This is a genomic window from Pseudoalteromonas sp. GW168-MNA-CIBAN-0100 (assembly GCF_040309225.1).
Classification (GTDB): Bacteria; Pseudomonadota; Gammaproteobacteria; order Enterobacterales; family Alteromonadaceae; genus Pseudoalteromonas; species Pseudoalteromonas arctica.
In genome coordinates this window covers 1-57,671 of the sequence record NZ_JBEOOL010000024.1, presented here as the reverse complement: position 1 = coordinate 57,671, position 57,671 = coordinate 1, and the positions used below count along the sequence as shown (strand labels likewise).

The 57,671-nt window shown below is 39.1% G+C and carries 51 protein-coding genes, 1 tRNA gene and 1 pseudogene (1 of these 53 running past the window's edge); 30 read left to right on the top strand and 23 right to left on the bottom strand.

Features of this window, described 5'->3' with window-relative positions; translation table 11 throughout:
• On the bottom strand, positions 1-122 hold the 5' portion of the coding sequence (locus AAEY62_RS14860) for a DUF2960 domain-containing protein (protein ID WP_007587305.1). Its footprint begins 118 nt before the window's first position; only the first 122 of its 240 coding nucleotides appear in the window; its start codon is at positions 120-122; the stop codon falls past the left edge of the window.
• Between the two features lie 107 nt (positions 123-229).
• On the opposite strand from AAEY62_RS14860, the gene AAEY62_RS14855 reads away from it, so the two are divergent.
• From AAEY62_RS14855 to AAEY62_RS14845, 3 genes are all read left to right on the top strand, one after another.
• Positions 230-481 carry a hypothetical protein gene (locus tag AAEY62_RS14855; protein ID WP_007587304.1) on the top strand — a complete coding sequence of 84 codons (252 nt, stop codon included), beginning with the start codon at positions 230-232 and terminating at the stop codon, positions 479-481.
• A gap of 201 nt (positions 482-682) precedes the next feature.
• Positions 683-1,300 (top strand): nicotinamide riboside transporter PnuC, encoded by a 618-nt coding sequence (gene pnuC / locus AAEY62_RS14850; RefSeq protein ID WP_007587303.1) that lies wholly within the window; start codon positions 683-685, stop codon positions 1,298-1,300.
• Between the two features lie 3 nt (positions 1,301-1,303).
• Positions 1,304-2,110: a phosphotransferase gene (locus tag AAEY62_RS14845; RefSeq protein ID WP_350635240.1), complete on the top strand. Its 807-nt coding sequence runs from the start codon at positions 1,304-1,306 to the stop codon at positions 2,108-2,110.
• Between the two features lie 3 nt (positions 2,111-2,113).
• Here AAEY62_RS14845 and AAEY62_RS14840 read toward each other — a convergent pair whose 3' ends face one another.
• The gene (locus AAEY62_RS14840; RefSeq protein ID WP_007587299.1) at positions 2,114-2,296 is read right to left on the bottom strand and encodes a hypothetical protein; all 183 of its coding nucleotides are present in this window, start codon (positions 2,294-2,296) and stop codon (positions 2,114-2,116) included.
• Positions 2,297-2,542: 246 nt separating this feature from the next.
• Here AAEY62_RS14840 and AAEY62_RS14835 point away from each other — a divergent pair.
• The 3 genes from AAEY62_RS14835 (at position 2,543) to AAEY62_RS14825 (ending at position 4,071) form a co-directional block, all read left to right on the top strand.
• Positions 2,543-2,617: transfer RNA gene (locus tag AAEY62_RS14835), tRNA-Arg, on the top strand.
• A 214-nt stretch (positions 2,618-2,831) separates the two neighbouring features.
• The gene (locus tag AAEY62_RS14830; protein ID WP_024589710.1) at positions 2,832-3,365 is read left to right on the top strand and encodes a hypothetical protein; all 534 of its coding nucleotides are present in this window, start codon (positions 2,832-2,834) and stop codon (positions 3,363-3,365) included.
• A gap of 1 nt (position 3,366) precedes the next feature.
• Positions 3,367-4,071 (top strand): NRDE family protein, encoded by a 705-nt coding sequence (locus tag AAEY62_RS14825; RefSeq protein ID WP_024589711.1) that lies wholly within the window; start codon positions 3,367-3,369, stop codon positions 4,069-4,071.
• A 108-nt stretch (positions 4,072-4,179) separates the two neighbouring features.
• Here the strand turns inward: AAEY62_RS14825 and AAEY62_RS14820 are convergent, their stop codons facing one another.
• Positions 4,180-5,943 (bottom strand): bifunctional lysophospholipid acyltransferase family protein/GNAT family N-acetyltransferase, encoded by a 1,764-nt coding sequence (locus AAEY62_RS14820; protein WP_024589712.1) that lies wholly within the window; start codon positions 5,941-5,943, stop codon positions 4,180-4,182.
• Positions 5,944-6,295: 352 nt separating this feature from the next.
• On the opposite strand from AAEY62_RS14820, the gene AAEY62_RS14815 reads away from it, so the two are divergent.
• Entirely contained in the window at positions 6,296-7,510 is a 1,215-nt protein-coding gene (locus AAEY62_RS14815) for a cyclic di-GMP phosphodiesterase (RefSeq protein WP_007587289.1), read from the top strand.
• On the opposite strand, the gene AAEY62_RS14810 is transcribed toward AAEY62_RS14815, so the two are convergent.
• Positions 7,470-7,793, bottom strand: a complete 324-nt coding sequence (locus AAEY62_RS14810) for a hypothetical protein (protein WP_024592106.1) — start codon at positions 7,791-7,793, stop codon at positions 7,470-7,472. The genes AAEY62_RS14815 and AAEY62_RS14810 overlap by 41 nt on opposite strands.
• Before the next feature lie 283 nt (positions 7,794-8,076).
• Here AAEY62_RS14810 and AAEY62_RS14805 point away from each other — a divergent pair, with 283 nt between their 5' ends.
• On the top strand, positions 8,077-9,318 hold the full coding sequence (locus AAEY62_RS14805; protein ID WP_024589713.1) for an outer membrane protein transport protein: 1,242 nt from the start codon (positions 8,077-8,079) through the stop codon (positions 9,316-9,318).
• A gap of 113 nt (positions 9,319-9,431) precedes the next feature.
• Here AAEY62_RS14805 and AAEY62_RS14800 read toward each other — a convergent pair whose 3' ends face one another.
• The 3 genes from AAEY62_RS14800 to pepA form a co-directional block, all read right to left on the bottom strand.
• Positions 9,432-12,287 carry a valine--tRNA ligase gene (locus AAEY62_RS14800; RefSeq protein WP_024589714.1) on the bottom strand — a complete coding sequence of 952 codons (2,856 nt, stop codon included), beginning with the start codon at positions 12,285-12,287 and terminating at the stop codon, positions 9,432-9,434.
• Positions 12,288-12,340: 53 nt separating this feature from the next.
• On the bottom strand, positions 12,341-12,787 hold the full coding sequence (locus AAEY62_RS14795; protein WP_007587285.1) for a DNA polymerase III subunit chi: 447 nt from the start codon (positions 12,785-12,787) through the stop codon (positions 12,341-12,343).
• A gap of 150 nt (positions 12,788-12,937) precedes the next feature.
• A complete protein-coding gene (pepA, locus tag AAEY62_RS14790) occupies positions 12,938-14,449 on the bottom strand; it encodes a leucyl aminopeptidase (protein ID WP_007587283.1) in 1,512 nt (503 codons plus the stop codon).
• Positions 14,450-14,758: 309 nt separating this feature from the next.
• Between pepA and lptF the strand changes: the two genes are divergently transcribed.
• Entirely contained in the window at positions 14,759-15,871 is a 1,113-nt protein-coding gene (lptF, locus tag AAEY62_RS14785; RefSeq protein WP_007587281.1) for an LPS export ABC transporter permease LptF, read from the top strand.
• Positions 15,868-16,935 (top strand): LPS export ABC transporter permease LptG, encoded by a 1,068-nt coding sequence (lptG, locus tag AAEY62_RS14780; RefSeq protein WP_007587278.1) that lies wholly within the window; start codon positions 15,868-15,870, stop codon positions 16,933-16,935. The genes lptF and lptG overlap by 4 nt, the downstream gene beginning before the upstream one ends.
• A gap of 146 nt (positions 16,936-17,081) precedes the next feature.
• Here lptG and AAEY62_RS14775 read toward each other — a convergent pair whose 3' ends face one another.
• The 4 genes from AAEY62_RS14775 to AAEY62_RS14760 all read right to left on the bottom strand — a co-directional run bounded on the left by AAEY62_RS14775 (position 17,082) and on the right by AAEY62_RS14760 (position 20,678).
• A complete protein-coding gene (locus tag AAEY62_RS14775; protein WP_024589715.1) occupies positions 17,082-17,582 on the bottom strand; it encodes an RDD family protein in 501 nt (166 codons plus the stop codon).
• A 171-nt stretch (positions 17,583-17,753) separates the two neighbouring features.
• Positions 17,754-18,518, bottom strand: a complete 765-nt coding sequence (locus AAEY62_RS14770) for a DUF6515 family protein (RefSeq protein ID WP_024589716.1) — start codon at positions 18,516-18,518, stop codon at positions 17,754-17,756.
• 378 nt (positions 18,519-18,896) lie between these two features.
• Positions 18,897-19,154 carry a hypothetical protein gene (locus AAEY62_RS14765; RefSeq protein WP_024589717.1) on the bottom strand — a complete coding sequence of 86 codons (258 nt, stop codon included), beginning with the start codon at positions 19,152-19,154 and terminating at the stop codon, positions 18,897-18,899.
• 384 nt (positions 19,155-19,538) lie between these two features.
• Positions 19,539-20,678 carry an alkene reductase gene (locus AAEY62_RS14760; protein ID WP_024589718.1) on the bottom strand — a complete coding sequence of 380 codons (1,140 nt, stop codon included), beginning with the start codon at positions 20,676-20,678 and terminating at the stop codon, positions 19,539-19,541.
• Between the two features lie 80 nt (positions 20,679-20,758).
• Here AAEY62_RS14760 and AAEY62_RS14755 point away from each other — a divergent pair, with 80 nt between their 5' ends.
• The 4 genes from AAEY62_RS14755 (at position 20,759) to AAEY62_RS14740 (ending at position 23,831) form a co-directional block, all read left to right on the top strand.
• Positions 20,759-21,676, top strand: a complete 918-nt coding sequence (locus AAEY62_RS14755; RefSeq protein WP_197236867.1) for a LysR family transcriptional regulator — start codon at positions 20,759-20,761, stop codon at positions 21,674-21,676.
• Positions 21,677-22,441: 765 nt separating this feature from the next.
• Entirely contained in the window at positions 22,442-22,816 is a 375-nt protein-coding gene (locus AAEY62_RS14750; RefSeq protein WP_133120267.1) for a hypothetical protein, read from the top strand.
• 112 nt (positions 22,817-22,928) lie between these two features.
• Positions 22,929-23,351: a hypothetical protein gene (locus AAEY62_RS14745; protein ID WP_024589722.1), complete on the top strand. Its 423-nt coding sequence runs from the start codon at positions 22,929-22,931 to the stop codon at positions 23,349-23,351.
• A 135-nt stretch (positions 23,352-23,486) separates the two neighbouring features.
• Positions 23,487-23,831 (top strand): PDZ domain-containing protein, encoded by a 345-nt coding sequence (locus tag AAEY62_RS14740; protein ID WP_024589723.1) that lies wholly within the window; start codon positions 23,487-23,489, stop codon positions 23,829-23,831.
• 270 nt (positions 23,832-24,101) lie between these two features.
• Here the strand turns inward: AAEY62_RS14740 and AAEY62_RS14735 are convergent, their stop codons facing one another.
• On the bottom strand, positions 24,102-24,959 hold the full coding sequence (locus AAEY62_RS14735) for an MBL fold metallo-hydrolase (RefSeq protein ID WP_350635238.1): 858 nt from the start codon (positions 24,957-24,959) through the stop codon (positions 24,102-24,104).
• Positions 24,960-25,153: 194 nt separating this feature from the next.
• On the bottom strand, positions 25,154-27,037 hold the full coding sequence (locus tag AAEY62_RS14730) for a propionyl-CoA synthetase (protein ID WP_101216764.1): 1,884 nt from the start codon (positions 27,035-27,037) through the stop codon (positions 25,154-25,156).
• Between the two features lie 186 nt (positions 27,038-27,223).
• Here AAEY62_RS14730 and AAEY62_RS14725 point away from each other — a divergent pair, with 186 nt between their 5' ends.
• A complete protein-coding gene (locus AAEY62_RS14725) occupies positions 27,224-27,625 on the top strand; it encodes a nucleotide triphosphate diphosphatase NUDT15 (protein WP_165783606.1) in 402 nt (133 codons plus the stop codon).
• Here AAEY62_RS14725 and AAEY62_RS14720 read toward each other — a convergent pair whose 3' ends face one another.
• From AAEY62_RS14720 to AAEY62_RS14710, 3 genes are all read right to left on the bottom strand, one after another.
• A complete protein-coding gene (locus AAEY62_RS14720) occupies positions 27,626-28,723 on the bottom strand; it encodes a polysaccharide lyase family 7 protein (RefSeq protein ID WP_024589727.1) in 1,098 nt (365 codons plus the stop codon).
• 358 nt (positions 28,724-29,081) lie between these two features.
• Positions 29,082-29,855 carry a substrate-binding periplasmic protein gene (locus tag AAEY62_RS14715; protein WP_350635236.1) on the bottom strand — a complete coding sequence of 258 codons (774 nt, stop codon included), beginning with the start codon at positions 29,853-29,855 and terminating at the stop codon, positions 29,082-29,084.
• 92 nt (positions 29,856-29,947) lie between these two features.
• Positions 29,948-30,961: an AraC family transcriptional regulator gene (locus tag AAEY62_RS14710; protein ID WP_350635234.1), complete on the bottom strand. Its 1,014-nt coding sequence runs from the start codon at positions 30,959-30,961 to the stop codon at positions 29,948-29,950.
• 97 nt (positions 30,962-31,058) lie between these two features.
• Here AAEY62_RS14710 and AAEY62_RS14705 point away from each other — a divergent pair, with 97 nt between their 5' ends.
• Positions 31,059-31,505: an SRPBCC family protein gene (locus AAEY62_RS14705; protein ID WP_121955073.1), complete on the top strand. Its 447-nt coding sequence runs from the start codon at positions 31,059-31,061 to the stop codon at positions 31,503-31,505.
• A complete protein-coding gene (locus AAEY62_RS14700) occupies positions 31,502-32,323 on the top strand; it encodes a sterol desaturase family protein (RefSeq protein ID WP_350635232.1) in 822 nt (273 codons plus the stop codon). The genes AAEY62_RS14705 and AAEY62_RS14700 overlap by 4 nt, the downstream gene beginning before the upstream one ends.
• An 11-nt stretch (positions 32,324-32,334) precedes the next feature.
• Here the strand turns inward: AAEY62_RS14700 and AAEY62_RS14695 are convergent, their stop codons facing one another.
• From AAEY62_RS14695 to AAEY62_RS14680, 4 genes are all read right to left on the bottom strand, one after another.
• A complete protein-coding gene (locus AAEY62_RS14695) occupies positions 32,335-34,173 on the bottom strand; it encodes an Lnb N-terminal periplasmic domain-containing protein (protein WP_350635230.1) in 1,839 nt (612 codons plus the stop codon).
• Between the two features lie 79 nt (positions 34,174-34,252).
• The gene (locus AAEY62_RS14690; RefSeq protein WP_024589733.1) at positions 34,253-34,735 is read right to left on the bottom strand and encodes a DUF3015 domain-containing protein; all 483 of its coding nucleotides are present in this window, start codon (positions 34,733-34,735) and stop codon (positions 34,253-34,255) included.
• Between the two features lie 169 nt (positions 34,736-34,904).
• Entirely contained in the window at positions 34,905-35,294 is a 390-nt protein-coding gene (locus AAEY62_RS14685; RefSeq protein ID WP_007587227.1) for a hypothetical protein, read from the bottom strand.
• The gene (locus AAEY62_RS14680) at positions 35,291-35,596 is read right to left on the bottom strand and encodes a hypothetical protein (RefSeq protein ID WP_007587218.1); all 306 of its coding nucleotides are present in this window, start codon (positions 35,594-35,596) and stop codon (positions 35,291-35,293) included. The genes AAEY62_RS14685 and AAEY62_RS14680 overlap by 4 nt, the downstream gene beginning before the upstream one ends.
• A 273-nt stretch (positions 35,597-35,869) precedes the next feature.
• On the opposite strand from AAEY62_RS14680, the gene AAEY62_RS14675 reads away from it, so the two are divergent.
• The gene (locus tag AAEY62_RS14675; protein ID WP_010554617.1) at positions 35,870-36,289 is read left to right on the top strand and encodes a VOC family protein; all 420 of its coding nucleotides are present in this window, start codon (positions 35,870-35,872) and stop codon (positions 36,287-36,289) included.
• A gap of 193 nt (positions 36,290-36,482) precedes the next feature.
• Complete coding sequence (locus AAEY62_RS14670; RefSeq protein ID WP_350635229.1) at positions 36,483-37,301, top strand: hypothetical protein; 819 nt, start codon at positions 36,483-36,485, stop codon at positions 37,299-37,301.
• Positions 37,302-37,323: 22 nt separating this feature from the next.
• On the opposite strand, the gene AAEY62_RS14665 is transcribed toward AAEY62_RS14670, so the two are convergent.
• Positions 37,324-38,208 (bottom strand): AraC family transcriptional regulator, encoded by an 885-nt coding sequence (locus AAEY62_RS14665; protein ID WP_350635227.1) that lies wholly within the window; start codon positions 38,206-38,208, stop codon positions 37,324-37,326.
• A gap of 184 nt (positions 38,209-38,392) precedes the next feature.
• On the opposite strand from AAEY62_RS14665, the gene AAEY62_RS14660 reads away from it, so the two are divergent.
• On the top strand, positions 38,393-39,538 hold the full coding sequence (locus AAEY62_RS14660; protein ID WP_007587207.1) for an iron-containing alcohol dehydrogenase: 1,146 nt from the start codon (positions 38,393-38,395) through the stop codon (positions 39,536-39,538).
• Positions 39,539-39,755: 217 nt separating this feature from the next.
• The gene (locus AAEY62_RS14655) at positions 39,756-40,202 is read left to right on the top strand and encodes a DoxX family protein (RefSeq protein ID WP_350635225.1); all 447 of its coding nucleotides are present in this window, start codon (positions 39,756-39,758) and stop codon (positions 40,200-40,202) included.
• Positions 40,203-40,263: 61 nt separating this feature from the next.
• On the opposite strand, the gene AAEY62_RS14650 is transcribed toward AAEY62_RS14655, so the two are convergent.
• Entirely contained in the window at positions 40,264-43,350 is a 3,087-nt protein-coding gene (locus tag AAEY62_RS14650; protein WP_350635223.1) for a beta-galactosidase, read from the bottom strand.
• A 112-nt stretch (positions 43,351-43,462) separates the two neighbouring features.
• Between AAEY62_RS14650 and AAEY62_RS14645 the strand changes: the two genes are divergently transcribed.
• The 5 genes from AAEY62_RS14645 (at position 43,463) to AAEY62_RS14625 (ending at position 50,484) form a co-directional block, all read left to right on the top strand.
• Positions 43,463-44,281: an AraC family transcriptional regulator gene (locus AAEY62_RS14645; protein WP_197118020.1), complete on the top strand. Its 819-nt coding sequence runs from the start codon at positions 43,463-43,465 to the stop codon at positions 44,279-44,281.
• An 80-nt stretch (positions 44,282-44,361) separates the two neighbouring features.
• Positions 44,362-44,682 carry a hypothetical protein gene (locus AAEY62_RS14640; protein WP_350635221.1) on the top strand — a complete coding sequence of 107 codons (321 nt, stop codon included), beginning with the start codon at positions 44,362-44,364 and terminating at the stop codon, positions 44,680-44,682.
• 149 nt (positions 44,683-44,831) lie between these two features.
• On the top strand, positions 44,832-46,085 hold the full coding sequence (locus tag AAEY62_RS14635; RefSeq protein WP_350635219.1) for a TolC family protein: 1,254 nt from the start codon (positions 44,832-44,834) through the stop codon (positions 46,083-46,085).
• On the top strand, positions 46,082-47,329 hold the full coding sequence (locus AAEY62_RS14630) for an efflux RND transporter periplasmic adaptor subunit (protein WP_350635218.1): 1,248 nt from the start codon (positions 46,082-46,084) through the stop codon (positions 47,327-47,329). The genes AAEY62_RS14635 and AAEY62_RS14630 overlap by 4 nt, the downstream gene beginning before the upstream one ends.
• Positions 47,330-47,337: 8 nt before the next feature.
• Positions 47,338-50,484, top strand: a complete 3,147-nt coding sequence (locus tag AAEY62_RS14625; RefSeq protein WP_350635216.1) for an efflux RND transporter permease subunit — start codon at positions 47,338-47,340, stop codon at positions 50,482-50,484.
• A gap of 86 nt (positions 50,485-50,570) precedes the next feature.
• On the opposite strand, the gene AAEY62_RS14620 is transcribed toward AAEY62_RS14625, so the two are convergent.
• On the bottom strand, positions 50,571-51,806 hold the full coding sequence (locus AAEY62_RS14620) for a TMEM143 family protein (protein ID WP_010554605.1): 1,236 nt from the start codon (positions 51,804-51,806) through the stop codon (positions 50,571-50,573).
• A gap of 509 nt (positions 51,807-52,315) precedes the next feature.
• Here AAEY62_RS14620 and AAEY62_RS14615 point away from each other — a divergent pair.
• The 4 genes and pseudogenes from AAEY62_RS14615 to AAEY62_RS14600 form a co-directional block, all read left to right on the top strand.
• A complete protein-coding gene (locus tag AAEY62_RS14615; RefSeq protein WP_010554604.1) occupies positions 52,316-52,900 on the top strand; it encodes a YqaA family protein in 585 nt (194 codons plus the stop codon).
• A 97-nt stretch (positions 52,901-52,997) separates the two neighbouring features.
• Complete coding sequence (locus AAEY62_RS14610) at positions 52,998-53,903, top strand: GGDEF domain-containing protein (protein WP_350635215.1); 906 nt, start codon at positions 52,998-53,000, stop codon at positions 53,901-53,903.
• 164 nt (positions 53,904-54,067) lie between these two features.
• On the top strand, positions 54,068-55,429 hold the full coding sequence (locus AAEY62_RS14605; protein WP_350635214.1) for a hypothetical protein: 1,362 nt from the start codon (positions 54,068-54,070) through the stop codon (positions 55,427-55,429).
• Between the two features lie 127 nt (positions 55,430-55,556).
• Positions 55,557-57,518, top strand: a pseudogene (locus tag AAEY62_RS14600) (DUF2339 domain-containing protein); the annotation flags it as partial.
• Positions 57,519-57,671 lie beyond the last annotated feature (153 nt).

The window sequence follows — 57,671 nt, the reverse complement described above, 5'->3', positions numbered from 1 at the left end:
TAATTAGTCAGATCAATACCTTCGGCGGCAGCAATTGCTTGATACATGTCGTGGTATTTATCTTTAGCGAAATTAATCTCGCGCGGTTCGTTTTTATATTTGTAGGTTATTCTACGTGCCATATTAAGCTCATTTCAATTGAGTGTTGCAGCGATTTTACACTGTATTTAATAACGGCTCTAGCATTGAATGACTTGTTGTAATCGGTAATTAAAATAAAGAGTCAAAAATGAAATTATCAGTAGAGATCAGTAAATACCCACTTCACCAAGATTATATCCCGTTTATTCAGGGCTTTATTGACAGATTAAACGAATACGATGATTTAAAAGTGATTACTAACACGTTATCAACGCAAATTTTTGGTGATTACGATTTAGTAATGCAGGTGTTAAATACCGAAATTAAACGTTCATATGAAGAATTTGGTAAAGCTATTTTTGTATGTAAGTTTCTCTCTGGCGACTTATCGCCTGAATAACCTATAATACCAACCTGCATAAATCTTTGATCAATTTAACGAATTAAATTGCACTATAACGTCGTTAAAATTTTTTTATTTAGAACAACTAGATACAAAAATTTTTGCCTAGTTCTAGCGTAATTTTCTTAACGTTAAATAGACCCCGTATATAAGCAGACTGGTATGACAATCGGCACAACTAAACGGTAACTGCATAATATGGACTTTTTAACACAAACCTTAAGTGGTTTTACAGCAATGTCGCATTGGGAATATATTGCGGTAGGGTTGTCGATGGCTTATTTATTATTAGCAATAAAAGAAAGCTTATGGTGTTGGCCAGCGGCATTTTTTAGCACGCTCATTTATACAATAATGTACTGGAATGGCGCATTGCTTATGGAGTCATTACTTAATTTTTATTATATGTATATGGCTGTATTTGGCTGGGTTGTATGGCGTAAAGGCAAGGCTGCAAATTTAAATATTACATCGTGGTCGATAAACCGTCATGCTGTTTTAATTAGTTTAACAACCGTAGCTGCAATAGTTATTGGTTACGTTATGCAAAATTATACTCATGCCGATTTTGCTTATCTTGATAGTTTTACAACATGTTTTGCCGTAGTAACTACTTACTTAGTGGCTAAAAAAGTCCTCGAAAACTGGCTGTACTGGATTGTAATAGATGCCGCTTCTATGTATTTATATTACGAAAAAGGCTATTACCCAACGCTAGCACTCTTTATATTTTATACCATTATGGCAGCGTGGGGCTTTAAAACCTGGTACGAAGAGTACGAACAAAGCCAAGCTAAGCCTCTAGCACAGCTTTAATCAATGATTGAGCATACTCAGTTAGTAAAAATGTGTAGTGCGTTTATAGAGCCTACAAGCATTGTTTCAAGCGAGCGATTACTTAATGGCTTTAGTAACGATAATTTTTTAATACGTACCGAGCAACAAGGGTATTTGTTAAAGTGTTATAAAAGCCATTGGCCAAGTGACGGCCTTGAAGCGCAGCGCTTTTTAAGTGACTTTAATATATGCCCTGCGTCTATTTGGCTTGATAAAGAAAACGGTCGTGCGGTATTTAATTATATTGAAGGCAAGAGCGCGCAATCGGATATAACGCTTAGCTTTATTAATAAACTTGCTCAAGTGCACAATTACAAAGTGTCTACCGCGCCAATGGATATAGCTAAAGAGCTTCATTTTTATCAAAGCACCCACGTATATACGCAATACAAACCTCAAATAGAGAAGGCACTCAAAGCCGTTGCAGCTATGTCATTTAATGCAGGCTTTTGTCATAACGACTTAGTAAAAGATAACATTATTGTAAATGCTTCAGGCATGTATTTAATTGACTTTGAATATGCACAAACTAATGATGTGTATTTTGATTTGGCAGCCCTTGCAGTGAGCTTTAATCTTAATGAGAGCAGTGAAAGTGCATTGTTAAATAACTATAAAAATAGTATCGATAAAACAAAAACGTTTAATCCTTCAATGGATAAGCTGAATTACTATAAGCTGTTTTTTTTAGTGTTATGTATTGGCTGGTATGAAGAGCGCAGCATAACTAGTAAATCTGTAATGTTACGCGCGCAGCTAACTAAACTCGTTAATAGTACTTTTTTATAGATGTTAAAGACCACCAAAGCGCTCGGCGAGCTCTTTGTATTTTGTTACTTCGGCTGTATCAAATTGTGGTTCACCATTTTCATCTTCTGATTTAGCAATTAATAAACTTTCTCTAGAGAGACGTTTTACACGCTCTACTTTTACACCTAAAAACTCAGCAACTTGCTCAGTAGACATTAAACTCATCATTATTTCCTCGTATTAAATCCATCCGCACAGCGACAATCATAGTTTCAATGTTACTAAACCGTTACTGTTTCCTATTCAATAAGAATAAATAGCGTGTTTTTAAGCCATTGTGAAGTGTTTTATTTAAAAGAGTTTAATTAATAAGCATATAAGCTGATGTTACTGGTATTTATTTAAAGATCTCTTTATCATTGCTGATGCTAAAGCACTGATATCGCGAGTTGGTGTGGCGGCAACAAATGTGCTCTCGTGGTGAAATGGATATCACGTGGCCCTCCGGAGGCTGAGTTGTAGGTTCGATCCCTACCGAGAGCGCCATTTGCTTTTACATCTACTAATATTCCCCTCTATATTATCTAGCTTCTCATTAATTACTTTTATATTTAAAAATGTATTACTGCATAAATTTTGAAATTTTATTGTAAGAACAGCTTTCTAGTTATTTATACAATGCAAAATTGCATTATTCAAAATGTTATCTAACGTTATGTATGCATATACGACGAAATTATAAATGAGGAAAACCGATTCAATGTTAAATAGTCAGTTAGAAATACTCGCTCAAGGACATGCTTATCTTGAAAGTGTAACTAAAGAGGATTATTCGCAAATCGTTGCTCCTAATTTCATTAGTTCAGCTGGGTCACATATGCGCCACATTATCGATCATTACCAATCTTTAATGACGGGCTTTGGTATAAATAATATTGATTACGATAGTCGCCTACGCGGCAGCAATATTGAAAGTAACCCCTGTGAAGCTATAAAAAAAATTGCAGAGATAGCATCGTGGATTGAACAGCTAAGTACAGATGATTTTAATAAACCGCTGTTACTTTCAAGCGAAGTATCAATTAAAAGTAAAAATGTACAAACTGTAACAACCTCATTAGCACGAGAGCTTATATTTGTAGGAAGCCATGCAGTACATCACTATGCGATGATTTCACAAATTACCTTTGCACAAAAAGCATCATTCGACCAGAACTTTGGGTTAGCACCAAGTACAGCCACTTTTTTGAGAGAAAAAAGCCAACAAAGCCAATTAAAATCACTGCAAAGTTAATATGTGCACTTTAAGTTACTTCCTAACTGATGATGGCTACGAGTTGTTTTTTAATCGTGATGAACAAAAAACGCGAGAAATGGCAATCGCCCCGAGTAAGCACACAGGTAACGCAATTTACCCTATCGATCCGCAAGGGGGTGGTACTTGGCTTGGTGTATCGCATTGGGGGCAAACATTAGCTTTATTAAACGATTATCAAAGTGCATTTGATATAAATGCCGTAAAGCACAGCAGAGGCCTCTTAATCCCGCATTTACTAAGCAATAATACCCCTGCATTGTCTCAATTAAAAAATATGGATTTATCGGGTTACGCGCCTTTTAAATTGTGTATTTTTCCGGATAAATTATCGCTAAATAATGGTCACATCGCTTTTGTTCGATGGGACTCAAAACAATTAATCGATTGCCAAGTTGAATCGCTTGCAACGTCATCTGGCGTTGAGCTAGAAACAGTTACACAAAAGCGTAAACAACAATTTAAGCAATTTATTGACTTAAGATATCCTGCAAGTGAGCAGTTTTTAGCATTTCATTACAGCAAAGCTGATCAAGGCCAATATGGTGTAAATATGCAAAGAGAAGATGCAATGACAGTCAGTATTAGCCATATTAAAGTTGGTAACACTATACGCTTTAATTATTTTGATAAGCAGTCTCAGCTCATTAGCAGCATTAGTTGTTTAAAAGTGGCTGCAGCTTAACTAAATATTTTTATAGCTGTTACATAACTAAAAAAGTCGACGCAATTAGTTGCGTCGACTTTTTTGTTGCTCTATTTTCATCTGCAGTATTAATACAGCAGGTGAAAATTATGAGTGATTTATATAATCATCTTTTTTATCACCAAGGTAGAGTTTAAGTAGCTTTTCAGGCGCACTTGGTAGGTGCACACTTAAAAGTAATCCTGGGGTGTGATTAAAGTTACTGTCAATTCCCATACAATGAAATTGAGCGCCTAGCTTATGATATTGCTTTAATAAAATCGGTATGTCTTTTTTATCTTCTTCTATTCCCATAACCAATGTTGATACATGATCTATGTTTAACGTGTGATCAATAATGAAGTCTTCAAACTCTGGATGAATTTTATTATTAAAAGGCGTATTGGCGCTAACACCTTGTTTATTATTAACCATTGCATGGTCAATAATTGCGACAGAACGAGGGTCGTAAAGCTTACTTAATGAAACCGTGCCATATAAAGTCCTATAACGTGGGTTTTGCGCCATAAACGCACCGATCCCTTTAAATAGCAGTAATAAGCCATGGTAACTGCCTTGATGTTTTTGAACTATAAACGAGCGACCCATTTCCAAGCACGGCTGTTGTTGATTAATAAAAGAGGGTTCAAAATTAAACATTTGCGATAAATAAAGGGCGCTCACGTCGCTATTTTTTTGTAATAAATCAGTTTGTCCAATTCGATAAGCTCCAATGATCTCTTCATTTTTATGATCAAAAATAAATAAATGCATGTAGCTTGCGTCAAACTTATCGGTATCACATGGCTCACCGCTTCCTTCGTTCAATGTACGAAAGGTTATTTCTCTAAGGCGTGTTATTTCAGCAACACAATTAGGTATTTGATCTTGATAACCGTAATAAACGGAGTAACTTTTAAAGTCTAATAAGTGCTGCTCGCTTGGTAAGCTAGCAAGTTCACTCGTCATTTTTGTTTTATCAACATCCTGCATAATCGCTTTTAGTTGCATTGATTGGGCATCGTCTTGCCAAGGTGTTACAAAGCGTTCATCGTTTAAATAGCAAAGCAGGCGCGCAATATCGTTAATGTCGTCAGTTTTCTCAAATTTATTTAATAACTTAGGTGTAAGTAAATTACCAGCACCTAAATTAATGGACCTTTTTTGAATTTTAAGTAATTCACGTATTAGCATTAATAATCTAAATCGGTAGTAAATACGTCCCAAATTGTAAAACATAGGGCTATTTTGACCACTAATAAACACAGGTAATAAAGGGGCTTGTGTTTTTAAGGCTAGTTGAGCCGCTAAGCGATTCCATTGACCGTCGGTTACACGTTGTTTTTTTGATTGAAAAAACGAAACCCTGCCAGCAGGAAAAACCACAAGTAAACCATCGTTATTTACATGTTTAAAACACTGTTTAATTGCACTGGTGTTAATGGCTGCTTTTGGTTTTAGCGGATTGGCAAAAATAAAATAGTCTTTAATTTCTGTAAATATTTTTAAACCAACGTTAGCCATTACTTTAGTATCGCTACGATAATGGGTGAGTAATTTAGCAATTATTACGCCCTCAATCATGCCATAAGGGTGGTTACATACTACTATGCAAGGGCCTTGCTTAGGTATTTTGTTAATAACACCTTGTGCGCCAAGTACATTAATACCCAATACATTTAAAAGCTTTTCACTAAACTTCTGCTTATCTAAACCCGATAAATTATTAGAGAGGTATATATCACGCAGTTTATTTATACCTAGTAAGCTATCGAGCAGTGGAGCGGCTACTTTTAATATATGACCCAAAGGCGAGGCTGTGTTTATTGCAGCCACACTTAGGTTTGATACGGGGTGGTTTAGTTTTGTCATATATTAGTACTCTTAAGAATTTAAAGCAGTTGTTATTAAGTGCTGTGTATATTGAGACCGAGGCAAAACAATATTATGTTCAAGAAAGGTTAATAAAGTTCGCTTTTTTATAATGATTAGATAAATTTTATAGCTAAATCACCTGCTTTTTAGTGATAAGCAATTTAGTGTAGTTGAGATGAAAGCGTTTAATTATTAAAAAGTAAAATAATCAGAATTACAGTGCAGCTCTAATAGGGCTGTAAATAATGGTTTTAGTTATATATAACTACTTACAACTCAAAAACTAGACTTTTAGGCTTAATTAATGCTATTTAAGGTACATATTCCTTAATAGAAAAATCCCGCCTTTATGCTAATTACTTTGCCCGTGTCTGAGCTTACTCCTGGTATGTATGTTGATAGCGTTACTAAGCAACATGAAGGGATCAATAGCATAAAAATTAAGACCAGTGGCTTAGTGCGCGATAGATCTATTATTAAGCGTTTAGTTTCCGAAGGGGTGCTTGAGCTGCTTATAGATTTTGCTAAAGGTGATGCCCCAGTTCCTGCCAAATATAAGCCTCAAAGCAAACCTAAAACATCTAATAGCCAGCAAAAAGCCGAAAAAACACCTATAGCAATCTCAATTGAACAAGAATTTGCTAAAGCGAGTGTCAATTACGATCAGCATGGCCGAAAGCTACAGTCGTTATACGGTGACTTAACATCTGGCCTGAGTGTTAATATAAAAGTGCTTGATGAAATAGCCAGCGAAATAGTCAGCTCAGTTTTTCGTAACGCCAACGCCATGACTATTCTTACTCGTATAAAAGATAAACACAGCTATAACTGGCGGCATATGATCAACTGCGCCATTTTTACCGCTGTATTTGCTAAATACTTAGGGTACAAAATGGCTGTTGTGCAAGAGCTTGCCATGGGCGCGTTACTTCATGATTTAGGCCAAGCTAAATTACCGCAGGGTATATTTTCAAAGCCAACTAAGGTTACTAATAATGAGCTCTTAGCGATTAAAAAGCATGTAGCGCAAGGTTTGGGTTTAGTTAAAGGCGAGAAGGGTATAACACCCCTTATGCTTGATATGATAGTGAATCATCATGAGCGCTTAGATGGCTCTGGTTATCCGCGAGGCCTACAGGCAGAGAAGTTAAGTCGTCCAGCGCGTATAATGGCAATTGTAGATGTGTACGATGCAATGACTGCCGATAGAATGCATCAAGATGGTGATGAACCAATCAACGCATTGCGGTACTTATTAGCCAATAAGCAATTGTTTGATGGTGAGTTAGTACAGCGTTTTATAAAGTGTTTAGGGGTTCATCCGGTAGGAACTATTGTAAAATTAACGAATGAACGTTTAGCCTTAGTGCTTGAAGGGAACGTATTAAATCCTATTAAACCTAAAATTAAGCTATTTTATAATGCTAAGCACAATCATCATGTTACACCGAAAGACATAGATTTAAGTGAGCACACCCAAGAGCTTAAAATACTATCAAGTGTTAAGCCCTTAGATTATCAGATTAATTTGTCTCGCCTGCTAAAAGAGCATTTGTTGAACTAGTTTTACTGCATTGCCTTTTTTTAGTTTGTTTTGCAGAAATAAACGCACCCAAAAAGCAATTTCCCATCAGTGTTAACCATAACAAAGTGCCTAGCTCTACGTGCAATGCAAAACAACACAGCGCTAAAGATATTAACGCATTTAACATTGCCCCTAGCCAATAATGGTTTACGGGGTTATCGCATTGTCCTGCTTGAGTACATGCGCAGTAGTTTGCTTTGTAAAAGCAAAACACACTCGCCCCACAAAATATTAGCCCTGTAATAATAAATAAAATGATCACAGTTTTACTTCCATTGCGATTTTATAATGAGTGTAAGTTGCTACTAATTTCAAGTCAATCTAAATGATAATTAATTACATTTAGAGTGTTTACTCTAATACCACACTTCTCATCCGATGAGTTTTAAATAGTTGTTAAAATGTCGTTAAAAAACATGTTTTTTACTGTCTTTTGACGTATTCATAGAGTTTTTTACAAAAAATTAAGGTAGTGTAATCACGTTTTAAATCCTAATAACAACACACATAGTACCCAGACAGTCAGTTTGGTTAAGGACTCAACAATGAAATTTTCTAAAACTCTTATTGCAGCTTCGCTTGCATTTGTTTCAGCTGATAGCTTTGCAGCTGCGTTTCAATTATCAGAGCAAAATGCATCGGGTTTAGGCCGTGCATACGCTGGTGAAGCTTCTATCGCAGACGACGCGTCTGTAGTTGCACGTAACCCTGCACTAATGACTTTATTTAAAGAAAAGCAACTAAGTGTTGCTGCTATTGGCGTAATCCCAGATGTAAGCTTAGAAGGTGAAGGCGCGCCAACTGGTATTGATCAATCTTCATTAGATGACGATAGCATTGCACCAAGTGCAGTGGTACCAGCAGCTTACTTTACTATGCCTTACAACGATAAAGTATCGCTTGGTTTTGGTGCATTTTCTAACTTTGGTTTGTCAACTAAATTTAATGATGACTACGCCGCAGGCCAGATTGCGGGTGAGACTGAGATTTTTACAGTTAATATGAATGCAAGTGTTGCCTATAAAGTAACTGAGCAGTTTAGTTTTGGTGTTGGCCTAAATGTAATTTATGCTGATGCAACTATAGTTCGAAAAATAGGTGTAAACCCTTTTGGCGTTCCAAGTTCAACGAACGTTGTTGATCTTGAGGGTGATGATACTGGCTACGGCTTAAATGTTGGCCTAATGTATCAACTTGATGAAAATAGCCGTTTTGGTTTTAATTATCGTACAGAAACAGATATAACATTTGAAGGAACTTATTCAAGCGCTGCACGTGGTATCGCTGAGCGCTCAGGTTCTGTTGATATTACTCTACCCGCTATCGCTGAATTTTCTGGTTCACATCAGTTAGATGAAAAGTTAGGTTTACACTACAGCGTACTATGGACTGGATGGAGTAGCTTTGACAAATTAGAAGCTGAAGTTGGTTTACCACCAGAGCAAGGTTTTGAAAAAACAGAAGACTTCTCTGACTCTTTCCGCTACTCAGTAGGTACTGATTACCAGTTAAATGAAGACATACTACTTCGTGCTGGTGTTGCATTTGATGAGTCGCCGGTATCACAAACGCACTTATCAATCTCTATTCCTGATACAGACCGTTTCTGGTTCTCGTTTGGTGGTAACTACACAATTGATCAAAACTCTAATGTTGATCTTGGTGTGAGTATTATCCGTGGTAAAACACAAACGTTTACAGAAACTGATGACTCAGGTAGTCAGTGGGCTTTTGAATCTAAAGGTCACGCAGTACTAGTTGGTGCTCAGTACAACTACAAGTTTTAATGTAGAAGTGTCTTGTGGTTAATCACAGGGCACAAAAAAGCCGCTCACTTTAATTAAAGTGAGCGGCTTTTTTAATGCCTATTAAATAGTGTTAATAGGCATTTTATGAAAGCTTATAAACTTTCTATTTTAGTTTTTTGCTCAAGTAGCTTAGTTTTAGCATCGCTAAACTCAGCTAGTTTTGCATTTTCTTTAGCAAGTACAGCTTCTGGTGCGTTGTTTACAAACTTTTCGTTAGCGAGTTTGTTTTGCACTTGTGCTAGGCCTTTTTCTGCTTTTTCGAGTTGCTTATTAATACGCGAAAGCTCGGCTTCCACATCAATTAAGCCCGCCATTGGGATCATGATCTCAAGGTTGCCAACATAAGACGTGGCACATGCTGGTGCATCGTCTTTGTTTTCAAGCATTGTAAACTCTTCAATTTTTGCAAGTGATGCTAAAAATGATTTGTTTTCTTCAATGCGTCGCACGTCGTCGCTCGATGCATTAGCAAGTAATACGCTAAGTGGTTTACTTGGACTAATATCCATTTCACCACGAATATTACGAATAGCTAAAATGAATTGTTTAACCCACTCTAAGTCGTCCATTGCTTTAGCATCAACGCTTGCTTCATTATATACAGGGAACGGCTGAACCATAATGCTGGTGTTTGCTGTTTCAAGGCCTGCAAGTGGTGCAACACGCTGCCAAATAGTTTCAGTGATGTATGGCATCATTGGGTGCATTAAACGCAGTAAGCTTTCAAGTACGGTAATAAGTGTATTACGTGTACCACGTTGCTGCGCTTCATTACCTTTAAATAATACCGGCTTAGTTAGCTCTAAGTACCAATCACAAAACTGGTTCCAAGTGAATTCGTAAAGTGTGTTAGCAGCTAAGTCAAAACGGTAGTTATCTAAATGCTCTGTGTAGGTTTTAACGGTTGCTTCATATTGACCTAAAATCCAGCGGTCAGCTAATGAAAGCTCCGTTTGAGCACCGTTTGCAAAACCACAGTCTTGCTCTTCTGTATTCATTAATACGTAACGGCTCGCGTTCCATAATTTGTTACAGAAGTTACGGTAACCTTCAAGGCGGTTCATATCCCAGTTAATATCACGACCGGTAGATGCCATTGCAGCAAGGGTAAAGCGAAGGGCGTCGGTGCCGTGTGCTTCAATACCGCCTGCAAATACTTTACGCGTATCTTTTTCGATTTTAGCGGCAAGTTTTGGCTGCATCATGTTACCAGTACGTTTTTGTACTAGGTCTTCAAGTTCAATGCCGTCAATCATGTCTAGTGGGTCAAGTACGTTACCTTTTGACTTAGACATTTTATCGCCATTGTCGTCACGTATTAAGCCAGTTACATACACAGTTTTAAACGGGACTTGTGGTTTGCCATTTTCGTCTTTTACAAAGTGCAGCGTCATCATAATCATGCGCGCAACCCAGAAGAAAATAATATCAAAACCAGTTACCAACACGTCAGACGGGTGGAAGGTTTTTAAATCATCGGTATTTTCTGGCCAACCTTGTGTAGAGAACGTCCAAAGCGCTGATGAGAACCACGTATCAAGTACGTCTTCGTCTTGGCTTAGTGTTACACTATCTGCAATGTTGTTTTCACGGCGTACTTCAGCTTCGTCGCGACCAACAAATACGTTACCTTCATTGTCGTACCAAGCTGGGATACGGTGACCCCACCAAAGCTGGCGTGAAATACACCAATCTTGTACGTCGTTCATCCACGAGAAGTACATGTTTTCGTATTGCTTAGGTACAAATTGAATATCGCCATTTTTAACAGCGTCTTTTGCAGGTTCAGCAAGTGGTGCAACACGTACATACCATTGGTCGGTAAGTAGTGGCTCAATTACCACGCCAGAGCGATCGCCGTAAGGAACCGTTAAACCATGGTCTTCAATTTTTTCAAGTAGGCCTAGTTCTTCAAATTCTGCCACAATTGCTTTACGCGCTGCAAAACGATCAAGCCCGCGCAAGCGCTCAGGAATTGGCGCATCAAACTCAAGCTCTTTACCGTCAAAGGTGTATGTTTCACCTTGGGTTAAAATAGCGGCGTCTTTATCGAAAATGTTGATCATCGGCATTTGATGACGCTTGCCCACTTCGTTATCGTTAAAGTCGTGCGCTGGGGTTATTTTTACACAGCCCGTGCCTTTATCTTTATCGGCATGTTCGTCAGCAACAATTTTAATACGACGATTAACGATAGGTAATAAAATCTCTTTACCGATTAAATCTATGTAGCGTTCGTCATCAGGGTTTACTGCAACACCCGAGTCGCCAAGCATGGTTTCTGGACGCGTAGTTGCTACTACAATGTAGTCTTTTCCATCTTGCGTTGTAACGCCATCAGCTAGTGGGTAACGTAAGTTCCACATGTGGCCTTGCTTGTCTTTGTTTTCAACTTCAAGATCAGAAATAGCCGTGTGTAATTTTGGATCCCAGTTTACTAGGCGCTTGCCTCGGTAAATTAGGTTTTCTTTGTGAAGGCGTACAAACACTTCTTTAACAGCTTCAGATAAACCATCATCCATTGTAAAACGTTCACGATCCCAATCAACAGATGCGCCAAGGCGGCGAAGTTGCTTAGTGATAGTGCCGCCCGATTCTTTTTTCCATTCCCAGATTTTATTAATAAAATCTTCGCGGCCTAAATCGTGGCGTGTTTTGCCTTCTTCGGCATGCAGTTTACGCTCAACTAACATTTGCGTTGCAATACCTGCGTGGTCAGTACCTACTTGCCATAATGTGTTGTTACCTTGCATACGTTTAAAACGCGTTAGGGTATCCATTATTGTATCTTGGAAGGCGTGGCCCATGTGTAAGCTACCAGTGACATTTGGCGGCGGGATCATAATTGAATATGGTACGCCTTTGCCAGATGGCTTAAAGTAGCCTTTTTGTTCCCAGTCTTGATATAGAGACTGTTCAATATCTTGCGGATTGTAGGTTTTATCCATTACACAGAACCTTAAATAAGTACTTAAATTAGTTGGTTAGTTTGCCTGATTGGCTAGCTATTAATATCTTGCGTGGTGAGATTGGCACCGAGTTGGCGTAGCTTTTTAAAACGCTCGCGGGCTGCTTGTTTAGCCGCTGCTTCTACGGGTACAAAATCAAAAACTTGGTTAAACCGACGAATGTAATCCGGTAACTGAGTAGCCAAGTTAATTAAAACTTTACGATTGCCAACAGGTGGCGTAATACCAATTTCTACAGGTGCGCCGCCTTTAGGGCCTTCACCTTGTAAATTATGTGGCACAAAACTATCTGGATCGAATGCCCAAATTATTTCATCAATGGCACAGGCAGCTTCGTTATCGTTAACACAAATAAACACACGCTGCCCATTTCGATACTGATCGGCCGCAATTTGAGCAGCCAAAGCAAAATGATCGTCAGCCTTCGCTTTAGACTCATCTTGTTGCTTTAGAACGAAAAATTTAGCATTCATGTTCATTGTATCGGGGTTTCCCATGACATTGAATGTATACCAAATTGATATACATAAATTAAGAGGCAGATTTTGCCATATAACGGGGTTTGCTTCAATTAATACACAAATAAATAAGGCGCCAAATGGCGCCTTATAAATAGCTAAACAGTGTGTTTAATCTTGAGCGGCTTCACTTACGCCAGCTCTATTTAATAAATACTGAGTAAGCATTGGTACAGGTCGACCCGTTGCGCCTTTTTTAGCGCCACTGCGCCACGCTGTACCGGCAACATCTAAATGCGCCCAATGATACTTTTTAGTAAATTTAGACAAGAAACATGCCGCAGTAATAGTACCCGCAGAGCGTCCACCTAAGTTTGTAAAGTCAGCAAATGGGCTTTCTAGCTGATCTTGATAGTCATCCCATAACGGTAACTGCCATGCGCGGTCGCCACTTTGCTCAGACGCTTTTAATAAATCGTGTGCAAGTGGGTTATGGTTTGATAGTAAACCAGTCGCATGCGCGCCAAGGGCTACAATACAAGCGCCAGTAAGTGTTGCTACGTCAATAACCGTATCTGGATTAAAGCGTTCAACGTACGTTAGTGCGTCGCACAATACTAAACGACCTTCAGCGTCGGTGTTTAACACTTCAACTGTTTGCCCCGACATTGTTGTTAAAATATCACCTGGGCGATACGCGTTTGAGCCAGGCATATTTTCACAACCAGCTAAAACACCAATAACGTTAATTGGCAATTGCATTTGTGCAAGTGCACGCATTGCGCCAATAACACCTGCAGCGCCGCCCATGTCGTATTTCATTTCGTCCATGCCTTCGCCTGGTTTTAATGAAATACCGCCTGAGTCAAACGTTAAGCCTTTACCAACAAGTACAATAGGGGCTTGGTCGTCAGCGGCGCCTTTGTAGTTAATAATCGACATAATTGATTCGTTATCACTACCTCGGCCAACAGCTAGGTAAGAATTCATGCCTAGTTCTGCCATTTGCTTTTCGCCAATAATATCAACAGTGATGTTGTCAAAATTAGTTGCCAACTCTTGTGCTTGCTCGCCTAAGTACACTGGGTTACAAATATTTGGTGGCATATTAGCCACGTCTTTACACAGCTTACTACCTGCAGCAATGGCTAAACCATGCTCAATGGCACTTTCGCCAATCGTTAGTTCGCGTCGTGTTGGTACGTTAAACACCATTTTACGAAGTGGACGACGAGGGTCTACTTTTTTACTTTTTAATTGGTTAAACGTATATAAGCAATCTTGCGTTGTTTCTACTGCTTGACGAACTTTCCAGTAAGTGTCGCGACCTTTAACGTGTTGCTCTGTTAAAAAGCAGACTGCTTCCATAGAGCCTGTTTCGTTTAAAGTATTAATAGTTTTAGAAATAATTTGTTTATATTGCTTATCATCAAGCTCGCGCTCTTTACCACAACCTACAAGCAATATGCGCTCGCTTAATACATTGGGTACATGATGCAATAATAAAACTTGGCCTGGCTTACCTTCTAAGTCGCCACGGCGAAGTAAATTAGAGATATAGCCATCACTAATTTTATCGAGTTGTTCACCAATGGGGGATAACCTACGTGGCTCGTAAACGCCAACCACAATACATGCGCTGCGCTGTTTTTCTGGGCTACCACTTTTTACGTTAAATTCCATTGTCACTCCTGATTTTGAGTCATTTAAGTTAGTAAGTTGGGGCTAAAAAAGTATTTTCTAGTCTTATCTACGTAACTTATGTAAGGATAATTCTTATTTTAGCTGATTTTGCTAGACTCTTACTGTGTAATTGAACTTTATATGCTTAAGGGCTACTAATGCAACATTATATCGTGCACTTAGGTAGGATAATTAAATTTGATGGCTTATAATAATAGCCTATTTGCCGGTATTAATTGGGTAAAATAGCTATTTAACTATTCAATTCTCACTATCGTAGTGAAATTCCATGTTTAACAGGGGCGAGCATTGCTAATTTTCCGTTATTTGACCGCTGAGGTTTTAAAATCGCAGGTCGCCGTATTTTTAACTTTAATGACAATATTTTTGTCACAAAAGTTAGTTGGTATTTTAGGTGATGCCTCTGAGGGCAGCATTCCTGCTAAATTAGTGCTATCGATGATTGCACTAAAGCTTCCACAACTAGCCTCGCTAATACTTCCGCTGAGTATATTTTTAGGCATTATTTTGGCTTACAGCCGTATTTACGCCGATAGCGAAATGACCGTCCTTAAAGCCTGTGGCGTAAGTGAATGGTATGTTGTGCGCGTAACGCTTATATCAAGCGTTGGGCTTGCCATATTAGCCGCTGCATTGACTATGTATATAGCGCCGTGGGCAAGCGAGCAAGAGTATCAATTGAAAGAACAAGCCAAAGCCGATGCAGGGTTATCTGCACTCAGAGCTGGGCGGTTCCAAGAAACCGGTAACGAAAAAGCCGTGGTGTTTATTCATAATATTGAAAAAGGCGGCAAAGAGCTCAATAAGGTATTTGTTGCACAGTTACCTGATAGCGAAAAAGGCAATCTAGCGCGCTTAGTATATGCACAGCAAGGTGTTGTGGTTGAGGCCGTAAATGGTGAGCAACAGCTAGTACTAACAGACGGTAAACGTTACGAAACAGACGGCACAACGCCTGCACTTAATTTAACAGAATTTGACGGTTACAGCGTACAAATACGAGAACAAGAAATAGAGCATCAACGCCGTAAATTAGAGGCTGTGCCAACTAACCAATTATTGGCTATAAACACTCCTGAATCTATTGCTCAATGGCAATGGCGACTCGCTATTCCGTTATCAATCCCACTACTTACCTTACTGGCAGTGCCGCTAAGTGTGGTTAATCCTCGCCAAGGTAAATTTGCAAAACTAGTGCCTGCTATTAGCTTGTACTTAGGCTACTTTATTTTACTAAATGCCGCTAAATTTGCAGTTGAAGATGGCAAAATCCCGCCTTCAATCGGCTTGTGGTGGATTCACCTAAGTGCCCTGTTTATAGGTGGGTTATTAATTATAAAAGGGCGACCACTGGGCGCTTGGCTTAAAGCCGTTGTAACTAAGCGGGAGTTAGGCTCATGATGAAAACGCTTGATTGGTATTTAGGCCGCAGTATTTTACAAACTACCGGCTTTGCATTGTTGGTACTTGTTGGTATTAGCACCTTAATTAAATTTATCGACCAGTTAAAGTCGGTAGGGCGCGGCAGTTACGACTTAATGACCGCAATGCTTTACACGCTTTACACAATACCTGGCGATTTAGTGGTGTTTTTTCCGATGGCCGCGCTAATTGGTGGCTTAACGGGTTTGGGGGCACTTGCCTCAAACAGTGAGCTGGTAGTGATGCAAGCCGCTGGTATGTCGCGCTTACAAATAATTGGTTCAGTGATGAAAACGGCCATATTTATGGCTGTATGCATGATGGCACTTGGCGAATGGGGTGCACCTGAAGCGCAATTACACGCTAAAGAAATGCGAAACCAAGCAATACATGGCGGCGATGTGTTTAATACACAAAAAGGTGTATGGGCTAAAGACGGCAATAATTTTATTAATATTGAAGATGTTGATGAAAACGGCAGGCTCAACGGGGTACACATGTACCACTTTGATAAATCGCTAGAGCTTACCCAAATTACTAAAGCAAGAGATGCACTGAGCCGAAAAGAAGGCTGGCTACTTCGTGACGTAAATAAGGTTATTATTACTAGCGAAAAAACCACAACAGAGCAATTACCAGAAGAGTTTTACCCTTCGCAGCTCACAGCTGAAAAGTTAGGGGTTGTTTCGGTAAAACCGGAGTCACTTTCATTTACTGGGCTTTGGTCGTATTTAAGTTACTTAGAGCAAAACGAACAAGACACAAGTACCTATGAGCTTGCTCTATGGCGTAAGTTGATGCAGCCAGTATCTGTTGCGGTAATGCTGCTGGTGGCGCTCTCGTTTATATTTGGCCCACTACGTACCGTTACTATGGGCGCACGTATTATTATGGGTGTTGTAACGGGGATTGTGTTTCACTTAACTAATGAAATATTTGGCCCTGTCGTTATGGTTTACCAAATACCTGCCATTATAGGGGCGGTATTGCCCAGTATTATATTCATAGGCTTTGCGACATATTTGATGAATAAACGGGTATAGATTTACCTATTCAAAGCATGAAAAAGGGTGACCACTGGTCACCCTTTTTGCTTTTTAATTACCGCTTAACTACCGCTTAACTACCGCTTAACTGCCGCTTAACTACCGCTTAACTACCGCTTAACTCACGATTTGAAAAGTTGGTATTAATCAAGCTCACTATAAATACGTCTGTTTTCTTCTTTAGTAAGTGCAATAACTTCTGTTTTAGAGATGTAATCTTGCAGTGCTTTTTTGTTTTTAAAATCTACTAACACCACCAAATTACCTAAACCGAGTAAAGCGCTAACGCTGCGGATAATTGATTGTGGCCAGCTAATTAAATTACCCTCAATAGTTTGTACTTTTAAACGCCATGCACGCATGCCAATGGTTTGCCCGCTTTTAGTCCAAAAGTAGCCAAAAAATACTAAGGTAACAATAATTAAAAGAGCGGTACGAATACCCGAAAGAAGATTTGAATTTTGAATAAAGGCAGATACATCCTCTGCGCCATTTAAACTAATTACATCGAGAGAAATAAGCCCTTGTACTGCAAATAAATACAGCACTACAGTTAACATCGCAAACGCAATAATGGCTAACGTATCGTAAACTAACGACGCAAAACGGCGCCAAAAACCAGCACGTGGAAACTCACCCGACATAAATACACTCTCACTATTAATATGCGAGCTAGTTTAGCAAAAAAGCTTACAAATACTAAGACATGTTAATGCTTAGAGAGGGAATTGATTTTATTGCTTTAAGTTACTACCTACAGGGGAAATGAAAAAGACCCTGCTATTGGTAGCAAGGCCTTTTAATTTATAGCGGATTTAACCTAGCTTGATAGCAAGGTATTTTATGTCGTCACCACTTATTTGCGGTAAAAAATAAATATCGCCGTATTTAAAATACTGCTGCGAGTTAATTATTACGGCCTGTGCTGCCTGAGGCAATGAATCGTAAGTTTGGCCCAAGCTATAATCATTCACATTACCCACTTTTATTGCCTGATTAAGACGGGTTGGTGGCTCATCAACCACTGTATAACCGTCATTATTTGCGACGTAATACACGTTTTGATATGTGTAGTAGGTGGTATTGTGATGCTTAAAATGCCTGTAATTTCTTGGTAGCGTATTTATACGCAGGCCTCTAGGTGGCGTAACTACGTGGTAGCCTCTTTTAGCTTTACGGTAGTAAAGGCCGTCGTTAAACGTAAACGAAATACCATTAAATCTAATCGATGCGCTATTGCGTGGTAAATGGTTTATAAATCGATTTTGTCTGTAAGCGACTGAATTATTATGGTTTGTTAAGTAGTTATATTTGCGCTGGTTGTAGCGGTATTGTTCACGCTTTTCCTGCTTGTACTTAGCAAGTTTACGTTTTTCTTGCTTACGGTCTTCTCGTTTTTCTTTTTTATGCTCAATACGCTGCTTTTTTTCATGGCGGCGTTCATCGCGTTTATATTCAACACGTTTGTCGTGGTCACGTTTAAAGCTTTTATCATTCTCTCGCTCGTTTTGTGCTCCAAGCGCAGAGCCTGATACTGCGCCAATGGCGAGCAGTGCAGGTAGTAAAAAAGTAAGTTTCATAGTATTGCCTCGTTTATGTTTTTACATAACTGGGTTCAATACTAGCGGTTCAAACTGAATGTTAACTGACATACAACAGCAAACGGAGCTATGCTTACAGCTTTTTACATTTTACTGACGGTTCTTGACATAATATCTAGTTTTTGACGATTTTTAAGGGTAATTCTGTTCTTTTTAAGGGGGGTATTACGAGAGATATTTTAATAATATTGCTATTAAATTATGTATTTGGACTTTTTTGTTGTGCTTAGAAAACGTTATTTCCGTGCATTTTTAGATGGGAAAATACCAATAATAGAGTTTAAGTGGTGTAAAAAGCTAAGTTTGCGGCGCGTTGTTTATTGCCGCAAACATGACTTTATATTTTAAAGTGCGCATTTATCTTTTAATAAATTTAAGGCTAGGGTGATACGTTATGGTATTAACTTTAACAAATGCTGTGTTATTAACGTTTCTTTTAACAACTTTAACTGGAACATACTTGATTACCTTAGTTTGGTTAATTTTTTTCAGTTCTCGTTTTAGCTGAACCTTTTTATATTCTTGCTTTGCATATCTATCATGTGGTGCTGCAAATGCAAAACTAGATAAAGTGCCCATAACTAATAGTGCAGGTAGTATAAATGTAAGTTTCATAATATTGCCTCGTTTGTGGTTAACATGGCTAGTATTGACGTTTGAAACTGAATGCCAACTGCATATAGGGGCAACTGTAGGGAGGCTTTACACCCTTTTACTTATCTTTACTATTCTTGACGCTAATACCAATCCGCAGTAATACTTAATCAATTTGAGAGATTCAATCTAACGCTAACTCTATTAAAAAATGACTGATATATGGCTGCATAAATGCAGAAGGTAGAGAAATGAAAGAGCAATTGTCGAGAACAACTAATAACAAATTCAGCAGTGTTATCAACACCTTTTCTTACCTCAAAACAGGTAGCTTAATTAAGCTACCTGTTATAAAACCGTATTGGTTCTATACCAATTCCATATATCGTTTAGAGTTTAGGTGGGCTACTTTTGATAAAAAGGATAGTCGCTATAACCTACTTCAGTACCGCCATACATAGTGGCTGCATCGGCCTCGTTAAACGTCCAATTATTCGCTATACGCTCTGGTAAATCAGGGTTAGCTATAAATGGGCGACCAAATGCAAATAAGTCACCGTAACCTTCACCTAAAATACGTACCGCTTTTTCTACTGTGTATTTACCAGCATAAATAATGCGACCTGAAAATTCAGCTCGTACTGCTTTATAAAATTCTTGTGGTAAATCAGGAGCATTTTCCCAATCAGCTTCCGCTATTGATAAGTAAGCAATGCCAGCTTGCTCAAGCACTTTAACGGCTTGTACATAAGTATGATGAGGGTTTGATTCAACAAGTCCTAGATACACTCGTGTTTCATCTGTGCTTTCAAATAAAGGAGCAAAGCGAACACCTAAACGATCAGAGCCTACAACGTCACTTACCGCTTCAACTATCTCTTTTAAAAAGCGCAGGCGATTACTAAGCGTTCCACCGTATTGATCGTCACGGTTATTAGTATGTTCAGAAATAAACTGATTAACTAAATACCCGTTAGCACAATGAAGCTCTACGCCATCAAAGCCTGCTTCTAGAGCATTACGTGCAGCTTGCGCATACATGTTTACCAGCTTGCCAACCTCAGTAGTACTTAGTGCACGGGGCTCACTTGGTTCAGCCAATGCGCCTTCACCAGGTGCGGTTTCAATAAATACTTTTACATTGTCAGCAATAATCTCTGAAGGGCCAACCGGTTTACCTGAATTTGGTTGTAGCGTGGTGTGCGATACGCGCCCTACATGCCAAAGCTGAGCAAAAATAACACCGCCTTTAGCATGTACTGCATGTGTTACTTTTTTCCAGCCTTCAATTTGTGCTTGCGAGTGAATACCTGGGGTCCAAGCGTAACCTTGTCCACGAGGTTCTATTTGTGTGCCTTCGGTAACCATAAAACCAGCCGATGCCCGCTGCGCATAATACTCAGCCATTAATTCATTAGGAATATTGCCAGGCTGAGTGCTGCGAGAGCGAGTAAGAGGTGGCATCACAATACGGTTTTTGAGTGTAAAAGGGCCAAGCTCAATTGATGAGAATAAAGGGGCGGTATTAACTAATTCTGATTTCATTTTAAATTCTCTTATAAAGCAAACAAAGGCTTAAATAGTGGTTAAGCAACATTGGCAGCATAGAGATTTAAAGATACAATTTGAAACAACACTTTTTTGTGCAGCATACAATTATGAATGGTATTAGTCGGCTCGATATAAAACAGTTAAGAGTACTCAGTAGCTTATTAGAACTGCAAAATCTTTCGCAAGTAGCCAAAAAAATGGGGTTAACGCAACAAGCTATTAGTGAGCAACTACGAAAGCTACGAGACTTATTTGACGATCGCTTGTTTATTCGCCAAGGCAATAACATGGTTGCTACTCCTAAAGCGCAAGGACTCAAGGCGCCTATTAATCATATTTTAAAGCAATTAGAATCGTTATTAGAGCCCGAGCTGTTTAGTCCGCAAACTTATAAAGGTGTGTTTACCATAAGCGCAACCGACTACGCCACGCAGGCCTTATTGCCGCAATTATTTAATATTACCCGCCGCGAAGCGCCAGGTTTAAAGCTGATAGTGCGCGACTTTGCGTCTGACAACGTTAATCAACTTATAACGGCAGGCGAGCTTGATTTGCTGATAAGCTTTCCAGAATTTATACCCGACAACCTTTCTTATATCACTTTGTTTGAAGAACAGCATTTGTGTATTACCGGTATAGGTAACACTACTTACACTGAACCTTTGAGTTTGGCGCAATTTGCAAAGCATTCACAGCTAGTGGTGTCGCCATCGCGCGCTAATTTGCGCGGATCGCACGATCAGTGGTTTGAAAGCCAAGGGCTAAAACGTAATATTGTAATGTCGGTACCGAGTTTTTCAGCAGTGCCCGACATTTTACATACAACCGATATGCTAGCGTTTTACCCATCAAGATTATTACCAAACAGCAAAGTTAAACAGCTAAAAATAGAAGCTCTGCCTCCTACCTTTAAAGTAATAGCCGCATGGCATCCGCGTACCAATAACAGCCCAATCCATAAATGGTTGATAGAGCAGCTGCAAAATTTATAACGATGTAAAAAATCTAAAGTGATTACTTTTTACTGTTAAATTAATAACCCAACATTTAGATTAAATCATTTAACCCCTCCTTAACCCTCGACCTAATAAGCTATGTGTAATAGTACGAATTAGGCATAGTTAAATGGTTTATTTTAAAAAGCACTCAACCGGTTTTTTATTTGCACTTAGTTGCACGCTTGCTGCGTGTAGTAGTCAGCCAAGCTATCAAGGTAATGGCATATTGCACAACGAGATCTCTATAAGTAAATAGCAGCGTACAAACGGATACGCCACACACTGCTAATAACACAAATAAGCCCGCCAATATTGGCTACGGTTTAGGGGTGGAGTTAAGCGAAAAAATAATAAAACGACACGGTTGGGTATACGAAGTAAACGACATGCCTGGGCGTTATGAAGTGGTGGTCGATTTTAGTTAATACGCTTTTTTTAATACTTAGATTTAAAATATAAAAACCGCGCTAAGGCATCTTTAAAATTGCTTGAGCGCGTTTTTTTTATATTCAAAAATATTTAATTTAACGCTGAGAACATAAAAAACTTAGTGATAGTAATGTGTTAAGTAATTTGCTAAAACTGTAGGTAAGAAAAGTGAGGGTAGCGCGAGTAGGGATGTACGTTAATTTTGTACAGCTAACTTGTTGAGTTTCTTATAATGTTCGATTTATGTAACAAATAATGAGTAAAATAATATACGCAGTACGGAGTGTTAATTTAGACAAAATCAAAATAGGTGAGTCTAATGTACATTCAATGTTCAATAGAATACGAACGCATCAAACAGGCTCTGGAGATGAGCTTGAGTTGATCGGTGTGCACTATGGGAAGTACCAAACGGATAAGCAAATCCACCCTCTTTTAAATTCAAGCCATTCTCATTTAGAGTGGTTTAATAATACTGAAGAAGTAGCAAATTTCATCCAATCTAATTTTTTAATTTTTCCTAAAGCACTGTCACTTTTAACTGACATTAGTTGGTCAACAACAGAGACAATATCAACTGAAACAATCGCAATTAATGAGTATGTGAAAGGAAATATTAACAATAATGAGTTTACTACATGGTTGGCTAGCTTTAATGTTCTTGAATATATACAAAGTCAACTTAGAAAACACGAAGACGTTTAGCTTCAGTTAAAGTTAATTAAAGCAATTTGTTAGGTTTTTTCTATACATTATAACCTGCAGTTTTAGCACTGCTTAGTGCTACGTCTTTAGCATGCAAGAAAGGATAAGCTTTATGTTTGGATTTGGTAAGGGAAAGAAAATTGAGAAATTAATTGATGCAATTGGTTCTACTTTTTCTGGTCAAATGATGATATTACCAATTAGTCCTGAAGAGTTAATTTCGTTATCTAAGCATGACAAATTAATATCCGGTTATATTATGGGATTTCAATTGCATATTATTTCTCAATCACCTTTCAATGAAAAAGATCATAAAGGGATACTTTTAGATAGCTACTTTAATCTTTTTGGGTCGTATGATGCCCAAGAGGTGATTGATTTTGCTTTCAGTTCAGCAGGCGATAAATTGTTTAATTCAGGAGTTGCACTTGGAATTCAAGATATTATTAACTTCAGCAAAGATCCAATGGATGCCCCCTTAAGCCTAATAAGAATACTTAATGAAGAAAATCAAGGTGATGGTATACCATTTTGACTTGCTTCATAGCTAACGATACCATCAAGCCAGATTCGCAATAGTTGACTTAATCCAACTCAGCTAAACATTTTAGCGAACTATTACTCATCGCTTCTTATAGCTTAAATAGACTTACATGGAGTGTTAATTCATATGTTCAAATTCATAATTATTTTAATCTCAATTACTTCTTTCAATGCCTTGGCTGCAGAGAAGGTTAAACTTGGAGTTTTGGGGAACGTCGGGGCTGATGGTTTTTTTAGCCCGACGGTAACATCATTTGTTATTGAAAAAGTAGAGCCTAATTCACCCGCTGAAAAAGCAGGGATTGTTGCAGGACAGAAAATCATTTCTATAGAAGGCTGTAAAATTCCAGGCTGCCCTGCCAGTGAAGCAAAAGAATTAATGCGCAAGGAATCTGGAGAGATTTTACAATTACTTTTAGAGAATGAAGATGGTAGCCAAGTAACTTTAAAAATACCTATGAATGCTTGGTAAATCTAAGAAGTTTTTAAAATACCTAAATATACCCAGCCTATAAAGCATGGTTATTGTCAAAGCGTGGTTTTGTGTAAATGAGCTAGACGCAGTAAATATTGACAACGTTAGCGAGCTTTTGGAGTACTACTTACTCGGTTTATATGTAGGTTACTGCTTAAAGTAATTGGGATAGATTAAAAAGGTTTGATCAGTAATAACCTTATTTAATTAATGAATACATTGGTATTGCGTTAAATACGGCAATACCAATGATTATTAGACTAAAACCTATAAATCGCTGCGCCAACCCATACCAGACTCTTCCATTAAACGCTCGTACACGCCTTCTATGTTAAGCGGTAACCATGCACCAAACTGTTTAAAGTCACTAAATTGGTCTAACTTTACATTTTGTTTAATTTCGTCAAGCGTATTGCCTGCTAAAATGCCTGCTGTTACTTGGCTATATAAAAGCTCTATATAACTTAAGTAACGCGCTACATCAGCCTTGCTGCCAATATCGGCATGTCCACCTACAAAAGTATTAAAGTCGTATTTGAGTACCGCTTGGGTTGAGTTAATCATGCCTTGAATATCGTAACTCCACAGTTTTTGCCACGGCATTCTACCAATAACAATCCAATCAACCACAAATAACGTTTTTTGCTTTTCGAACAATACACTAACCGAACCACGACCATCGTTTGGACCATGGTAGTTAAGCTTTACTGTTGAATCATCAAGAGTAAGTAGTAGCTCGTCATCAAAAGTAAGGCTGGGCGCTACCGTTTTCATTTTTGTGTTTTTAATATCTTGCGCAGCGAGTTTATGCGCTACAAACGTGGTGTGCGGGCTTTTAAATACCTCGGCGCCGTAAATATGATCGCTGTGATTATGGCTATAAATTACATACTTTACCGGTACGTTAAAGCGGGTTTTAATTTGCTCGTTTAACCAGATGGCGGCTTTTTTATTAAGCGGGTCGGTAACAATTGCGCCCTCAGAAGTGATTAAAAATACTGAGCGGTGTCTGTCGTCTATAAAGCGGTGTAAGCCGTCCCCTAAGTCTTCTATTTCATAGGCTTGTGTGGCAAAGCCTATAAATAATAGGGCTGTAGTTAATAGTTTTTGTAGCAAGCGGGGCATACACCATTCCTTTTAAAATTGATTAAATTAATAACGCTATTAAAAGAAGAAAGTACAAAGCCGTAAAAAATTTCAGTTATTGGTTAAATTAAAACTTAAAACTTAAAACTAAACCTAAACTTAAGTCAAAGGATCAAATATAAGGCATAAATAAAAAGCCATTATAAAAATGGCTTTAGATAGGTTGGTTGGGTTTATCTTTGTGTTAGTTGTTGGTTTATTTCTTCAAAGATACTGGCATCATCTATGGTTGAAGGTATTTGTAGCTCTTCGCCATCAACTAGTTGACGTAAATTTTTACGCAGTATTTTACCCGAGCGTGTTTTGGGCAACCTATCTACGCTAACTATATTTTTAAGGCACGCAATAGCGCCAATTTGATTACGAACACTTAAAACAAGCGCTTGTTCTACGTCGGTACTTGAGCCTATAAAATCATTTTTGAGCACGATCATTCCCATAGGGAGTTGCCCTTTGAGGGGATCGTTCACACCAAAAACAGCGCATTCAGCAACAGCAGGGTGCGCGGCTACTATCTCTTCCATTTCGCCAGTAGAAAGCCTATGCCCTGCTACATTTATAACGTCGTCGGTTCTGCCCATAATAAATAGGTAGCCGTCTTCATCAATATAACCGCCATCGCCAGATAAATAATAACCTTCGTATTCATTTAGGTAGCTTGCTTTAAAACGCGAGGTATCTTGCCAAATAGTTGGTAGGCAACCTGGTGGAAGTGGCAGTTTAATTACCACGGCGCCTTGCTCGTTAGCTGCGCATTCATTGCCATCCATATCTAATATTCGCACGTCAAAACCTGGAGTAGGCACGGTAGAGCTGCCAGGTTTTGTTGCTAAGTACTCAAGCCCTACAGGGTTACAAGCAATAGCCCAGCCGGTTTCTGTTTGCCACCAATGATCGAGCACTGGCAGTTTGGTTTTTTCTTTAAGCCACTCGTAAGTGGGAGGGTCTAATCGCTCGCCAGCTAAAAATAAACGTTTTAAGCTTGAGGTATCGTATTGATTAAAACCATCGGCATTTGGATCTTCTTTTTTAATTGCTCTAAAGGCGGTGGGGGCACTAAATAATGCATTTACTTTATATTCTTCAACCACGCGCCAAAATGCACTGGCGTCGGGGGTTTTAACAGGTTTACCTTCATATAATACGGTCGCGCAGCGATACATTAGCGGCGCGTAAACTATATAAGAGTGCCCAACTACCCAGCCAATGTCAGACGCTGCCCAAAATACGTCGCCGGGCTTCATACCATAAACGGTTTCCATGCTGTATTGCATTGCCACTGCGTGACCGCCATTTTCGCGCACTACGCCTTTGGGTGTGCCTGTCGTGCCTGAGGTATATAAAATATAAAGCGGGTCATCTCCATTTACAGGCACCGGATCTGCGCTTGCAGCCGTTTGCATTGCCTGGGTCCAATCTATGTCTCGTTTAGGCTTAAGAGTGGCGGTAACTTGTGGACGCTGATAAATAATGCAGTGCTCTACTTTGTGCGTAGCTAAGTCTATTGCGTTATCAATGAGTGGTTTGTATTCAATAACGCTGTTTACTTCAACACCGCATGAGGCGCTAAGTATAAGCTTGGGCTTGGCATCATCAATGCGTACAGCTAATTCGTGTGCAGCAAACCCACCAAATACCACCGAATGAATAGCACCAAGACGAGCACACGCCAACATACCAATAACAGCTTGTGGGATCATTGGCATATAAATAACAACGCGATCGCCTTTTGTAACACCTAACGATTGTATTACGCCTGCAAATTTAGTAACTTCTTGTTGCAGTTGTGAGTAGCTATAAGTCTGCTTTGTATTAGTGACTGGGGAGTCGTAAATAAGTGCAGTTTGCTCGCCAAATCCGGCAATAACGTGTTGGTCTAGCGCTAAAAAACTGGTGTTTAATTGCCCGTCACTAAACCAATGATAAAGCCCGTCGTCGTCTTGTGTGTATGCTTTTGTGGGGGTTTTATACCATGGAATATTTTTACTTTGTTCGAGCCAAAATTGGGCTGGGTTTTGTTTAAAGGCAGTATATTGCTGTTTATATTCGCCTGACATGTAAGGCTCCTAAAGCTAAATTTGTGTGTGAGAGACCTTACAAAATGTAGGCTTTTTTTAGCAAGCAAGCTATTCGACCTTGGTCGGCTAAAAGTTAATCAATACACTGGTTTTAAAAATACCAAATTGACAATACAAAGCGTGTGGTTCAGCATGGCGGGCAGTAAAAATAAGAGAAAATACGATATGAGTAACGTAGTAAGAGTAGGGGTTGCGGTTATTATAATGCGCCAAAACACAATTTTACTAGGTGAGCGCATTGGTGCGCACGGTGCTAATACATGGGCAACACCTGGTGGGCATTTAGAGTTTGGTGAAAGTGTTGAGCAATGTGCAATACGAGAAGTGTTTGAAGAAACAGGTTTAAAGGTAAGTAAAATTACTAAGCTTGATTTTACCAATGATATTTTTACAGCAGAGAACAAACACTATATTACGTTGTATGTAAAAGCTGATTTTGAAGGCGGGGAGCCTGAGCTTAAAGAGCCTAATAAATGTTTAAAGTGGCGCTGGTGCGATATTAATAATCTACCAACGCCACTGTTTACATCACTAAAAAATTACTTATCTGAGGCTGTACTAGCCTAGTTATTTTGTTGGCGGTGTCGCTGGGCTTAACGCAAGTTTACTAAAGCTTACTTGAGCGTAATCGCCATTTTGTTTATCTGTAGACCAATCGCCAGTACCTAAACAACCTGGGTACCAAATACCTTTCGCGCTTTTAGTACTACATTGGTTATAAGCGCCGGCTTTAAAGTAATGCCAATCTGCAGCGTAACCATTTGGATGATCTTTTTCGTCTACTTTGCCATAAGCATCTACGTTATTACCTAAGTTAATAGAGTAGTTAACGTCTTCTTTGCCTTGTGTGCTAAATGTAAGGTGCATAACATTTTTATACACATTTACCGTGTAGCTAAATTCTTCACCTAGTGCAATACCGGCGCTGCCTGGCTCGTTAGGGTTTTCCCATGTATTACCCCAAACAGGGTAAGTAATGTCTTTACGGTCAGGATTTGTTTTAGGTAAATTACGTTCGTAGTTCCAAAAAACTGAGCCTGTTTTGTGCCCAGGCCATTTTTTGTAATATATTTTAATTGGTTCATTGCCCCAGCCATAACCAAGCTTGGTATCAATAAGTGCCTGATCTTTACCCGCGTGAATTTGTCCTACAACAACCGAGTAAGCTGCTTTTTTATCAGGATCAGTCGCACGTAGCGCAACGTGATCTACTTTTAACGTTGCTTCCATTTTTCCACCAACAGAACCAAATCGGTCAGATAGCGGGTGAACAGCTAAAGCAAAGTTGTTTTTAGAGTGTTTAGTTTTAATTTTAGTATTTGATCCACGGATCATTTGTCTAAGTTCACTACGGGTATTAGTAGAGTTAGCACTTGTAAGCGCTTTATTAGGGGAGGTAAATACCATGTAGCCTTTTTCATCAAGGTAGAAAAAATCAGGGTGTGCGTAAGTCTGAATTTCTTCTACATCTATTTCATCAATTTTACCGTCGTTGTTTAAATCAACTGGTACATTTATTTTCCAGTGAGATAAATCAAACTTTGTTGCAGGTACCGGTGCATCGCTTTGCTGATTAGTGCTTTGGGTACTTGAACAAGCGGTAAAAAGTAAAGGGGTGATAACGGCTAAAGCCGTAAGTTTAAATGTGGATGTATTTTTTATCATTATTGTCTCTGTGTGATGAAGTAAAAATTGTGCGGTACAGGCATCGCTTAATCTCAATCTAGCATACCAATTTAACAATTAAAACTTACCAATTAGTAAAATTAAATATTTTTAAAATGATTTATTGTTATACCAATTTGGTTGAGGTGTTTTTTAACGGCTTTTATGGAGGTGTTTCCGGTATGTATTTTTTATGTGCTTGGCTATTCTCTTAGTGATATTTAACGTAGATTTTGGCGCTAAGGTGTAGTCTATTTTTTGGGGGGGAGGAGATTTTTAATTTTGTAGTTTGCTTTGCCGCGTTTAGCAAATAACTAAATAACCACTGCCAATAACTAATGCCGGGCTTTAACTATGGTTAGTGCTGCATGTTAGTCGTGTTTGGTAATAAAAGTTGCCACTTGTTTAAAATGGCATGATATTCACCATTTTCTTTAATATTACTTAATGCGTCAGAGAGTGCTTTAGCTGTTTTAGGATTAAGTTGATTACTTGCTGCAAAATTAAGTGAGGAGGGAAGATCGCTTAAATGAATTCGTTTTGTTATTAGGCTAGGATCGAGTCCTAGGCTTTTTAGCTCGTTATTAAGTGTAAGTGTATTAGTTACTACAAAGTCGATCCGGTTTTTATAAAGCATTTGCCAAAGTTGATTATAGTAACTGACCAGTATTAAATTGTTATTTTCGGTAAAGCCTTTTTGCTTTAAGTAGGCTTTGCTCAGGTAGCCACGAATGGTTGCTACTTTATACTCTTTAGCAAAATTTAAGTGAACAACTTCATCTACATGGCTTTTTAAGCTAATTAAATAAGCATCTGCAAAATACACTTCGCCTAACCACGTATATTTATTAATCCGCTCTGGGGTTTTTAACAAAGACAACATTATGGCGTTGGTATTTGTTTTATGCTCCTTAAAAACGCGAGCCATAGGCATTATTTCAAAATTAGCGGTTAAGTTTGTTTGCTTCACAACTGCTTTGGCAATGTCGACTAAAGCGCCGCTTACTTCACCTTGCTGATTTTTAAAGTGATAAGGAGGAAGGTCTTCAGCTATAAAAGTAACCGAATCGGCGTTACACAGGGGGCTATATAAAATAAATACAAAAGCACTTAATAAAACACGCAAAAACATAAAAAATCTTTTAAAGCAATAATACACCTAGTGTAGAGAGTATTAACTAAAACATATATATATTATGTTTATATAACGTAAATAATTTGCACTTATTTGGCTGTGCTTGCTGTTTTGTATTTTATAAATTGTAATGGCGGGCATTTATGCCAGCGTAAAAAAGCTCGATTAAAAGAGCTTTGATCTTTAAATCCTAAAATATTAGATAAATCAGCAAGTGGCATGCTGGCTATTAATGTATCCGCACGTTTTTTACGTTCTTTTTCGAGTAGCTGAGCAAAGGTTAAGTTTTGTTGTTTTAAGCGTCGTTGTAGCGTTCGGGGTGTTAAATTAAGCGCATCAGCTATGCCTATTAGGTTGCAGTTTTGCAAGGTAGTTTTAGCTGTAAGTAACTGATTAACTTTATCGTCAATACACTGCTGGCTTTTAAAGTTAGAGAGTTGCTGCTCTGACAATTGCTTAAAAGTAGAATTAATAATGGCGTTATCGGTTTTAAAGGGCAGCGTCAAATAATCGCTCGGAAAGCTAATTTGATTATATTCAGCACTGCTTTTTACAGGGCATTTAAACCATGATTCAAGGGCGCGCCTTTGCGATGGCAACCAATTATAAGTGAAACTAATACTACTTGGCGAAAGCGTTAAATTTATTAACTGGCGAATCACACTTACCCACGCGGTCATGTTTCGTAAAACAACATGCTCATTACAACTTTGATGAGCAATCCAACGAATAGTTGCTGTATCAGTATTTAGTTCAAACTTGGCTTTACCAATATCAGCCACCAAGCTGTCGTAGCTTAACAATGCTTTAATGGCACTGCTTAAGTTATCGCTTGATTCAATTAAGTAACCTAAAACGCCGTAGTCAGCAGTGCGAATTTGCTGACCTAGGGTAAAACCAAAAAGAGGATCGTTAAGTGTTTTTTTGCCATAAACTAATAAGGCATTGTAACTATTTAAACTAATACGCGGCGCTAATTGATGGGTACGCTGATTACTAAATTCGTCAAAGCTAATAGCGTGCAAAGCCGTTTTAGTACTAATGCCTTGCGCTTGTAAGTAATCAAGAATACTTGAAAAGTAATGATCAGCCAATGTGTGCATTTGTCATCTAAAGCTAAAAAATAGTCGTGTATTAGCAAGTTTGCCACGTTAAATTTTTATATGCTAGTTGAATGCCTAATAACCTCTTGCTGTAAAAATGATACTTATAACAATAAAACAAACGCTTAATGCACAGCCAAAACAAATAATAAGCACACTATTGGATCATCAACAGTTGCATCGATTTTTTAATGCCAAATTTACGCTGCTACAAGCACAAGACGAAGGGCAAATAGAAGGCGGAAAAGGATCTGTTAGGCAAGTGAAAATAGGTAAAATAACTTTTTCAGAGCAAATAATCAGTGCCGATCAAAATCAGATCAGTTACCAAATAGTAGGCGATAAACCAGTAGCTAATCATCGAGGCGATATATACCTCAGTGCAAATAAAGACATCAATACTTTAGTTACCGAACTTAACTATTGCATAAGCTGCTCAGCTCCATGGTGGATGCCAAATGCATTACTTAAATATGTTATTACAAAAGATATAACCCAAGCGTTAAACAATTTAAATAATTATTTTTTGGCGGGTAAAGTATGAACTCAGAAATTATTTTGCTCGCTCTTAGCCCGTTATTTTTGATATTTGTTTGCTGTGAGTTTATTAAGTTTAAGCGCTATTACGACATAAAAGATAGCCTAGCAAATACAGTGTTAGCGCTATTACACCAAGGCGCAGATGCTATTGCGTCACTGCTGTTAATACCTTTATTTAATTGGTTGTATGACTATAGATTGTTTGATATTGAAGTGAGTGTATTAAGTATTGCATTTGCATTTTTACTGCAAGATTTTTTGTATTATTGGTTTCATAAAGCATCGCATCATATTCATTGGTTGTGGGCTGCACATGTGGTGCACCATAGCTCAACTAAAATGAATTTCACCACCGCATTTAGGCAAAGCTTAATGTACCCCGTAGCCGGTATGTGGATGTTTTGGCTACCTATGATTTTAATTGGATTTGAACCGCTAACAGTATTTAGCGTGGTTGCATTAAATTTGGCGTATCAATTTTTTGTACATACTCAAATAGTGGGTAAGTTAGGCTGGTTTGAAAAAGTATTTAATACGCCTTCGCATCACCGAGTTCATCACGCAATAAATGCAGGTTACCTTGATAAAAACTTTGCAGGTGTACTTATTATTTGGGATAAGTTATTTGGCACCTTTGTAGAAGAAGATAAATCAAAGCCTTGTAAATACGGCATTATAGGGCAGCTTAATAGCAATAACCCAGTCGTTATTACGTTTCATCAGTGGGAGCACTTATTGAAAAGTGTTTATAAGGCATCGGGAATAAAAGCTAAATGTAGAGTGCTATTTGGCTACCCTACAAGTAGCATTAAATATAAATAATATTGAAAAAGTTAAAAGTAAAACTGCATAGCTAAACTCATTGATGAATTATGGCTATGCCATTGAGCATGCTGTACTTTGCTGCGCAGCGATACATTGCGAGAAACAGCGTAATTCCATGTTATAGCTATTTCGCTGTGCTTACTTGCTGCGTTATCAGTTAGCCATAATATATTGCCAGTTAAAGCGAGTTTATGCTTATTGTTTATTTGCCAAATTACACCGGCTTCGCTGCCTATTCCAGTACTAAGTTGGTCGGTTATATCGCCTGTATTTAGCTCAAATTGACCAAGAATATAGCCGTGTAGATTATTAGGATCGCCATAAGATTTACCATAACCTCCTTTTGTAAAAAAGCGGCCTAAACGTTTATTGTCACTTGGTTGTCGGTCAAAGCCCATTTTAAAGTTCCACGACCAGCTATCAAATACGCGGTTATCGGGTGCAAGCGACATAGCATCTAATAAGTAAAAATGTTCAATATCTGCATTTCCTTCGTCAGTAATAGCGGCTTCCAAATCAAAAAAACTAATTTGTGCACCCGCTATAAAACCTTCAGGCCTATCTAGTAAGTCATGATACGCAAGCCTATAACCAAAATTTGTAAGGTTTGCTTGGTTATTATTTTGTACCCTACCTAGCGATACTTTAGAAGAACCATGACCTTGCTCTGGGGAAGCAATAGGGCGGCTTGGCTTAGTAAATGGCGAAGCTACTTTATATTTGCTGCGCATTAGGAGTAGCTTAGTTAGTCGCGGGGCAATTTCTTCACGATTTAATGCTTTATCGTAAAATTCAAAATTTAACCATTCATACGCCATTTCTAAAATAGCGACTAATTGCGACAGTGAGTAATTACGAGTATTGAGAGAGCCACCTTGCATTAACTCTCTTGCATCATCAAGTTGTTCGTCAGTCATTTGAGTAGAGTAATGGTAAAGCTTAGTACCAAAAGCAGGGCGGTAATTAGGTGTTTGTAATAAGTTGTTATTTCTTAGTACTGCAACGGTATCTGATGGAATAGCTTGCATATTAAATGACGATGTTAAATCAAGGTCCTCTTGTGCAAGTTGTAATAATGCAAGTAATTGGTAAGAGCAGTTTTCATCAATAAAAAAGTAATCGAATGTAGCTAATTGTAGCTCCCACAAGTGCAATAAAATAAGCTCTACCTGTGGCTCTGATAAATTAAGTTTGTATTCCCAAATATCACGAGATTCTAAATCATTATATTCGCGTACTTTTTTATAGTACGGCATAAGTGAAAACTTACCAGGGTAGCTGCCAATCAAGCCTTTTAGTGCATACATAGCTGCGTTATCTGAGCCATCAGGTTCTGCTGCAAAATTAACTGCGAATGCGAGCAACTCTTTATGGCGAGTCTGATCTTTTGCATCAATACGAAGTAAAGTGTGGCCAAACATTGATGATGGGCTATTCATAAATGCAGTTGGGAAAACTAACGTAACCCCTTTAGGGTTTATTATTTTTTGCCACGCCTGTAGCTCTGGGCAATTAAGTTCGGGCCAGTTATTTTCAATTTTTGTTTTTAGCCATTTATAACGTGCAGGAAACTGACAACGATATTGTGTTGTTTTTGGGTCAGTATTTTTACCGCTAAATGCGGCTATAGTGGCTTTAAGTTCGTCATATGGGCTTGTTTTACCTGTAGGAGATAAAAAAAACTCAGCACTGTCTACTTCACTTTTCCAATCACCTAATGTGGCCAAGCGGTAGTGACCTAATTTAAGCCAGTAAGGGTGTGTTGCTAATGTATTTGTTTCAATACTTTGAGCGTTTGAGTAAGTACTAAAAAGAGCGAGCAGTAAACCAAATAATATTTTTTTCATAATCACTAAATTACAAAAGCCGCTAGAGAAATACTCCAGCGGCTTTATTTATACGTATAAAACCGGCTAATTTAGCTGATTAAGAAAGAGTATAAGAAGCAAGTTGTGCGTTACTTGCAAGAACAGTGTTTAGGTTTTCTAAAACTGTTTGTGAAGTCACGTTTTCAGAAGTAAATACTGAAGAAAACTGTGCTTGAGCAAGCTTATTGAACGCTGCTTTATCTTGATCTGCAACACCCCAAGCTTCAGCTAAAGTAGCTAAAGTTTCGCCTTCACCTTTTGACATATCACGAGCAAGTTGCTCCATGTTACCGTCAATGAATAAAGCGATTTTTTCTGAAGAAGTTACTGTACCAGTACCATCACAACCAAGAGTACCAAAAGTGATACCAAAAGTTTGGTTACCAGATGTACCGTTTGTTGTAGCGCCTAAAATTTTAACGCCTTTACCTTGCTGACCAGCAAATAACATAGAACCAAGACCACAACCAATATCTTGGTCAGCCATTGCGTTTGAGAAAGGAAGTAAAGATAGAGCTGCTACTGCGATTAGTTTTTTCATTTTCATAAATCCATATATGATTGTCTTTATTTAGGGTAAATAAAGTTCGCGGGAGATTCTAACAGACTTGCAGAAAAAAGGAACAGGCTAAAACATGAATATTTTACACTCTAATTTTTAAATATATTAAAGTTAATGTCAGGATAAAAATTAGCCTAGTTTCCACTTTTTATTGAACTGGTGGCGGTTTTTTACTTCTTGGGGCACCTAATAAAATGCAAGTATGGCAAATACATACAGATAAAAATGCACTAATACCCAATGCACCGCCATAGCCGTCAAGTTTTGGTACAAGGAATTCAAATAAGATTGAAAACAAAATAGATGAGCTTGCTACAGTATAAATACCAAATCGATGTGGGGCGCTCATACCTATAAATGTGCCGCCAAAAAATACAATTGCGTATAAATCGGGGTTCAAATTTAAAGCGCTAAAAATTAAATAAGCAATAATAGAAAGTGAAGACGACGCTCTAACCCCGTCAAAGCGACTATGCTTAGCTAAATAAAATGTTAAAAAAGCCCCAAGCAGTACAAGTAATGGATATTCAATACTCATAATACAATTCCTTTGGCTAATACAAAAAGTGCCACGCTTGCAAAAGCTACGCTGCCAAGCTTGCCACCAAAACCTGTAAACATATTCATAGTAAGCACATACAAACTTGAGCCAATAAGCGAAATAATAGCAATTTCCCAGTAACTGGTAATTAAATGAGTTGAACACATACCTGCAAAGCTACCAGCATAAATTGCAGCATACGGATGGTTTTTATAATGTGCAGGAAAAGGAATAAACGAGCCAATAAGTCCTGTTAGCGCAGCAGAAATCACTAAAGGTAATGCAAAAGTAGTGTGCATAGCAAAGCAAGCTACAAAGCCTAAAAAGAAAGTGATGAATTTTAAAAATAAGAATTTAATCATAGCGGCGCATTTTAAACTAATCCTTTTGCGCTTTCTAATACTCTCTAACAAATAAATGTTATAAGTAATTACAAACTTTAAAAGCGTGTTTTTTAAACGGCTTTTAGGTATTAACTATGCTTAATAGTGCCGCTGTTAATGTTCTATAAATCACAAGTTATGTATAATGGCGATAATTTAATGTATTAAAGTGTTAACCAAGGGTTATTTATGTCTAACTGTTTACATCTGGCTATTCCGGCTGGCGATTTAAAAGTGGCGAAAGCGTTTTATTGTGACGTACTAGGCTGTAAAACGGGTAACAGTGAAGAAGGTCGCTGGGTAGATATAGATTTTTGGGGTAATGAACTTACCTTGCACCAGAGCGTTGAGCGCCTACCAACAGTTCGCCATGATGTTGATATGGGAGCTGTAGCAGTACCTCACTTTGGGATTCACTTATCTGAAGATGAATTTAACGGGTTAAAAACACGTATTGAAGATGCGGGTATTGAATACCTAGATAAACCATATCGCCGTTTTATTGGTGATGAGTTTGAGCAAGAAACGTTTTTTATTGAAGATCCAAATGGCAATGTGCTTGAAATGAAAACCATGGTAAATCCAGAGGTTTTATTTAAAAAAGTATAAATGCTGTTGTTTAAGTTAAGCTAAAAAACCACTTTAACAAGTGGTTTTTTTATAACTATTAATCAGTGTTTTGATAAATTAGTTAATATTTACAGGTAAAAAAAATTACGCTACATACATGATTTTTATTCACTCTACAATGTAGGTATAGACACGTAGACTTAATTTCAATTCTCATACTTTATTGTTATTTATGCTGCTTAAACTCATAATTGCACCTTTGCTTATTTTACTAATAACATTCGCCCAAAAACGCTTTGGTAGTTTTGTTAGCGGCATAATTCCTGGCTTGCCTATTACCTCTGGGCCTATTTCTTATTTTATAGCATTAGAGCAAGGTAAATTATTTGCAGCTAACTCAGCGGTGGCCTCTCTTTATGGTATGAGCGGTATAGGCTTATTTTGTTTTAGTTACTTGGTTGTATCACGAAGGTTTGGAATGCTTAAATCGCTTTTTACAGCGTTGAGTATTTGGTGTGTATTTAGCGTTATTACTTTATTTTTACCAGTGAATATTATTGTGGCGAGTGTGGTTTCACTTTGTATTTTACTCGGTTTAACTATTATCTCTACAAAGCTAAATATATCGGTTGATGCAAAACCATTAAATGCTCGCTGGGAGCTTCTGGTAAAAATGATATTAGTGACGAGCTTTATCGTGCTTGTTACGTTTATATCACAGCATATAGGGTCTGCGTGGAGCGGGTTAATATCTACCTTTCCGTTTATTTTGGCGGTAATGGGCAGTGTTGCCCATTTTAGTGACAAACAAGCCTCAACGTTTAAAATTCTTAATGGCGGTCTTATTGGTTCATTAGGTGGGTGTGTATTTTTTGCGGTGATTGCGTTTATGTTAAAACATAACTTTATGATTTGGCAGGTGTACGCAACAGCTGCCATTTTCTCAACGTTATTTACTATTATTTTTAGCCAATTTATTAATCGCCAATTTACCAAGCAAGCTATGCTAAACACCAAAAAAGCAGTGCTTAAGATTGACTCGCTCGGTTAACTTACATATCTAAAGCCATTACCTAGTTATGTAGTTGAATTAACATTTCACTGGGGGTTTTATTAAAGTGGCGTTTAAATTCGCGGCTAAATTGCGATGGGCTGGTATAGCCAACCTTTAATGCAGCTTCGTTGGCTTTGCTTCCACTACTGGTTATAAGCTCTTTAGCTTTAGCTAAGCGTACTTTTTTTAAATACTGCAAAGGTGACTCAAACGTTACTTGCCTAAAAGCACGATGGAACGACGATAAGCTCATGTTTACATCTTCAGCTAATCCTTCAACTGTAATTTGATTGGCATAACTACTGTGCATAGTTGAGAGCGTACGGGCGATACGTGCATAATGCCCATCATGCATAGCAAGCCCTATTAAAGTATGTCCTTGTGGACCACAAAGTACACGATATACTAATTCTTTTACTATATCTTCGCCAAAAACGTCAGCCTCAATGGGGTTATTAAGCACGCTAAGTAAACGGTGGGTTACTTGCTCCATTGCGCCATCTATTTTAGCCGATTGAACGCCACTCATTTGCCCAGTGGTGAATGGCTTATGTGTACCAATTTGGTTTACTAATTTATGTAACATTACCGGGTTTATATCTATAACAATCCCCATAACAGGCAGGTTGTTATCGGTAAAAGCTTCGCATTCAAGTGGCACAGGTACACCTAAAACAAGGTAGTCGCCTTCACCATATTTTATTTGATGATCAGGAAAATGAATTATCTTATGTCCTTGCCCAACAATAATAATACCTGAGTTATATATAAGTGGTTGGCGCGGCGAGCTTTTACTTGCACGATGAAAATACACACCTGGAATAATGGTTTCCATGTTGCCTTCAAAGTTAAGTAAATTATTGTGCTCTGCAAATTTTTGCATCATGTTGGCTATTGAGGACATTAAAACTTCTACTATCGTACGAATTTTGCGTAAAATATCAATCTTGACAGTTTTAGGCAAGCTTTTGCGAGTTATTGGGCTTTTTTTATGTTTGTTTTGCCACTAATATGCACTCATTGAAGTTTAGCTTAGTTAGTAACTAAGCATTCTATTTAGTATTTAACCGTCACCTAGGAGCAAAATAATGAAATTTAGCTACGTAAACCCAACACTTATCCAGTTCGGCCAAGAACAAATTGCCTCACTAACTGATTTGATCGCAAAGGATCAAAAAGTACTTGTAGTGTACGGCGGCGGTTCAATTAAAAAGAACGGCGTGTACGACCAAGTTGCAGCAGCACTTGAAGGCTTTGACTGGGTTGAGTTTTCGGGTGTTGGCGCTAACCCAACTATAGAAGTACTAGACCAAGCAGTAAAAATTTGTAAAGAACAAGGCATCGACTTTGTACTAGGTGTAGGCGGCGGTTCAGTAATCGACGGCGTTAAATACATTGCAGCATCTGCAGTTTATGATGGCGAAGGTTGGGATATTCCTACTGGTAAGCACACTATTACTAGCGCATTACCAATTGGTGCAATATTAACATTGCCTGCAACGGGTTCAGAGTCTAACCAAAACTCAGTTGTGAGCAAAGAAGCAACAAAGCAAAAACTACCGTTTGCATCACCAGAAGTACTTCCTAAATTTGCGATTATGGACCCTGATGTAATGAAAACATTACCACAGCGCCAACTTGTGAATGGATTAGTAGATGCATGGGTTCATACCTGTGAGCAGTACCTAACATTCCCTGAAACAGCATTGGTTCAAGAAGGTTACGCAGAGGCACTTTTAAGAACGCTTAAAACACTGGGCGATAACTTTGAAAACCAAGACGACGCATGGCGTGCAAACCTTATGTGGGCAGCTAACCAAGCACTTAATGGTTTGATTGGTTCTGGTGTATCGCAAGATTGGGCAACACACATGATTGGCCACGAGCTTACAGCCGCTTACGGCGTTGATCATGCTCGTTCACTTGCTATTGTTCAGCCTTCTTTACTACGCAACCAATTTGCAGTTAAAAAAGCAAAACTAGAGCAAATGGGTAAAAACGTATTTGGTCTTGAGCAATCTGACGATTTAGCTGAGAAAACAATTTTAGCAATCGAAGCGTTTTACCACAGCCTTGACGTAGCGACCCAGCTTACTGAGCATGGCGATGATAAAGCCGCTGCTATTGACAATATTATTGGCAAACTTGAAGCACACGGCATGCTGGCACTTGGTGAAAACCAAGCTATTACGCTTAAAGAAAGCCGCGAAATTTTAGAGCAAGCAGTTGCTTAATTTTCAAAGCTAAGCGCTTACTTAAATATACTAAGTTTTAGCGTTAATAAAAAACCGTCGACCTTTAGGTTGGCGGTTTTTTTATGGTTTATTATAAATACTGTGTTGCTAATTAACCAATAAAGTCTGTATTAATGTTTTTTAATGATGATAGTAAACTGTGCTCAACGGTTAGGAAAAATCTAACGATTAAATAAATTAAAACAGGACTAAACTCATGAAATTACTAAACACATTACTTAGCTCAAAAGCAGGCGTAGCAGCATTAATTTTACGAGTACCAGTTGGCCTTATTTTAGCGGCGCATGGTGCACAAAAACTATTTGCTTGGTTTGGCGGTTACGGGCTTGAAGGTACAGGTCAATGGATGGCGAGTATTGGTTTAGAGCCTGGCTATTGGTTAGCAATGATGGCAGGTAGCGCTGAGTTTTTTGGTGGCATTGCATTAGCAATTGGATTGTTAACTCGCCCAGCAGCTATAGTTGCCGGCTTTACTATGATGATTGCTATTTTTAGCGTACATATTAGTAATGGCTTATTTATGGCAAACAATGGCTATGAATACGCATTAACGTTACTTGTAGTAACTGTAGTTTTAGCAATTCAAGGAGCGGGAAGCTTTTCGCTTGATAACGTATTAGTTAAAAAGCTAGCTAAAAAATAGAGTTTATTAATTGAAGAATAGCGGCCAATTTGGCCGCTGTTTTTGTAGGTTAACTACTAAATTATTTAGCTGAAAAAGTTAAAGAATAACTGTACTGCTTTTGCTCAAGTAAATACTCTTTGTGAGTACTTGGGCTCCATGAATCATCGCCACCTACGCCCATATGTTGATGATCAATGTGTACATGTACGCAATCATCAGCAATTAGTTCGTTAGTGTGCTTTGCTTGCGTTAGCGTACTTTGCGAATACTCGCTGGCTGCAAACAAAAACGCGCCAGTTACAGTTAAGTTATTAATACTCAGCAATTGGCAATCGCTACGCAGGCCATTATCAGTTGGAAATATATACGGTGTATGTAGCTCATTTAAGCTCAAGCTGTAATAACCTAAACGTGCTGCGGCTTTGCGATCTGGGTAGTTTTCAAAAGGCCCTAAACCTAGCCAGTTTACTTTTGTATCGCTTTGCTTGTTAAGCGTTGTGCTTAGCCCTATACGCGGCATTGGCGGCAGAGTATCGTTTAAGTGCACGTCAATATTTAAGCTAATATTGCCGGTATTATTTAGTGTATATAGCCACTGTGTTTGAGCCTGTAGCACGCCATTAAACTCGTAATTAAATACACAAGTAATACGTACATCAACACTTGATTGCACTGCGTGAATCGAGCTGCATGTGCGCTGCCATTGCCCTATACCTGCACGCAACCAACGAGCCTCCCATGCATTGGGGTCTAGGTTGTCTACTTCGCTTACACCAATGTCGTTATCAAGTGGGGCACGATAAAAGTTATCAACCAGTGGGCTACTAATAACCTGAGTATCGTTTTGTAACCACTGCTCTATAAGCCCTGATTGTTGATTAAAAATCAGTTTAAATTTATCGTTTTCAATACTTAGTTGAGAGTCGGTTTCATTAACACTTATAGCGTTTTGCTCAGATGATGATGCAAATGACTTACTGCTTAAATTATTACTATTTATAAGCTTAAATTGTTCGGTATCCATAATATGTTGAGCGTTTGCAAAGTGTGAGTCGTTAATTAGTGCTACATCTAAATTAAGGTAATATTGCGCACCTTGCTCAAACGCTGTTTTAGTTTTAATCGTTAACGTGTGCGTACTTTGCGGGGCAATATTAAGTACATGCTCGCCTTGCTCAACACAGATGCCATTTTGCATTAGTTGCCAAACCAGTTTTTCGTTATCGGTGTGTCTAAATACGTAATCGCTTAATATATCAATGGTGTATTGGTTTTGATTTTGCTCGCGCAGCGTAAATTGTAAATGCTGCTGGCTGTATTTAGCTTCAAACAGGCTAGGGTGTGGCGTGCGGTCTGGGAACAATAACCCGTTTATACAAAATTGACGGTCATTTAGTTCATCACCAAAATCGCCACCGTAAGCCCAATAATGCTTGCCGTTTTCGTCAGTTTTAGATAAACCTTGGTCTACCCAATCCCAAATAAAGCCACCTTGTAGGCGTGGGTATTCTCTAAATGCCTGCCAGTAATCGTCAAAACTACCTAGGCTGTTGCCCATTGCATGGGCGTATTCACATAAAATAAGCGGGCGAGTTTCACCTGGTAGGCTTAGCCACTTTTTAATAGAGTATTTAGGTACCGCATCGTCTTTAATATCGGTATCTACACGGGCGTACATTGGGCAAATAATGTCGGTAGCCGTTGTATTTGCGCCGCCGCCTTCGTATTGCACTGGGCGAGAGGGGTCAAAGCTTTTTGACCAGCCGTACATGGCATCATGATTTGCGCCGTGTCCGCATTCGTTTCCTAGTGACCAAATAATAATTGAGGCGTGGTTTTTATCGCGCTCAACCATTTGTGTATAACGCGACATAAATGCACCAGCCCACTGCGGATCGCTAGCTAAACGCCCCATAGGAAACATGCCATGGGTTTCTATATTTGCTTCATCAACTACGTATAAACCTAGCTCGTCACATAGTTCGTAAAAACGAGGGTGGTTAGGGTAATGAGCAGTACGCACGGCATTAAAGTTATTTTGCTTCATCAGCTTAATATCTTCAATCATATCGGCGGTAGTAACTGTATGGCCGTTTTCTGGGTGGTGTTCGTGGCGGTTAACACCGCGAATAAGTAGCGGTTTGCCGTTTAAGCAAAGCTGCCCGTTAAGCATTTCTACTTTTCTAAAGCCAATGTTATAAGCTTCAACGTCGATGGTATTGCCTTGATCATCAAGCAGACTCACAACGCAGCGGTATAAGTACGGGGTTTCGGCGGTCCATTTTTTAGGGCTTTGTATATCAATTGTTTGAAATACAACATCGCTCCAGCCACCTTTTTCATCAACACGTTTATTGTTAGTACTTTGAATTTGCAGCTCACATAGCGCCTGTTCGCCATCAAAAACTTGCACTGCTATTTGATAGTTATTCGGCGCATTAATCGCCGTTTTTATATGTAGCGTTGCATCGCGATAGCAAGCGTCTAAATCGGGGGTTATAAACACATCACGTATTTGGTTTTGTGGTTTTGTAAGTAAGTTAACATCGCGAAAAATACCGCTTAGCCACCACATGTCCTGATCTTCTAAATAACTGCCATCGCTCCAACGAATAACCATAACGGCAATACGGTTAGTGCCTGCAACTAACAGTTCGCTTAAATCAAACTCGCTCGGTAAGCGGCTATCTTGTGAATAACCCACCCATTGCCCGTTACACCACAGGTGAAACGCCGAGTTAACGCCTTCAAAAATAATATGATTACGCTGAGTTAGCTGACTTTCGCTTATATTAAATTCAGTGCGGTAACAGCCTGTAGGGTTGTCGCTTGGTACAAAAGGCGGGTTAACTGCAAATGGGTACTTAACATTACAGTAAATAGGTTTATCAAAGCCGTGTAATTGCCAGTTAGAAGGCACTGTAATACTTTGCCAGTTGCTGTTTAGTGTTTCACTTAGCAACGATTCATCAACCGCTTCGGGTTTATCAAATAATTTAAAGTCCCACTGACCGTTTAAACTTTGTTTTTGCGATTGTGTGTTAGTACGGGCATGTTCAACGCTTTTAAAACCATTGAGTGGGCTGTGCGCTTTTACTTGATTAACTTGTACTGAGATTGGGTTTTCCCAATCGCGGCGATTAATTATGTGCTGTAAAGAGGTCATGTTTATCCTATTGCATAAGCGGGCAATTATAATGTGCTAAATATAGCTAAAAATAATCACAGGGGTTATGCTTAAAGCTCTCCTTTATTTATCCAAAACTATCATTGTAATTATGCGCTATAACATTAAAGACATACTCGATATTGGTCCGCGCTGTATAGAACGCTTTATTGATTCACAAACGCTCGCGCAAATGCCAAACCTTGAAATAGCACTTGCGGGTTGCTCAAACCTATCGGGTCGTTATTGCGTAGCACGCTCAGCACCGCTAGAACATACACTTTTTTATACACTTGCAGGGCAGGGTAAATTAACAACACATAATGAGCAGTACACACTTAATGCCAATACACTTATTGTGCTACCAGCAAAGCAAAGCTTTGAAGTGAAAATTGATGCTGAACATTGGGATGTTATTTGGTTAAACCTTGCAAATACTAAACGTTGGCAGCATTTAAACTTAGCGCAAGCACTGGTACTAACCGAGCAAAAACTTGAACCGTTACACCTTGCTATGGAGCTTTTATACAGCGAGCCCAATGCTAATTTACGCGAAAGCGTAACGCCTATTTTAAGTCATTACTTAAATGCTACGCTGCAAAATAACTCTCAGGGTGCGGCGCATAATCGTTTAATTAGTCTGTTTGAAGAGGTAGATAAGCGCTTGCAGTTTGATTGGACAATAGAGGCAATGTGCGAACATGTGCATTACTCATCGCCGCATTTGCATCGTTTATGCCAAGCGCAATTTGGTAAAAGCCCAATACAACAACTTATTTATTTACGCATTGAGCGAGCTAAAAACTTACTGTTAAACACGGCTTGGCCAATTTCGCATGTGGCAAGTTATGTGGGGTACTCTAATATTTTTAATTTTTCCAAACGTTTTAAGAAGTCGGTAGGTGTGTCGCCAAGCGAATTTAGAAAATAACGTTAAGGGCTCTCTACATTTGAATAAATTTAAGGTATTGTGCGATTTCTTAAATTGCATTTTAGAGTTTTAGGTAGGTAATGCGCTCAAACCGTTTTTTAATAGTGATATTATTAGTGCTTGTACACAGCTTTATTAGCTGTGATGGCGCTGCGTATCATTTGCAAGAAGACGTTGATCACGTAACCAGTTCGTTATCGCAAGGCGACTCCACAGCCGATGATAACCAAAGCAATAAAACATCAACTACCGAAATTCATGCCCACCAACATTGCCATTGTGGCTACAACAGCACCTCTAGCCATTCAATAAGCCCAGAGCAAAGTAAAGCAACTTCGCCTGCGTGCTATAACGGGTTAAATTACCCGCCAGATGTACCGCCACCAAATTTTTATAGCTAGTTTCTAATTTTAAACACTTTGTAAAAACTGCCTGCGCTTGTGCGCTATTAGGCTAGTTATTTACATATTTAGGTTGCTTGATCGCGCTTGTTTTTAAAATAGGCGTAGTAATTAAGTTAACTCTGTTTGTTAAAAAACGGACACGCTATATGAATAAAAAACCAATTATGTTGGTGGCGCTAATGTGCGCGCTACCTGCTTTTAGTACTTTGGCGAATGTTAAAACATTAACCCTTAAGCAGGCACTGAGTAATACCGAACAACAAAATCTGGTATTAAAACGCTACCCTTATCATCAAAAAATATTGAGTGCGCTTAAATCTCAAGCTGCACTTTCGCCTAATCCTGTATTGAATGTTGAAGCCGAAAACTTACTGGGTACTAACAAGGCGCGTGGCATTCAAGGCGCTGAAATAACGCTCGGGCTTAGCCAACTAATAGAGCTGGGCGATAAGCGGCAACACCGTATTAATTACGCAACCGCCAATATTAAAGCCCAAGCAATACAGTATCAAAATACCCGTTTAGCGTTATTGGCAACCACTGCTGAGCGATACTATCAAGGGCTTAAATTTCAAACATTATTAAGTTTAAACAACGAGCGTAAACAGGTCGTTATCCAAGCGCTTAAAGCGATTGAGCAAAGAGCCAATGCGGGTGCTGCGTCGCAAGCCGATGTGACGCGCATGCGTTATGCACTTAGCCAAGTAGAGCTTGATAAAGCCATGCTTAATAGTGAATTTGAGCGAGCAAGTTTATCGCTTAACGAGCTGTGGAGTGAGGAGCAACCCTACGATACTTTTGCTGGCAATATTAATGTAATTACTGCGCTTAAATCAGCGCAAGCACTTTTAGATGCGGTTAACCAAGCCCCTGAATTTGCATTATTACAACAGCAATATTTACAGCAAACAGCTAATTTAACACTGCAAAAAGCAAACGGACAAAGCGATATTAATGTAGAGGGAGGCGTGCGCTATAACCAACAAAGCGACTCCAGCTCATTAGTGTTTTCGTTTTCTATGCCACTGCAATTAAGTAATTCAAATAGCGGAAATATTGCAGCTGCAAATAGTCAGCTCATGCTTTTAAATGAGCAGCAAGGGCAATTGCGCATCCAGCTACGCCAGCAAGTACGTACTTTGTACGCTTATTATCAAGGTCGAGCTAATCAGGCAAAGCTATTATCTGATCAAATTATTCCTCAGGCACAAACATTGATCGAGCAAAGCTTAAAAAGTTATCAACGCGGACAAATTTCGGTGTTGCAATTGCTTGATGCTCAACAAGCACTTTTTGATTCTAAACGCACACTTATTACAACTCACGCAGAGCTGTACCAAGTGCTACTTACTCTTGAGCGTTTAACAGGCCAATCTTTAATTGAGACTCATCAATCATGAATAAAAATATAATCGCATTACTAGTATCACTTTCGTTTGCCAGCAGCTTTGTAAGCACAGATGTATTTGCCTCTGCTGAGCATGGCGAGTCAGGTCATAAAGAAACAGAACAACACGAGCAAAAGCAAGGTCCACACGGCGGCTTTTTATTAACTGACCCTAAATTAACCCTTGAGCTTAAATTGCAAGAATTTGCAGGTAATGTTGAGCTACGTGTATACGGCTATAAGCAAAATAAATCGATTAATATAAACGACTTAAACATAACAATGAGTTTAAAGCGCTTAGTTGAAGCGCCGCAAAATATACAGTTTGCAGCTGAGGGCGACTACCTTGTTAGCACTCAATCAATTAACGAACCGCATTCGTTTGCACTTACCGTTACTGCTAATTATAAAGGCGAGAGCATTAGCTATGAATACGACCAACACGAAGGCCGTACCACGTTAACAGAGCGAGCTATTGAGCGCGCAGGCATTAAAACCGAGATAGCGCAAAGTGGTGAAGTGGATATTACCGATACGCTTTTTGGCGTTATTGCACCAACACAACATGGCACGGTAGAAGTAATGGCGCCGTATGCCGGATTGATCAGTGATATTTTTGTAAGCATTGGTCAAAACGTTAAAAAAGGCGAAGTACTTGCCAATGTAACCAACCGTGAAACACTGCAAAACTACCCTATTAAAAGCCCTATTAGCGGCGTTGTAACCGAGCAATACTTAAAGCGTGGCGAGCTTGCAAGCACCAGCGCACTGATGCAGGTAGTTAACCTTAATAAAGTATGGGTTGAGTTATCTGCTTTTCCTGAAAATATTGAAAAACTAGCCATTGGTCAAAGCGCTAAGGTGTACGACTTACATCACCATTTAAATACGCAAGGCAAAGTGTTTTTTATAGCCCCAATGATGACTGGCGGGCACATAGCGCGTGCCCGTATAGAGCTTAATAACCCAGACGGGCATTGGCGCCCAGGCATGCATATAAATAGCGATGTAAGTGTGGCTAAAATAAATGCCAGCGTGCGTGTTAAGCCACAAGCAATTCAAGAATTTAACGGTCAACCCAGTGTGTTTGTTCGTAAAAATAATGTATTTGAAGTGCGTCCCGTTACCTTAGGTGCAAAAAATAGCGAGTGGGTAGAAGTACTTACAGGCTTAAACGCAGGTAGCGAATACGTAACAGACAATAGTTATGTCATTAAAGCTGATATTTTAAAAAGCGGCGCAAGCCACGCTCACTAGGAGGCACCATGATTAATTGGATAGTTTCTTTTGCGGTTAAACGCCGCATGCTGGTGCTTGCGCTTACATTTTTATTTGCTGGATTTGGTGTATACAACATTCAAAATTTAGCAGTAGACGCAGTACCCGATATAACAAACGTACAAGTGCAAATTAATACCAAAGCGCAGGGCTTTACGCCATTAGAGGTAGAGCAACGCATTACCTATTTGGTAGAAACCGCCATGGCGGGCATACCTAAGCTTGACTACACCCGTTCGCTTTCGCGTTATGGGCTTTCACAAGTAACGGTTATTTTTAATGAAGGCACCGATATTTATTGGGCGCGTCAGCAAATTGGTGAGCGTATTCAAAGTATTCGCTCCGACTTACCTAATAACGTAGAGCCAAACTTGGGTCCTATTGCCAGTGGTTTAGGCGAAATATTTACTTACAGTGTGCACGCCGCGCCTAATGCGTTAAAAGAAGATGGCACCGCCTACAACGCCGAAGACTTACGTACTTTGCAAGATTGGGTTATTCGTCCGCAGCTTTTAAAAGTAAAAGGCGTAACCGAAATAAACAGCCAAGGTGGTTTTGAGCGCCAATACCAAGTAGCGCCAGTACCCGAAAAACTCATTGCCTATAAGCTTACTATTAGCGATGTAATTAGTGCACTTGAGGTTAATAACAGTAACCGAGGCGCAGGCTATATTGAGCGTTTTGATGGGCAATATTTAGTACGCTCGCCAGGGCAGTTAAAAACCATTGATGACATAGCCAATACCGTTATAGCTAAGCGCGACGATGCACCTGTACGCATTAAAGATGTGGCTAACGTGCTTTTAGGCAAAGAGCTTAGAACCGGCGCGGCCACTTATAACGGCGAAGAAACCGTGCTCGGCACCGCCATGATGCTAATTGGCGAAAACAGCCGCGTAGTGGCAAAAGCTATGGCTGATAAGTTAGTTGATGTGCAAAAAAGCTTACCCGCTGGCGTTATTGTTGAGGCAGTTTACGACCGTACTACTCTTGTTGATAAAACCATAGCAACCGTGCAAACCAACTTATTTGAAGGTGCCATTTTAGTGATAGTAATTTTGCTATTACTGCTGGGTAATGTAACGGGCGCGCTTATTACGGCAATGGTTATTCCGTTGAGTATGTTGTTTGCCGTTACAGGTATGGTAGGTAATCGCGTATCGGGTAACCTAATGAGTTTAGGCGCAATCGACTTTGGTTTAATTGTTGATGGTGCTGTAATTGTAGTTGAAAACTGCCTGCGCCAACTCGGTGTAGCTCAGCATAAACATGGCAGGCTACTTACTTTAAACGAGCGTTTAAATGTAGTGACCGCAGCCACCAAAGAAGTATTTACACCGGCTGTATTTGGCATTGTTATTATTATGCTGGTTTACTTACCTTTATTTGCACTAAGCGGCGTTGAAGGCAAAATGTTTCAGCCAATGGCGTTTACTGTAGTTGCGGCGTTAATTGGCGCGCTTATATTTAGCGTTACATTTGTACCGGCTGCTATTGCAGTGTTTGTTCGCGGTAAGGTTGATGAAACCGAAAATGCAGTCATGCGCGGCGTTAAAAAAGTGTATAAGCCATTACTTGGTATATCGCTTAAATTACCGTGGCTGATGGTGGGTATTGCCACGGCATTAGTATTGGTGCTTGGTTTTAAAGTTAAAAACATGGGCGCAGAATTTTTACCGAAACTTGATGAGGGCGATATTGCTATGCACGCGCTGCGCATTACTGGCACTGGTATTGAGCAATCTGTGCAAATGCAAAAAGAACTTGAACAAGCCATATTAGATCAGCCTGAGGTTGCTAACGTATTTTCAAAAATTGGTACTGCCGATGTAGCAAGCGATCCTATGCCGCCCAATGTTGCCGATACTTTTTTAATACTCAAACCGCAAGATGAGTGGCCTAATCCAGCACTCACTAAAGCAGAGTTGGTTCAACAAATTCGTACCCGTGTTAACGATGTCCCGGGTAATAATTACGAATTTACACAACCAATAGAAATGCGCTTTAACGAGTTAATTGCTGGCGTGCGCGCCGATGTGGCACTGCGTATTTATGGTGACGACTTAAGCGTACTTAAAGAGTTTGGCGAAAAAGCCACAGGGCTAATGCGTAATATTGCAGGCGCTACCGATGTACGTTTGGAGCAAATGGAAGGATTGCCAACACTTTCGGTAACACCAATGCGCGACCACATGGCGTTATTGGGTTTAAGCGTAAACGATATTCAACAAACACTTGCCGCCGCTGTTGGTGGTGTGCAAACCGGACTAATTTACGAAGGCGATAAACGTTTTTCGTTATTAGTACGCCTTGATAAACGTTGGTCTAGCGATGTATCAGCACTTGCTCGTTTGCCAGTTGCTTTACCTATAGATAGTAACCCAGAACTTGCATTTGTACCGCTTGGCGAAGTAGCGACAATCAGCATTGAAAAAGGGCCTAATCAAATAAACCGCGAAAGTGGTAAGCGCAACGTCGTGGTAACTGCCAATGTAGAGGGGCGCGATTTAGCAAGCTTTGTAAGTGATGCGCAAGCGAGCATGAATGAATCACTTAATTTACCAAGTGGCTATTGGCTTGAATACGGCGGCACGTTTGAGCAGCTACAATCGGCAAGTAAGCGATTATCATTAGTTGTGCCGGTCACTTTATTGCTTATATTTGGCTTACTGTATAGCGCCTTTGGATCGCTTCGTGATTCATTGATTATATTTAGTGGTGTGCCACTGGCATTAACGGGTGGTGTGCTTGCGTTATTGTTGCGCGATATGCCGCTTTCAATCTCAGCGGGTGTCGGCTTTATTGCCCTAAGTGGTGTAGCGGTATTAAACGGCGTGGTTATGCTGTCGTTTATTAAGCAGTTACGAAGCGATGGTTTAAGTTTGTTTGATGCAATTCACAGCGGTGCACTACAGCGCTTGCGCCCAGTACTGATGACGGCGCTGGTGGCAAGTTTAGGCTTTATACCTATGGCGCTTAATTCGGGAACGGGTTCTGAAATGCAAAAACCTCTCGCGACAGTAGTGGTTGGCGGGATTATTTCATCAACTCTACTGACATTGTTAATTTTGCCCGCGCTTTATAAGTTAGTACATTCTAAATTTACTAAAAAAACAGAAGCTGAATTAGCTTAAATACTAGCTATTGATAATGTAATAAAAAAAGCAGCTGTACTTACAGCTGCTTTTTTATTTGGGTATTATTTAGCAAAAATACTACATTAATTATATTGAAACAGATTATCCCAACGCTCATCTAATATCGTTTTTGCGTGTTCTAAATTTATTGCGCTATACACATCACTAGTGCACGTTACCAAACGCATACGTACCAGCTTTTCAAGTGCGTCGCTAATTTCAAAATCAAGATCGCACTGGTATTTGCTTTTAAACCAATGCTCTATTTGTTCATCAAGCGTTTGGGCGGTTAAGCCGCTTTCTGATTTTAGTAAAAAGGTATACGCAAGCAGGGCTTCTTTTATGTCTTCTTCTTCGGCAGCGTCAATAAGCGTGTGAAAAACACCCGCGTTATTATCAAGGTTTTTAAAGTAGAGGTTATCGCTAAGCGCTTTCATAAATTTAATTTTACGGTTTTTAAACTTACTCCATTCTTTAAAAATAAAGCTGCCAAATACTCCCATGCCAATAGCAAAGGTAATAAAATGTTGTTGGGTCATTTCTACAGCTTCACTTCTAAAACCACCCCAAAAAGCAAACAGAGCAAGCAATAATACGATTGATGCGCCAAGTTTAGTTATAAGTACCACTGCACCGCCAACTAAAGCCGATGAGCCAATAATTGCTTTATCAATAGGGCGCATGCGTACTTCGCTATTAGGAAATAGCATTTCGAGATCGGCCTTTGGCACATTTTGAAACAGCTTTACTATGGTTGAGCTTGGCTCAAATCCCATTGGCGTTTTATTTTTAGCTTCAAAATAAGCGCTATCTTTAAAGCGAATAAACACGGCAACACGGTCGTAATTAGTAAAGTGCAGCGGCTTTTTACGCAAGCCCCAAAAGCTGGTAATAGTTTCAGTGAGTTGCGACTCGCCACGGCGATAAAAAACCACTTCTTCAAAGTCGTCAAATTCAACTTCAAGGCGCACCTTAAATAGTGACTCTTCGTTTAATGCATCTTGTAAGTCTTCATTGGTGATCACTTCAAAATTAGCGGCATTAAGCACCTTAGCAAAATCTTTAGCAAACTCATGTTGGCACTGCGCTTTTTGATCCGCCGATACTGGCGCTAACGATCGCGTGTCACTGTTGGGATCAAAAGGGGCGTAGTTGTTTTTAAGTGACTCAAGTGTTGAGTGGTAATCGTAATGAATAAGGCTTGCTAGTAAATCGCAAAATTGTTTAAACGATGTTTTTTGTGTACTGCTTTTAAGCTCTTCGCTACACATATCAACAATATCTTGCTTTCTAAAGGGAATAAAACGCGCACTTTGCATAAATTAATAACTACTGTGATAGGGAATCTAACTGCATGGGCACATAATAAAATATTATTATGGATATTACTAATTTGTTAATGCAGTAGGGCGTATTGATCATTGGTGGTTGAATTTGCAGCTGTGTGTTTGGTTTTTAGGCAAGGCAGAGCCTATGTAGTGTGGTTATTCCCCATAAATAAGGCGATAACGCAGCATAAATACCAAACATGCGCTGCCCTCTGGGTTCTTTCTAGGGACGATTAACTCTTTGTTGCCTGCATGGATGTAGGTAAGGGGCGTGAGCAGGACGCGGAAGCTTTGCTCGATTTTTACTTAGCCCACTAGGTTACAAACCTCGCACCGCGATTTAATCGCCCCTAGATTGAACAAATTTCAATCCACAAAGATCAATACGCCCTAGGACCTGATAAATTTAGTACACTGTTTTCAGCGTGTATTAACCTAAATGTGTAATTATTGGCTTATTGAATACTCTTGTTCTTATTTATAAGTGAAAAGGATTTACTATGGCCATTCAAAAAAAGCTAAAAGAAAAAACGCGTAATTTTATTGACTCTAAGCATATGCTTAGCGGTATTACAGTGGCGTCGTTTTTAGAGTCAACCATAGTTCCTATTCCACTTGAAGCTGTATTAGTACCGCTAATGCAAGCTCGCCGTGAAAAGCTATGGCTTATAGCATTAATGGCGACCTTGGGCTGCATAGTGGGCGCATTGTTTGGTTATGCGTTGGGTTATTATTTATTTGATGCGGTTGGCGATTGGATTATTAATACGTTTTCGAGCCCTGAGCAATTTGAAAACGTTAAACAGCAAATGCAAGATCAAGGTTTTTGGTTTGTAATAACACTAGGCATAGTGCCTATTCCGTTTCAAATAGCGATGCTTGCAGCTGGCGCGACTAAGTACTCTATTTGGCTGTTTTTGTTGGCCTCGGGTATTGCGCGTTCTATTCGTTACTTTGGTCTGGCTATTATTGTTTATTATGCAGGTAATGAAGCTGAGCGAATCATTAGTAAACACAAAACTAAGGCAATGGTTTTAATAACGTTACTTGTGTTAGGAGTTTGGGGATTAAGCTTGGTGATTTAAGCTCATTATTAAAGGTTATTAACCACCTTATTCTAATAAGCCTTTTTGGTAATGTGCTATAGTTTTTTAATATAGTATCGAAAAGCTTAGGGTTAATATGATTGAAACTGTAAAACTCACTATCAGGCTTTCTAATTTTTTTAAAATGAGCTGGAAAAATAAAACTGTAAGCCTATTTTTATTAGCTTATATTGTTATTTTTTCAGCCTACTCCCTAACTAACTTTCCTCCCCTACAAGTTCAAAATAATGTTTACGGTTTTACAACTGATTTTATTAATTTAATTGTTCTTATTTTTTTATTTTGGATGGTTCAGTGCTCCAAACTTTCAAAGCTTGCATATACATTTTCGACTCTCGGATTAATGCTCTGGTCCATGGGTAATACAGCTGATTTAATCGATGAGATAGTGATACAGCCTTACTGGGTAAGTATTTATTTTGAAGATTTATGCAGAACCAGCGGCATGCTTTTAACTTCCTATGGTTTATTTAAAACGATGCGCTTTATACAAAGTATTAATAATCGATTAGCGCGTGAGCTAATTATTGACGATTTAACCAAGGTACATAACAGACGTTATTTTTATCAGCACGCTAAAGATGCTCAGCACTCACCTTACGTTATTTTAATTGTAGATATAGACCACTTTAAAGCAATTAATGATGAATTTGGTCATGATGTTGGTGATGTAGTGCTTAAAGAACTAGCAACTAAATACGACAATGCTTTTACGCACCAAAACAAATTTGCTCGCCTCGGTGGTGAAGAATTTGGTGGCTACTTGCCTACAAATAATATGACGCAAGCATGTGATTTTTCGCAGCAATTAATTGACCTTGCGCACACCATAAATGTTCAAAATTCTCGCCACTTAACAGTAAGTATAGGTGTTGCAATGCAAACGCCTAATGAGCCTTTAGATAAAGTAATGAAGCGCGCTGATCAAGCTTTATATTTAGCTAAGAAGAATGGCCGAGATCGTTTTGAAATTGCCCCGTAAGCGTTTTTAATTATATAAAAACACGTCCTTATTGTTTGCACATTTACTACACTTTTTAACGTTTTCGTAAGGAAATGTCAGTGAGGGTAATGCTTTGTAAATCATGAAATTAAAATAGAATGTTTGGGTCATAATGGGGATATTAATAATAAGGAATAACCTTAATGACCAACTCCCTTTTAAAAGCTGCATTACCCTTAAGTCTAATTACTATTTTGTCGGGCTGCGGCTCTGATGATAGCTCAAGCTCTACAGGTTACATCCAATTGTATAACGGCTCTTACAATAGCCCATACACACGTTTGTTTGTTGAAGAAACAGAACGTTCAGGCGCTGATTTTGCCGATGTAACTACTCGCCATAACTACAGCACAGGCACTTATGATGTAAGTTTTGAATACCTAGATGCTAACGACAGCTATATAACAATTAGCGACCAAGAAATTTCTATTAAAGGCGACAAAACACAGTTAGTAGTAATGAGCGGCAACTTTGATGAGCCTACATTTACAGAGCTTAGCGTACCTATTACAAGCGATACGGGTGAGTTTAACTTAGGGTTTTACAATATTGCAGGGGAGGATACTAACTACGATATTTATTTAGCAACTGATGATGGCGTATTTGAAAGCGCGACACTTTTTTCATCGGCTCAATATTTAAGTGAGTTAGATCTGCAAAGCATTGATGAAGGCTATTACACTATTTACATAACAGAAGCGGGCAGCAGTGATGTTGTGTACGAGTCGTCATCTGTTTATTTATACGACGAAGCAAGCTATGTAGCAATGATCCGCCCAAGTTACGCTACAGAAGAAGGCGGTATTACGCTTGATGTAGTAACCGATAATAACTACGTTACTGAGCTTAAACATCAATCTGCCCTGGGGCAATTACGTTTTATAAATACGGTTGATGACTACTCGCCAGTAAGCTTTTCTGCTACACGCGGTACAACTGTAAACACAACAAATACAGTTGCTAGTGACTCTTATACAGATTATGTTGAACTTTCGCCTAATAGTTACAGCGTAGCGATGTACGACGAAGAAGGTACAAAACTAGCTGATAACTTTTTAATGACGCTAGAGCGTGAGCAAAGTGCGGTGGGTATTTTTTATAACGACGTTGATAACGGTTTACGTATGATGAGCGTTGAAGAAAACCTAACACCAAGTAGTTACAGCCATACGGTATCGGTTGTAAACCTAATTGAAAGCTACGCAGGGCAGTCGGTTTCAGATGTTGATGTGTTCTTTACACTTAACGGCGAAACGGTAGACGACACCAGTAACGTAGTCGATGGCCTAGATAAGTATGACCAAGAAGAGCAGGTTGTAGATAACGAAATTTACACGGTTTATGTTGTATATGAAGATAATGGCCAGCAAATTGTGCTTATTCAGCAAAGCGATATGGACTTTACACAAGAGGGTAACTACATATTGATTTTAGAGCATGATGAAACAACAAGCTCAGGTTATAAAATGACCCTAGAGCGTACTATCACCGATAGTGTTGAATAAACTTACACATTTTAAGTAGTGTAAAGCCTAAACGCCTACAAGCGCTTAGGCTTTTTTATTGAACAAAATTTACCTACTCATTAATAATTAGGTACACTCAGGGCATAATAATTAATAAGAGTGTGCCATGGATGATTTAGTTGGGTTAGCCGTTATAGTAATACTGGTTGTAGTTGCCGGTGCTATTTGCGGCTTAATAGCGCTAGTGCAGTTAAATGGATTAAAACAAGAAGTTGCTGTTTTAAGGGCCAAAATAACACATCTACAAACACATAAATCGATATCGCAAAGTGAACCTCAAAGTGAAGCATCTACGGCTCAGGCAGCGCTTTCAAGATCAGAGCCAATTGCTCATAAAACACAGCCAAATTTAACGTCCCAAAACGCGTCGCCACCTGTAATAAATCAGCTATCAGCGCCTCCTAAAAAAGCCAAACCAGCTGAAGCATCAGCCATAGAATTACTATTTAATAAATTACGCGCAGGGTTTGAAGAGAACTGGATGACCTGGATAGGCGCAATAGCGCTTGCGTTTGGGGGCATATTTTTAGCTAAATACAGCCTAGAAGCGGGATTACTATCGCCTGTAATGAGGTTGAGTTTAGGCGGCTTATTTGGGCTTGGCCTAATTGCAGCCGCAGCTTATTTACACCATAAACGCATTGTATTTGAAGGCTTTAATAATTACATACCCGCAGCGCTTGCAAGCGGCGGGTTTATTACCTGTTTTGCTTTAACGCTTTTAGCCTACAGTAGCTACGATATGCTTAGCCCTACCGTGGCATTTTTTACATTGGCAGTTATTGCAATTAGCGCAAGTGCGATGGCACTTAGGTTAGGCCCATTATTAGCGGTATTAGGTATTATTGGCGCTTATAGTGTACCAATATGGGTTAGCACTGGCAGTGGTAACTTGTTTGCATTATTTATGTATGTTGGCTTTGTAAGTTTGTCGGCTGCGTTAGTTGCACATAAAGTACAACGTATTTGGCTATGGTATTTACTATGGGCTGGGCACATTGGCTGGTATTTAGTTGGTTTTACGCTACTTAAAGTTAATACCGTTTGGTTAATGGGAACGTTTGCCCTACTGAGTATTATTGGGTTAATTGCTATACCGCGCTTAGGTCTAAAACTGAATGTTATTGAACATCGCCCGCACAGTTTAAAACGTTTAATTAAAGTGCTTCCAGATCACCTATTATTACTCGCTTTTATAGCGCCCTTAATATTTACCATGCTAATAAGTCACTTTGATATGCAGTGGCAAACAATCGGCGTGTTAAGTATTGTATTGGTGTTGTTTTTAGTCCTTAAAAATAGCCGTTGGGATATTTGGCAGGGTGTAGCGTTAGTTATTTCAACGCTATTAGTGATAGGCGCTCAGCGCACGCATCTTTCGCCAAACCTATTTGATGACGCACTCTTTATATTCAAAAATGAGTATGGTTTGGGTTTATTTCTCGGATTGTTACTTACCGCTTTTGGGCTTTATTACGGTAAAAAACAGATTAAGCGTTTAGCGTTTCATATTACGGGGGCATTTAGTGTATTTGTAATGATAGCGACTTTATATACGCTTATTCCTAATTCTGCGTTAAGTACTGCATATCCACTTTGGGCCGTTGTATTGTTTGTAGTGGCAGCTATTTTAATAAAGCTCGCGCAACATAATACAACGCTATTTCAGCGTTTTACTTATTGGGTAGGCGCTAATGCCAATATTACGTTAGCAATTACCATGCTACTAAGTGACAGCGGCCTAACCATTGCTCTTGCTGTACAAGTATTACTTATAAGCGTACTTATTAAACGCTATAGCGTGCCTATGCCACATTGGCCTATAAAAGCCTTGGTTGCTGCGTTATTACTGCGCCTTACGCTTTCACCTTGGACGCCAAGTTACGATGCACTCACGGTATTTGGTTTGCATTGGAGCATAGTGGTTTACCCGTTATGCATTGCGTTATTTTTTGCCGCAGCTAGGTGCTTTAAAGCATCTCAATTAAAAGTATGGTTAGAAGGTGCAGCCCTTCATTGTTTAGCGCTTTTTATTACAACCGAAACAAGTTATCAGTTAGTAGGGCATTGAGGCTGTAGAATTACTCTTTTTAGGAACGTATCCTACTATTTTTAATTGATTGCTTTTTAACCTTGAATCCATGTGTTCGCTGTGATCTAATAGATATTATTCACCCACGGTAAACTGTTATGGCTAACTACAAGCCTGACTTATCCTGTC

Excerpts from the sequence above, each read along its gene's own strand:
- AAEY62_RS14635 (WP_350635219.1), top strand. The coding sequence starts at position 44,832 with ATGAATAAAAAACCAATTATGTTGGTGGCGCTAATGTGCGCGCTACCT.
- AAEY62_RS14855 (WP_007587304.1), top strand. The coding sequence starts at position 230 with ATGAAATTATCAGTAGAGATCAGTAAATACCCACTTCACCAAGATTAT.
- AAEY62_RS14715 (WP_350635236.1), bottom strand. The coding sequence starts at position 29,855 with ATGTTTTTGCGTGTTTTATTAAGTGCTTTTGTATTTATTTTATATAGC.
- AAEY62_RS14825 (WP_024589711.1), top strand. The coding sequence starts at position 3,367 with ATGTGCACTTTAAGTTACTTCCTAACTGATGATGGCTACGAGTTGTTT.
- AAEY62_RS14640 (WP_350635221.1), top strand. The coding sequence starts at position 44,362 with ATGCGCTCAAACCGTTTTTTAATAGTGATATTATTAGTGCTTGTACAC.
- AAEY62_RS14805 (WP_024589713.1), top strand. The coding sequence starts at position 8,077 with ATGAAATTTTCTAAAACTCTTATTGCAGCTTCGCTTGCATTTGTTTCA.
- AAEY62_RS14650 (WP_350635223.1), bottom strand. The coding sequence starts at position 43,350 with ATGACCTCTTTACAGCACATAATTAATCGCCGCGATTGGGAAAACCCA.
- AAEY62_RS14690 (WP_024589733.1), bottom strand. The coding sequence starts at position 34,735 with ATGAAAAAACTAATCGCAGTAGCAGCTCTATCTTTACTTCCTTTCTCA.
- AAEY62_RS14675 (WP_010554617.1), top strand. The coding sequence starts at position 35,870 with ATGTCTAACTGTTTACATCTGGCTATTCCGGCTGGCGATTTAAAAGTG.
- AAEY62_RS14630 (WP_350635218.1), top strand. The coding sequence starts at position 46,082 with ATGAATAAAAATATAATCGCATTACTAGTATCACTTTCGTTTGCCAGC.
- AAEY62_RS14685 (WP_007587227.1), bottom strand. The coding sequence starts at position 35,294 with ATGAGTATTGAATATCCATTACTTGTACTGCTTGGGGCTTTTTTAACA.
- AAEY62_RS14710 (WP_350635234.1), bottom strand. The coding sequence starts at position 30,961 with ATGCACACATTGGCTGATCATTACTTTTCAAGTATTCTTGATTACTTA.
- AAEY62_RS14610 (WP_350635215.1), top strand. The coding sequence starts at position 52,998 with ATGATTGAAACTGTAAAACTCACTATCAGGCTTTCTAATTTTTTTAAA.
- AAEY62_RS14700 (WP_350635232.1), top strand. The coding sequence starts at position 31,502 with ATGAACTCAGAAATTATTTTGCTCGCTCTTAGCCCGTTATTTTTGATA.
- AAEY62_RS14605 (WP_350635214.1), top strand. The coding sequence starts at position 54,068 with ATGACCAACTCCCTTTTAAAAGCTGCATTACCCTTAAGTCTAATTACT.
- AAEY62_RS14845 (WP_350635240.1), top strand. The coding sequence starts at position 1,304 with ATGATTGAGCATACTCAGTTAGTAAAAATGTGTAGTGCGTTTATAGAG.
- AAEY62_RS14750 (WP_133120267.1), top strand. The coding sequence starts at position 22,442 with ATGTTCAATAGAATACGAACGCATCAAACAGGCTCTGGAGATGAGCTT.
- AAEY62_RS14820 (WP_024589712.1), bottom strand. The coding sequence starts at position 5,943 with ATGACAAAACTAAACCACCCCGTATCAAACCTAAGTGTGGCTGCAATA.
- AAEY62_RS14830 (WP_024589710.1), top strand. The coding sequence starts at position 2,832 with ATGTTAAATAGTCAGTTAGAAATACTCGCTCAAGGACATGCTTATCTT.
- AAEY62_RS14670 (WP_350635229.1), top strand. The coding sequence starts at position 36,483 with ATGCTGCTTAAACTCATAATTGCACCTTTGCTTATTTTACTAATAACA.
- AAEY62_RS14745 (WP_024589722.1), top strand. The coding sequence starts at position 22,929 with ATGTTTGGATTTGGTAAGGGAAAGAAAATTGAGAAATTAATTGATGCA.
- AAEY62_RS14765 (WP_024589717.1), bottom strand. The coding sequence starts at position 19,154 with ATGAAACTTACATTTATACTACCTGCACTATTAGTTATGGGCACTTTA.
- AAEY62_RS14815 (WP_007587289.1), top strand. The coding sequence starts at position 6,296 with ATGCTAATTACTTTGCCCGTGTCTGAGCTTACTCCTGGTATGTATGTT.
- AAEY62_RS14625 (WP_350635216.1), top strand. The coding sequence starts at position 47,338 with ATGATTAATTGGATAGTTTCTTTTGCGGTTAAACGCCGCATGCTGGTG.
- AAEY62_RS14740 (WP_024589723.1), top strand. The coding sequence starts at position 23,487 with ATGTTCAAATTCATAATTATTTTAATCTCAATTACTTCTTTCAATGCC.
- AAEY62_RS14770 (WP_024589716.1), bottom strand. The coding sequence starts at position 18,518 with ATGAAACTTACTTTTTTACTACCTGCACTGCTCGCCATTGGCGCAGTA.
- AAEY62_RS14695 (WP_350635230.1), bottom strand. The coding sequence starts at position 34,173 with ATGAAAAAAATATTATTTGGTTTACTGCTCGCTCTTTTTAGTACTTAC.
- lptG (WP_007587278.1), top strand. The coding sequence starts at position 15,868 with ATGATGAAAACGCTTGATTGGTATTTAGGCCGCAGTATTTTACAAACT.
- AAEY62_RS14735 (WP_350635238.1), bottom strand. The coding sequence starts at position 24,959 with ATGCCCCGCTTGCTACAAAAACTATTAACTACAGCCCTATTATTTATA.
- AAEY62_RS14615 (WP_010554604.1), top strand. The coding sequence starts at position 52,316 with ATGGCCATTCAAAAAAAGCTAAAAGAAAAAACGCGTAATTTTATTGAC.
- AAEY62_RS14840 (WP_007587299.1), bottom strand. The coding sequence starts at position 2,296 with ATGAGTTTAATGTCTACTGAGCAAGTTGCTGAGTTTTTAGGTGTAAAA.
- AAEY62_RS14730 (WP_101216764.1), bottom strand. The coding sequence starts at position 27,037 with ATGTCAGGCGAATATAAACAGCAATATACTGCCTTTAAACAAAACCCA.
- AAEY62_RS14655 (WP_350635225.1), top strand. The coding sequence starts at position 39,756 with ATGAAATTACTAAACACATTACTTAGCTCAAAAGCAGGCGTAGCAGCA.
- pnuC (WP_007587303.1), top strand. The coding sequence starts at position 683 with ATGGACTTTTTAACACAAACCTTAAGTGGTTTTACAGCAATGTCGCAT.
- AAEY62_RS14760 (WP_024589718.1), bottom strand. The coding sequence starts at position 20,678 with ATGAAATCAGAATTAGTTAATACCGCCCCTTTATTCTCATCAATTGAG.
- AAEY62_RS14725 (WP_165783606.1), top strand. The coding sequence starts at position 27,224 with ATGAGTAACGTAGTAAGAGTAGGGGTTGCGGTTATTATAATGCGCCAA.
- pepA (WP_007587283.1), bottom strand. The coding sequence starts at position 14,449 with ATGGAATTTAACGTAAAAAGTGGTAGCCCAGAAAAACAGCGCAGCGCA.
- AAEY62_RS14800 (WP_024589714.1), bottom strand. The coding sequence starts at position 12,287 with ATGGATAAAACCTACAATCCGCAAGATATTGAACAGTCTCTATATCAA.
- AAEY62_RS14775 (WP_024589715.1), bottom strand. The coding sequence starts at position 17,582 with ATGTCGGGTGAGTTTCCACGTGCTGGTTTTTGGCGCCGTTTTGCGTCG.
- AAEY62_RS14665 (WP_350635227.1), bottom strand. The coding sequence starts at position 38,208 with ATGTCCTCAATAGCCAACATGATGCAAAAATTTGCAGAGCACAATAAT.
- AAEY62_RS14660 (WP_007587207.1), top strand. The coding sequence starts at position 38,393 with ATGAAATTTAGCTACGTAAACCCAACACTTATCCAGTTCGGCCAAGAA.
- AAEY62_RS14620 (WP_010554605.1), bottom strand. The coding sequence starts at position 51,806 with ATGCAAAGTGCGCGTTTTATTCCCTTTAGAAAGCAAGATATTGTTGAT.
- AAEY62_RS14680 (WP_007587218.1), bottom strand. The coding sequence starts at position 35,596 with ATGCACACTACTTTTGCATTACCTTTAGTGATTTCTGCTGCGCTAACA.
- AAEY62_RS14720 (WP_024589727.1), bottom strand. The coding sequence starts at position 28,723 with ATGATAAAAAATACATCCACATTTAAACTTACGGCTTTAGCCGTTATC.
- AAEY62_RS14705 (WP_121955073.1), top strand. The coding sequence starts at position 31,059 with ATGATACTTATAACAATAAAACAAACGCTTAATGCACAGCCAAAACAA.
- AAEY62_RS14795 (WP_007587285.1), bottom strand. The coding sequence starts at position 12,787 with ATGAACATGAATGCTAAATTTTTCGTTCTAAAGCAACAAGATGAGTCT.
- AAEY62_RS14645 (WP_197118020.1), top strand. The coding sequence starts at position 43,463 with ATGCGCTATAACATTAAAGACATACTCGATATTGGTCCGCGCTGTATA.